Origin of the sequence: Mangrovimonas futianensis (genome assembly GCF_021245805.1) — a bacterium.
Taxonomy (GTDB): domain Bacteria; phylum Bacteroidota; class Bacteroidia; order Flavobacteriales; family Flavobacteriaceae; genus Mangrovimonas; species Mangrovimonas futianensis.
This window is the reverse complement of record NZ_JAJJNF010000011.1, coordinates 1-57,671: the sequence shown is the minus strand read 5'-3', so window position 1 is coordinate 57,671 and position 57,671 is coordinate 1. Positions and strand designations below refer to the sequence as shown.

Here is a 57,671-nt window from a genome sequence, read left to right as displayed (position 1 = left end):
CGCATATTCAAGACCTCCCTAATTATTCAGAATCTGAATTTTTCACATCATTAGATGACCTGTTTTTAGGTGATTTTGAGATTATTGACCCGGAAAATTATCAAAATAACTTAGATCCAGAACCTATTTTTGTTAAAATCCCTAGCGACTCTTGCTTCAATATTTACACCTTCGATTTAACAACTGAAAACTGCCCACCTTATATTCCTGAAGTCTTCACACCTAATGGGGATGGGTTTAATGACTGGTTCAACATCCAAGGTCTCTACAACATCTTTGAAAATCATAACCTGCTGATTTACAATAGATATGGCACCTTGATTTTTGAAGGTAATAACCAGACCAAGTGGTTTGGAGAGGCAAACAAAGGCCTCAATAACCTTCATAAACCCCTTCCAACAGGCACCTATTTTTATATTTTAAACCTTAATGACCCCGCCTTTGACATCCTAACAGGTTGGGTTTACTTGACTAGATAATCGTATAAAAAAATGCATTTCGTCGTATTTTTTTGCATTTAATCTATTTTTATCTATATTTGTACCTGATTAATCCCAAATCTTGGTCGCAAGACCAATCATAAACAACTGAACTAATGAAAAAGTGCTACCTACTTATGGTATTGGTTGGTATACTGGCTTTTAGTGCCCAATCCCAACAAATTTCAACCAATTCTAATATTAGTATTCAAACCTTAGTTGAAGAATACTTGGTACAAGGTTGTGTAGAGATTTCTAACGTCCAATCAAATGCTAATGGTGCTCCTATGGGTATCGATAGTTACGGTTATTTTGAACAAGCAAGTTCAAATTTCCCTTTTCAAAACGGTTTGATTCTTTCTACTGGCTCTATCACATCCTCGGGAAATGTTGCCAATGGCAATACTTTAAATGAAGGGGAACCTGAATGGGGTCCAGACTCTGACCTGGAAAATGCCTTGGGAATTAACAATACCTTTAATGCTACTTCTGTAGAATTTGATTTTGTTTCGGTTTCTAACTTAGTACAATTCAATTACATCTTGGCTTCTGAGGAGTACTACGCTAACTACCCTTGCGAATATTCCGATGGTTTTGCCTTTCTAATCAAGGAAGCTGGATCATCACAACCCTATACTAATATTGCATTAATTCCAGGAACCGATATCCCTGTGAATACCAGTACCATTCATGAAGAAATTGTAGGGTTTTGTCAGGCCGAAAATGAAGCATATTTTGATGGATATAATTTTGGTGACACCAACTTTAATGGAAGAACCGTTGTTATGACAGCAAGTGCCGCCATTCAACCCAACGTACAGTATCATATTAAATTGGTTATTGCAGATCAATCTGATGAAAATTATGATTCAGCAGTTTTCATTCAAGCTAATAGTTTTAATGCCAGTGTTGATTTGGGTGAAGATATTACAACCTGTGCCAATAGTACCAATCTAAATGCTGAAACAGACAATGATTTAGCTGTTTATAGCTGGTTTTATAATGGTCAGCTACTCCCTTCTGAAACAAGTCCCCAGATAACTGCAGTCAACTCGGGAAGCTATACTGTAAGCATATCCATGCCTATTAATAACACCTCTTGTGAAATTCAAGACACCATTGAAGTTATTTTAAATTCGGCACAAACGGCTGAAGGTATTCCAGATTATATATTATGTGATTCTGGAAATAACAATACGGCAAGTTTTGATTTATCAAATATGGACGATGAAGTTCTAGATGTTGTTTCTGGAACCAATTTCCAAATTGCCTATTTTTCCTCTCAATCAAATGCCCAAAACAATTCAAATACTATAACAGCTCCAATCACTAATACCTCAAACCCACAACCAATTTTTGTTAGAATTCAAGATTTAGATAATGGTTGTGTTTCTTATGCTAGTTTCAATTTAATAGTAAATGACATTCCAGAAATCAACACACCAGAGGAGATTGATATTTGCGACAATGGTAGTGCGGATGGTTTTGCAGAAATAGACTTTGCAGAAACTACGGAGGCCATAAGTGAAGGAAATGAAAACTATATAGTTACGTATCATACAACGCAGAATGAAGCAGAAAGTGGCGCAAACCCTATTCCACTTCCCTATGTCAATACTAATACATCTGAACAAATTTTTGTAAGAGTTGAAGATTCAGAGACAGGGTGCTACACTACCAGCAGCTTTATTATTAATATACTAGATGCTCCTGGAATTAACACCCAAACCCAAACCATAAACGCCTGTGAACAAGACGGAGATGGTTTTGAAACATTTGACTTAACATCTGTTTTGGATAATGTATTAGCCGGATTATCTGGCATGATAGTTAGTTACCATGAAACTATGGAGGATGCCCAAACAGGGAACAACCCTATAGACAACCCAGAATCATATGATAATACAGTTGCTGATTCTCAAATGGTATATATCTGTGTTGTAAATCCAGAAACCGGTTGTGCCTCTTACGCCCCAATTAATATTATGGCCAATGCCTTAAATGAAGGATCAAATGTTACCAATCAATTTGCATGTGACGACGCATCAAATGATGGAATTGAAGATTTTGATCTCGAAGAGATTGCAGAAAGCATGATAAATGGTATGGGAGGCATCATAGTAACTTATTACGAAACAGAAAACGATCAAAATAACTTTGAAAATGCCATTGATCAGTCAATTCCATACATTGTTGATGATAGCCCACATACCTTGTATGTAACCTTTCAAAAAGATGATTGCCTATATTACACTGATTTAAATTTAATTGTTGCACCAGGTGTCTTTTTGGAACCTTTAGAACCTGTTACATACTGTGATAATGATGAAGATGGATTTACCTCTATTCACCTATCAGATTTTAATGGATTTGTTAATCAAGGCATTCCAAATGCCCAGGTCAGATACTTTTTAACTGAGATAGATGCCGAAAACAATGAAAATCAATTACCATCTAATTATACGAACACAACAAACCCTTTCAATGTATTTGTAAGAGTCACTAACTCTAACTCCAAATGCTATGATGTACAACCACTTGAAATTACCGTTCTAGCTGCTCCGAGTATAAATCAACCCAGTGACATAATCATTTGTGATGATGATTATGACGGATATTATCAAGTTGACCTAGAAAGCAAAATATCAGAAATAGTTGGAAATGATAGTGACGTGTCCATTTCATTTCATACGTCTCAAAGTAATGCCAATTCAAATACCAATGCTATTATTAATCCATCCAATTTCAATTCTAATACTCAAACCATTTATACGAGAGTGGAAAGTCTTGAAACTGGTTGTCATGCCCTAGCTATTTTTGATGTTATAGTAAATACGCAACCACAATTCCCTGCCATTTCAAATTATCAAAACTGTGAATCTGATGGTAATCAAACCGCTGATTTTTATTTTGTAAACAAGGACAGTGAGATTCTTAATGGACAAATTGGTAAAATTGCATATTATTTTGAGAGTGAAATTGATGCTCTAAACCGACAAAATGCAATTGACAAGAATACTGCATACAGCAATCTATCTAATCCTCAAACCATTTGGGTTCGTGTTGAAAACATAACCGACCAAGGTTGTTTTGGGGTATCCTCATTTACTATAGAGGTGGGCTCTTTACCACTTTTCAACTTACCTGAAGACAAATATTTATGTGATGATTATACAAATGATGGATCGGAGGTATTTGATTTGCAAGAAGTCATTAATGAAGTTTCGACAGGAATTTCAGACGACTTAACAATAACCTTTTACGATTCGATTGAAGATGCCGAAAATTCAGAGAATGAACTACCATTAGACTATTCCAATATTCAGAATCCACAGCAGATTTATGTAAAAATTGAAAATGGAAGTTACTGTTATGGTATTGCTGAATTTGGATTGAATGTTATTCAAGCTCCAGAAGTCAACATGCCATCTGATTTTGTGATTTGTGATATAGACCACGATGGAACAAGTATTTTTGATTTATCTGTGACCTTGGAAGAAATTTTAGAGGTAAGACAGGATGACTTGATTATTTCTTACCATGAAAGTGAAGAGGACTTAGAAGCAAACATTAATTCTATTCAAGATCCAGAAAACTATGAGAACCTATCAAATCCACAAACTATTTATATCAGGGTAACAAACCCTACTACCTCTTGTTTTGTAACTGTTCCTGTTAACCTTATTGTGGATGCTCCTCCTGTAATTAACACTTTCACAGAAGAAATATGTCACAATTCTACAACAAGTTACTATTTACCCAATGCTTTTGATTCTTTAGTGGAAGAACCAGAAAACGTAACTTTTATTTTTTACACATCTCAAGCAGATGCAGAGGCCGACGCGAATCCGTTAGGAGATACCTTTAACTACACTTCCAACAATTCTGTTATTTATGTAAGAGCTATAAGTAGTCTGTCAGGATGTTACTCTATTGGTTCGTTCAACCTAAACGTCAATCCCCTACCGAATGCTAATCAACCAAATGATTTGGTAAGCTGTGATGATGATTCTGACGGAATGTTGGTTTTTGATTTAAGCCAACAAAACAATACTATATTAGGAAATCAAGGAAGCGAAGATTTTACAATTACCTATTATGAAATTCTTCAAGAAGCTGCAGCTGGAGACAATCCTATTTCAAATTTAAATTATTTAGCTTTTGATGGACAAACCATATTTGCTAGAGTAACCAATAATCTAACCGGCTGTTTTAGCATCACTAGTTTTAACTGCATTGTCAATAGAATTCCTTTGGTTGATATCCCAGACCAGACCATCTGTTTGAATAGTGAAGAGCCTTTAGTAGTTTCAGCTTTTACTGGCTACAACAATGATAGTTACTTATGGTCTACCAATCAAATAGGACCAGAAATTCAAATAAACCAAATTGGTGAATATTCTGTTACGGTTACTACTGAAAATGGGTGTTCTACAACGACTACCTTCCAGGTTATGGAATCAGAACAAGCCAGTATTGATTTCACAGAAACCATCGACTTTTCCAATCCGAGTAATATTACGGTTACCATTAGCGGAATTGGAAATTATTTATACACTTTAGATGGTGGTACACCTCAGGAATCTAATGTGTTCTACCACGTTTCATGGGGTCTTCACACCATCGAAATTATAGACTTAAATGGATGTGCCTCCGCTTTCAAAGAAATCATGGTAATCAATGCGCCCACCTTCTTTACTCCAAATAACGACGGTGACAATGACTTATGGCAAATAGCCGGAATAGAGCAGCTTGAAGGCACTATGGTTTATATCTTTGATCGCTACGGAAAACTTTTACAAACCATGAATTCTAGTTCAAAAGGTTGGGATGGAACCTACAATGGTCACAACATGCCTTCTGATGATTATTGGTTCTTAGCTCAAGTGAAAAAAGGAGAAAAACAGTTTGAAGTAAGGAATCATTTTACCCTAAAAAGATAATGACTTAGCAAAGAAAAATCACTTTTTATCAAATATAATCTACAAATCCCCCTAATCGGGGATTTTTTTGTTACATTTAAATTTCTCATTTTCAAAAAAATTAAAATTGCTACAATAAAATGAGCAAACCATCTATTTGTTTTTTAGTTGTTTTGCTAGGTATATTTTTTAACATACATGCTCAGCAAATCACGACTTCAACGGCCACTTTAGAAACCTTAATTCAACAGAATTTAGGCCAAGGTTGTGTGGAGATTTCTAATATTTCAAGTGATGTCAATGGGCAAAACATCAACATAAATTCTTACGGATATTTTGAAAAGGCCACTTCAAACTTTCCTTTTCAAGATGGAATTATATTATCAACCGGAACCATTCAATCGGCTGGAAACACATTCATAGGTACACACCTAAACGAAGGTGATGATTCATGGGGTACAGACCCCGATTTGGAAAACGCATTAGGTATCGACAACACCTTAAATGCAACTTCTATTGAGTTTGATTTTGTCACCATAGCCAACGTCATTCAATTTCGTTACATTTTGGCCTCCGAAGAATATTATGCAAATTTTCCTTGTAATTACTCAGATGGGTTTGCGTTGCTGATTAAAGAGGCTGGAAATACCGACCCTTATTCCAATATAGCCGTAATTCCAGACACTTCTATCCCAGTAAACACAAATACAATTCACTCGGAAATAGTTGAGTTTTGTCCAGAAGAAAATGTAGAATATTTTGCTGGATTCAATATGGGAGATACCAATTTTAATGGAAGAACGGTAGTCATGACTGCTACCGCATCCATAGAACCCAACGTTCAATACCATATTAAAATGGTTATTGCTGATCAAACAGATGAAAACTATGACTCAGCAGTATTTATCGAAGGAAACAGTTTTAACCCCACAGTTAATTTGGGCCCTGACATCAATACCTGTGGTGAATCCTACATTCTAAATGCTGACATAAACAATCCCAACGCTTCCTACCAATGGTTTTTAAATGGTGTACCCATCAGCGGAGAAACAAATGAAACTTTGACCGTGACACAGTCGGGCGTTTACAAAGTCGAAATTTCCTTTCAAATAAGCAATACAAGTTGTACCATTGAAGACCAGGCAGAAATTATTCTTAATTCCGAACAAACTTCCGAACCGATTTCTAATTATTCATTATGCGACGATCCATCACAAGATGGATTAGAATTGTTTGATCTCAACATAAAGAATAATGAAGTTCTAAGTTCTGTACCTCCTTCTAGTTACAATATAAGCTACCATTTAAGTATGGAAGAGGCTCAGAGTGGAAGTAATCCCTTATCGTCCCCCTACCAAAATACAAGTAATCCCCAAACGATATATATACGAATTCTAGATACAGAAAATGGTTGTCTGGCCTATTCCAGTTTTGACCTTATTGTCAACCAGCTACCAGAATATTCTGAACCTGAGCCCGTAACAGTGTGTTCTGGGCCAGAATCCAATGGCTTCGCAGAGATAGATCTAGGACCTATTTCTGATGAAATATCTCAAGGAAATCCTGATGTCTACATCAGCTACCATTACAATCAAGAAGATGCCACTCTGGGGAACAATCCAATTTTTTCTTATGTAAACACCAATCCCGAAAACACACTTTACATTAGAATTTATGATGCTGAAACAGGATGTTTTGTAACAACTACCATAGACATTACTGTAATACCGAATCCGGACGTGGACACTTCTGAGCCCTTTTGGATAAATGCTTGTGAAGAAGATCAAGATGGTTTTGATATCTTTGATTTAACCTCCATTATCGATGATGTTTTAGAAGGCTTAACAGGTGTTTCGGTTAGCTTCTATGAAAGTTATGAAAATGCAGAAACGGGAAGTAATCCGATTGCCAATGAATCAAATTATCAAAATGTGGTTCAAGAACTTCAAACGGTTTATATTAGGATTGTAGATGATGAAACCGGCTGTTTTACTATTGTTCCCTTAACATTATTTGCAGACCTTATTAATACGGAATTTTCAAATTCTTCGTTTTATTTTTGTGATGATAGTAGTAACGACGGAATTCAAGAAATAGACTTAACGGAAATTACCGACCAACTTATTGGTGTTTATTCTGAATCTTTTGAGGTGATATATTATGAGTCATTCGAAAATCAAGTGGACGAAATTAACGCCATTCCCCAAAATGTCCCTTATACAATTACTGAAAGTCCAACAACATTATATTTAACCATTTTTGGGGAGGATTGTGAACGATTAATTTCAGTAAATGTTTTTCTCAGTCCGCCCATTGAATTGGATGAAGTAGAACCCATCCTTTATTGTGATGATTATATTAACGATGGATATACATCCATTGACCTAGAAAGTATCATACCACTGATTGTTGGAGATATTAGCCAATCTTCTGTACAATTCTTTTTAACCGAAGAAGATGCCACCAATGTTGAAAATTTGCTTCCGCCCATTTTCTTTAATGTAGCAAACCCACAAATCATTTGGGCTAAAGTTATTGACCTTTCTACCAACTGCTATGATATAGTACCCTTTGAAATTGAAATTATTGGTGTTCCTGATGTCAATGTTCCAAGTGACATTATAGAATGTGACGATGATGATGATGGTTATTTTACGGTCAATTTAGAAACTAAAATCCCAGAAATTATCGATGACACCACTGGATTAACCTTTACTTTTTTCACCGATTTTGAGGACGCTGTTGCAAATATAAATCCCGTTCCTGACCCAACTAATGTGACAACGGCAACCCAACAACTTCATGTGAGAATAGAAAATGAAGGCACAGGTTGTTATACTTTTGTTTCATTTTATGCTTACATCAATACCCTACCAGTTTTTCCTGAAGGTGGAATTTCAGATTTCATCAATTGTCAGGCAAATTTTAGTGATGTTGGTGATTTTTATTTATATGAAAAGGATGAGGAAATTTTGAATGGGCAAACCGGTAAACAAGTGCTTTATTTTGAAACTGAAAATGACGCCATCAATAGAGTCAATATCATTGATAAATATAGTACATATCAAAATACAACTAACCCACAAGTTCTTTTTTGTAGAGTAGAAAACTTGACTGATCAGGGATGTTTTGGAGTATCTTCATTTAATTTAAATGTTGGAGTGGAGCCTGACTACAATGAACCGTTAGATTTATTTTTATGTGATGACATGTCTAATGATGGTGTTATTGCGGTGGACCTCAATACCAAAATAGATGAAATCTCTCAGGGAATTAATGATAATCTTGAAATTAGTTTCCACTTTTCAGGATATGACGCTACCAATAACGTTTCCCCCATCACAAATTTAGATTTCACTAACACCTCAAATCCACAAGAAATTTTTGTAAGAATAGCAAATGGTACTTTTTGTAATGCTATCACAAGTTTTGATATCAACGTTATTCCGGTACCTGAAGTTAACTTTCCTTCAGACATTGAGTTTTGCGATGATGATGGATATGCTACCCATGATCTTACCGTTGCCGAATTGGAAATCTTGGATGTCAGGCAAGATGACATTGTCATCTCATATCATGAAACGATGGAAGATGTCGAAAATGACGTCGTTAGTATTCCAAACCCAGAAAGCTACACCAACATTACCAATCCACAAACCGTTTACGTTAAAATCAATAATACGGTTTCCAATTGCTACGCTGTAGTGCCCATAAACATTAATTTGAACCTTCCCCCTGAAATAAACGAGTTTGAAGAATATCCTTTATGCCAAGGTAACAGTTCTGCTTTTGACCTGAACCTCATCAACACTATTATTGTTGATGACCCCAATGGGTTGGGTATTACATATCATTCAAATGGAGCGGATGCAGATGCCAATATTAATCCATTAGACACCAATTACACAATCATATCCAATAGCGACACAATTTTCATTAGAATTGAAAATTTGGAAACTGGGTGCTATACGGTTTACCCATTCCATTTGGTTACCTATCCAAACCCTAATATCAATCAACCAAATAACCTAGAGTCATGTGATGATGATTTTGATGGCCTGTTAACTTTCGACCTATCTCAGCAAACCACCCAGGTATTGGGAAGTTTGAATCCACAGAATTATACCACTGGTTATTATGAAACACTTCAGAATGCCATTAATGGTAATAATGAAATTTTGGATTTGAATTACAATGCCTTTGACGGACAAACCATATTTATACGGGTGGAGAATAATGAAACAAGCTGTTTCAGCATCACGACCTTTCAGCTTTTTGTCCATCGAATTCCATTGGTTGAAATCCCAGATTCAACCATATGTTTAAATGCTGAAAACTTGGTAGTTTCGGCAGAAACTGGTTTCGACACCGACACCTATATTTGGTCCAATAGTCAAACCACTCCTCAAACTCAAATAATCTATCCAGGAACCTATTCTGTTACGGTTACAACTATTGATGGTTGCTCCACAACCACATCATTTGAAGTCATTGAATCAGAAACGGCCACCATAGAATTCACCGAGTCTGTAGACTTTGCAGATCCGAATAATGTCACGGTAACCGTGAATGGTATTGGGGAATATTTATATGCTATTGATGGTGGAACACCACAAGAATCAAACGTGTTTTATAATGTGTCTTGGGGCCTTCACACCATAGAAGTGATTGACATTAATGGATGTGCCTCAGCCATCAAAGAAATTGTTGTTATAGATTATCCGCTTTATTTTACACCCAATAATGATGGGGACAATGACACCTGGCATATTGCAGGTGTTGACCAACTTGTGGGTACCATCATTTATATTTTTGATAGATACGGAAAATTATTAACTGCTTTGACCCACGATTCTCCAGGTTGGGATGGCACCTATAATGGAGAAAATATGCCAGCTACCGATTACTGGTTTGTTGCCAAGGTGGTGAAAGGTCAAAGAGCGTTTGACGTAAAGAGCCATTTCACCTTAAAACGCTAAGGTTTAACAGATTTTTATACCTGTTTGGCTATTAATTATGGCTATCTTTGCCCCATAATTTTCCCTAATGAAGAACTACTTTTTAGCATTCTTTATTTTTTTTTCCATAAAGAGCTTGTCACAAAATGTAACTGTGGATAGCCAAACCTATACCCCACAACAACTCATTGAAAATATTCTTATCAATAGTGATTGTATTACTGATATTGTAGTAACCAATGTGGTAGGTGGTAATTTTGGAGGTTCCGATCAAAGTTATGGTTATTTTGAAGCCAACGGATCCAGTTTTCCATTTGATAGTGGTCTCGTTCTAAGTACTGGAAGGCTTCAAAATGTCCCAGGTCCCAATACCACCTTAAGTGACGATGATGCACCCAATTGGGGTGGAGATCAAGATTTGGAAAATATTTTGGACGAATCAAATACAACCAATGCCACCATTCTGGAATTTGATTTTGTTTCTGTAGCAGACCAAATAAAATTCAGATACATTTTTGCTTCAGAAGAATATCAAGAAGGTAATAGCAACACCTGTCAATATTCAGACCTATTCGGGTTTTTAATCAGACCAGCAGACCAACAACAATACACCAATATTGCTTTAGTCCCCAACACGCAAACGCCGGTTAAGGTTACTACAGTTCATTCTGGCATTCCAGGAGGATGTAACACAATCAATGAAGAATATTTTGGTAGTTGGAACGGTCCATCTGCACCTATAAACTTTAATGGACAAACAAGCATTTTGACGGCAGAAGCCAATGTCATCCCGAATCAAACGTATCATGTTAAGTTGGTGATCGCTGATGAACAAAACTACCGATATGACTCAGCAGTATTTTTAGAAGCGGGTAGCTTTCAACTTGGATCCGATTTAGGCCCCGATAGATTAATATCAACAGGCAATCCACTTTGCGAAGGCGAGTCATTAATCCTAAGCGTAGAACCATCCAACGGTGCTTCTTACTTGTGGTACAAAGAAGGAGACCCCATCCCTACTATCCCATGTCTTAATTGTACAGAATATGAAGTGACAGAAGCAGGAACATATCATGTTGAAGTTAACTTAGAAAACAATTGCATTTCCTATGGTGAAATTACTATTGAGTATTCTGAGAATCCCAACCCAACTAATGCAAACTTGGTTAATTGTGATTTCAACGGTGATGGATTGAGCACCTACAATTTACTCACTGCCGAAGAAATGGTGATCACAAACAATGACCAATTCATTTCGGGGTTTTACAATAGCCTGGAACAGGCACAAGAAGAGGATTCTCCTATAGAAAACATGACAAACTATAACAATTCGTCACTTTCCGAAGTGGTTTACGCAAGAGTCGAAAACACTTTTGGATGTTTTGCAATTGCTGAAATAACGTTGGATGTCTCTCAAAATGATTTGGATTTAGAGGCCCTCACACAATGTGATGAAAGTCCCAATGATGGCTTTGCCGATTTTAACTTAAGTGCTTACACAACTGAAATTCAAGCCCTTGCACCAAATGGTTCGCAAGTCTCCTATTTCTATTCACTGGAAGATGCCGAACTCAGTGTAAATTCATTGCCTTCGATCTATACCAACGAGCAAGCCTATTACCAAACCATTTATGTAAGGATTGATAACAACAGTATGTGTTACAGTATTGCTGAGTTGATATTACAGGTTTATGAGAACCCTGTTTTACCTCCCGACGAAGAAATAAAATATTGTACAAACTTTTATCCCGAAACCATAACACTTTCTGCCAATCCTAATAATGCCGCTCCACTTACCTATGAATGGACCTTAAATGGAATGCCTTTAGGTTTTGACACACCCAATATTGAAATCAATCAGGTAGGAACCTACAGTGTTTTGGCTACCAATCTTTACGGTTGTTCAGCCATCAGGAATTTTGATGTTCTAGCATCAGAACCAGCTCAAATTGAGAACATACAAACCACGGATGCTCCTAGCACCTTAACTGTCAACGTTACTGGTAATGGAGATTATTTATTTGGGTTGGATGGCGGCCAATTCCAGCTGTCTCATATTTTTTTCAACGTTCCAGCTGGATTTCATACCGTTCAAGTTCTAAACTTGGATGGCTGTGGCACGGTTACCGAAGAAGTGGCTATTCTGGGGTTCCCGAAATTTTTCACCCCCAATGGCGATGGTGAAAACGACACCTGGAATCCTTATGGTGTAAGTCCCGAATTTTATGGCATGACCATTCAAATATTTGACCGCTACGGAAAACTGTTAACAACACTTCTTGGGAACGATGCTGGTTGGAGTGGTTTCTATGAAAATCAATTAATGCCCAGTAATGATTATTGGTATAAAGCGACTTTACCAAATGGAAAAGTATATCTGGGACATTTTGCATTGATTCGATAATTCTATTACATTGAACCTATGAAATTTCAAGTCAAATCTGAATTTAAACCAACTGGAGATCAACCCCAAGCCATCAGGCAATTAACAGAGGGAATAGATTCTGATGAAAAATACCAAACCCTTTTGGGTGTGACTGGTTCTGGTAAAACATTTAGCATTGCCAATGTCGTAGAAAATGTTCAGAAACCTACCTTGGTTTTAGCTCATAACAAAACTTTGGCGGCCCAACTTTACTCAGAGTTTAAACAGTTTTTTCCAGATAATGCCGTTGAGTATTTTGTATCCTATTACGACTATTACCAACCAGAGGCTTACATTCCAGTTACGGGAACCTATATAGAAAAAGATTTATCTATAAATGAAGAAATAGAAAAGTTGAGACTGAGTACCACTTCGTCCTTACTTTCAGGAAGAAGAGATGTTTTGGTTGTCGCATCGGTATCTTGTTTATATGGTATCGGTAACCCTGTTGAATTTCAAAAAAACGTGATTACCATTGAACGTGATCAAGTCATTTCAAGAACCAAACTATTGCACCAACTTGTTCAAAGTCTGTACTCAAGAACTGAAGCCGAATTTAACAACGGAAATTTCAGAATAAAGGGAGACACGGTTGACGTCTTTCCCGGTTATGCTGATAATGCTTTCAGAATCCATTTTTTTGGAGATGAGATAGAAGATATTGAGGCCTTTGATGTGCAAACAAATCAGGTTATTGAACATTATGAAAGACTCAATATTTATCCAGCTAATATGTTTGTAACCTCTCCTGAAGTACTTCAAAATGCCATTAAGGACATACAGGATGACTTGGTAAAACAACACGATTATTTTAAGGATATTGGCAAACATCTTGAAGCCAAACGATTAAAGGAGCGAACCGAATTTGATTTGGAAATGATTCGGGAATTGGGATACTGTTCGGGAATTGAAAATTATTCTAGGTATCTAGATGGCAGAAAGCCAGGAACCAGACCTTTCTGTTTGTTGGATTATTTCCCCGATGATTATTTAATGGTTGTTGATGAAAGCCACGTGACGATTTCTCAAGTTCATGCCATGTACGGCGGTGACCGTAGCAGAAAGGAGAATTTGGTGGAATACGGTTTCAGACTTCCAGCAGCAATGGATAACCGTCCTTTGAAGTTTGAAGAATTTGAAGCTTTACAAAATCAGGTTATTTACGTAAGTGCTACGCCAGCAGATTATGAACTAAAAAAATCTGGAGGTATTTATGTGGAGCAAGTGATTAGACCCACTGGCTTATTGGATCCTATTATTGAAGTAAGACCTAGCTTAAACCAAATTGATGACCTAATTGAAGAGATCCAACAACGTGTTGAAAAAGATGAGCGAACATTGGTCACTACCCTGACAAAACGTATGGCCGAAGAACTTACCAAGTATCTAGCACGAATTCAAATACGGGTAAGGTATATTCACAGTGATGTAGACACCTTAGAGCGGGTCGAAATTATGCAAGATTTAAGGAAAGGGTTATTTGATGTTTTGGTTGGCGTCAACCTTTTAAGAGAGGGGCTTGACTTACCAGAGGTATCGTTAGTCGCCATTTTGGATGCTGATAAGGAGGGCTTTTTGAGATCAGAAAGATCCTTAACACAAACTGTTGGTCGTGCTGCAAGAAATATCAATGGTAAAGCCATTATGTATGCTGATAAAATTACCAATAGCATGCAACGAACTATTGACGAGACCAATTACAGACGCGAAAAACAAATAAATTACAATACCGCAAATAACATAACACCTACGCCTCTTAAAAAAGGTATCGACAGTGCCTTGGCCAAGTCTGGATTAAAGACATATCAATATGAAAGCGAAGTTGCCCAAGCAGCAGAACCGGAAAATGATTATTTATCCAAAAAAAATTTAGAAAAACTGGTACGTGAAAATAGAAAACACATGGAACATGCAGCCAAATCTTTAGACTTTTTGGAAGCCGCTAAATTCAGGGATAAAATAAAAGCTTATCAAGATCAACTGGATAAGCTCAAACAGGATTAATTGTATTGCACCTTGAAAATGTCTATAAGAACATCTGGCGGAACAATTTTGTTAGGGAAACTCTCCATTAAATATAGAACACGAGAGATACTTTCATGGCTTAAACCCATTCTCAAACCATAATTGTACAATCGTAAAATTTCCTTAGGGTCCTTTTCGTTGTCAATATTCATCAATAAAACCAACCTATGAAATTGCACAATACGTTCGCTATGCGAATTAAGATGGATATAATTAATAGGATTCTCTATTAGATAGTCAAAATCCTCACGGCAAATATCCAGTTGCTTCGCAATAGACAACAAAAAATTATACTCAATAGGTTTTAATTCCTGATCGCCTTTGGCAAACGAAATCATTTCAGATAAGAGGCTTAGTTTTTCTACCCGATTTATCATGTGAGGAATTGGATTAATTAGACTATGTAAAGATAAGGAGAAGCCCCATTTTATAATCGGCAAGAATTTGTAACTTGTCGAAAAATAATTGACATTTTATCGAATAATTTGAACTTTTGTCAATCGTAATCTTCTGAAAATCATGAGATTCAACTCTTTTCTCCTTTTTATATCTTTAAGTTTCTGCCTTTTAACCAATGCTCAAAATACTGATAATCAACAAATTGATTTATTAAAGATTTACTCACCAGAGCTCAAGGTTTCCAAAAAAATTTGGGTTTATATTCCAGAATCTTATCAAACCACTAAAAATGCATACCCTGTAATTTATATGCCAGAGGGTCAAAACCTTTTCAGCACTAAAAAAGGCAATAAGGAAGAATGGGCTATCGATAAAATTTTAGACTCACTTGATCATCCTCAAAGTATTATTATAGGAATTGAAAATGCTAAAAAGAAGCGGCTGGCAGAATTAACCCCTTTTAAAAATGATTCTTATGGCGGCGGAAATGGAGATGCCTATATTGATTTTATAAAAAACACGCTGAAGCCAAAAATTGATGCAACCTATAGAACTAAACCAAATGCGAAACATACGACTATTTGGGGATCAACTGTTGGTGGTTTGTTTTCCTTCTATGCTGTTATTAGAAATCCTGAAACCTTTGGAAATGCAGGTGTTTTTTCACCATCATTTTGGTTTAGTGAATCTATTTATGAATATGTACAAGAAATGGATATACCAGACACCTCAAGATTCTATTTTCTAGCAGGAACTAATAACAAAGAGGATTTAATAGCAAACCAAATACGAATGGTATCCCTCCTAGAAAGAAAAGGTGTTCATAAAAATAACATCCACAACAAAGTAGTTGAAGGTGGCATAAATGACAAAACGATGTGGAACCATCAATTTTTGGAAGCCTACCTTTGGCTCATGGCTTCTCAATTTGATTAATTTTTCAGGAGCACCAACCAGTACCAATCTTCGGGATTACCTACTCCGACACTTGGCGTATAAAGAAAGAATTTTACTGAAGATTCTGGATTGCTGTCCCTAAAATTCTTAACAAGATTTAGGTTATCAATATTTTCCCAAATAGAAGTATAGTCAATATCTTCTGGGTAATAGGCATATTCATCATACATAACTGGTTCCAACAAAGTTTCATCCGGAATGGAAACCGGCTGGGAAATGGTTTCAAATGAATTTGCAGACATCAAGCTTTCTGGAAATTGCATTTCTCCCAATCCCATCCAAATAATAGTCCCATCAAAAATCAATTCGTTCAAAGGTGTATAGTATAATTGAACACTTCCAAAATCACCAGGTGCATGATAATCAGAAGAAATAGCGAAGGTATCAGGTTGATCACCTCCAAAGGAAAAAACCATTCCTCCTTGAAATTGATTGGTCGTATAATCCACTTTGAGATAAGCCAATTTATTACCTTCAAAGTTATCTGGAGGGGTCACACAACAGTCATCACTATCATTACAGGATAATAAAAGAATACTTATTAAAATCAAAAATACGGAAGTTGGTTTCATAGATAATAGTTTTAATAATTAGATGCTTGAAGCATCAAAAGGTTGCGTTAAATATGAATAAAAAAAGCCTAGTTGTTGCTCATCTTTGATGGGATTCTCCAATTTTGGATGTTGTTTAGTATTTCGTTATTTTGGAAAAGGTTTTTTACTGAAACCACACGAATGGATTTGACCGGCATCGAGTAATCTAATAGAAATGAACTTATAAGATTAATGAATATCAGCAAGGTTATTCTACAATAAAAGGTTTATAGATAAATAAAAACCAAATGATTAAATGAAATACACTATCAAATCGTTAATTCTATTTTTTTATTTAAGCACAATTCAGTCTCAAAATATTGAGTGTATTGATGTCTATTATATAAAAAGAGATGTAAGTTTTACTATACAAATAAATTGTGAAAATATTAAAACTGATTTGTTTAAACATTATAGTTTTAATGACAAGATTATGAAAAACGAACTAACAAGAAATATTGATAGTTTTATAAAAAAATCAAGTGAAGTAAAAAACAATTTTGATGACCAAATAAAGTTTAACCTTAAAGTATTTTATTCAGACGAAACAACAGAAGAATTATGTATATCTGAATCCGGAGGTTTTCTTTTAAATAATTTATTTATCGGCTTTAATCTTGATTTAGCTGAAAAAATAAAAAATAGCGTAAACTATTACAGAAATTAACAAAAAAGCTCCCAAATTGGGAGCTTTTAAATCTATATCCTTTATTGACCATTAAGCCAATACTTCCTGAACCTTGTCTGCTGCTTCTTGGAATTGGGTTGCACTTAACACATCCAATCCTGAATTATCAATTAATTCTTTAGCAACATCGGCATTGGTACCTTGTAAACGAACAATAATTGGCACATTGATAGTTCCCATATTTTTATAAGCATCTATAACACCTTGTGCCACACGGTCACAACGTACAATACCTCCAAAAATATTAATCAAAATAGCCTTCACGTTCGGATCTTTCAAAATAATTTTGAAAGCAGCCTCTACTCTGGCAGCATCAGCTGTTCCTCCAACATCAAGGAAGTTAGCAGGCTCTCCACCAGCTTGCTTAATCAAGTCCATGGTTGCCATTGCTAGACCAGCTCCGTTCACCATACACCCAACGTTTCCGTCTAAGTCAACATAATTTAATCCGACTTCCTTAGCCTCTACTTCAATAGGATTTTCTTCACGTAAATCCCTAAGGTTTACATAATCCTTATGTCTGTAAAGCGCATTATCATCTATAGTTACTTTAGCATCAACAGCTAAAATTTTATCATCACTTGTTTTTAAAACTGGGTTGATTTCAAACAAAGAAGAATCTGATTTCACGTAAGCCGTGTAAAGCGCCGAAACGAACTTGGTCATTTCTTTAAAAGCATTTCCAGAAAGTCCTAAATTGAAAGCAATTCTTCTTGCTTGGAATGGTAACAATCCTACTGAAGGATCAATTTCTTCTGTAAATATCAAATGAGGCGTTTCTTCTGCAACCGTTTCAATATCCATACCACCTTCGGTTGAATACATAATCATATTCTTTCCTGTCGCACGATTTAAAAGTACTGACATATAGAATTCATTTGGTTCACTGTCACCAGGATAGTAAACATCCTCAGCAACCAAAACCTGATGTACTTTTTTACCTTCTGCAGAAGTTTGAGGTGTAATCAAGTTCATTCCGATGATTTGACCTGCTAATTCTTCAACTTCTTTAAGGTTTTTGGCCAATTTTACACCGCCACCTTTACCACGACCACCAGCATGGATTTGAGCTTTAATAACATGCCAACCTGTTCCTGTTTCTTCAGTTAACTGCTTAGCTGCTGCTACAGCTTCGTGAGCATTTTGAGCAACGATTCCTCTTTGAACTCGTACACCAAAACTGCTTAAAATTTCTTTTCCTTGATATTCGTGTAAATTCATCTTGTTTTGTCAAATTTAAAGTCAAACAAAAGTAAGTATCCTATGCCATTTTACCAATAATTTTTAAAGTTTGTATCAATGTGATAACATATCTTCAATAATTTATAGATACCTAACATTTTATTTATGCGAATCCAGATTACTTATGTAGTTTTGTAGTTTATTTATTTTTAATTTCAATATGAAAGCAAATACCTTATTACAAATTGCAAAAGACTTTGGAAGTCCCGTTTATGTTTATGATGCCGAAAAAATCATTTCCCAGTACAAACGCTTAACCTCTGCTTTTAATAAGGTCAAACATTTAAAAGTAAATTATGCCTGTAAAGCGCTTTCAAATATTTCTGTATTAAAATTATTGAAAAGTTTAGGTTCTGGTTTGGATACCGTTTCCATACAAGAAGTAAGACTCGGACTTGCAGCAGGATTTGAACCAAAAGAAATCATCTATACGCCTAACGGGGTCTCTTTGGAAGAAATAGAACAAGCCGCTAGTATGGGTGTTCAAATCAATATTGACAACCTTTCCATTTTGGAACAATTCGGAACCAAGTTCCCAGACACACCCGTTTGCATCAGAATCAACCCACATGTCATGGCAGGTGGAAACACCAATATTTCTGTTGGACATATTGATAGCAAATTTGGCATTTCTATTCACCAAATTCCTCACATCTTAAGAATTGTTGAAAATACCAAGATGAAAATCAATGGAATCCATATGCACACTGGTAGTGATATTTTGGATATTGATGTATTCCTTTATGCCAGTGAAATTTTGTTTGAAACGGCAAAACACTTCAAACAATTGGAATTTATGGACTTTGGGTCTGGTTTCAAGGTGCCTTACAAAGAGGGCGATATTGAAACCAACATTGAGGAATTTGGAAAAAAATTGACTAAAAGATTCAATGAGTTCTGTAAAGAGTATGGAAAAGACCTTACTCTGGCTTTTGAGCCCGGTAAGTTTTTGGTGAGTGAATGTGGCTACTTCTTAACCAAAGTAAATGTGGTTAAGCAAACTACCTCAACGGTTTTTGCGCAGATAGATTCTGGATTTAATCACCTAATAAGACCTATGCTTTATGGTTCGCAACATGAAATCGTAAACATTTCCAATCCTAATGGACGTGAACGGTTCTACAGTGTCGTTGGATATATATGCGAAACAGATACGTTTGCAAACAATAGACGAATCAATGAAATAACAGAAGGTGATATATTAGCATTTAAAAATGCTGGTGCCTATTGTTATTCCATGGCTTCAAACTACAACTCTAGATACCGTCCAGCTGAAGTTTTATGGACTAATAACGAAGCCAAATTGATAAGAAAAAGGGAAACCTTTGATGATATTATAAAAAATCAAATTGAAATAGATTTTTAATAGGGAAAGGCAGCTAAATTAGCTGCCTTTATTTTTTTTAAAATATTTTTTTGTACATTTAAGTATTCTCCCACAGAATAAACTTCTAGTATTCCCCATTTTTATCGGAATGCCCCTTCACTATTTTTAGTTATTTGGTTGCCCTAAATTGATTTAAGGACAAATAAATTCTTGCTCTGCAAGTACTATATATTTCTATTAATCAATTTAAAACCAAAACCAATGAAAAAATTAATGTATGTATTGTTTTTTGTGCCTATGCTCTTTTTGGCGCAAGAAAACAAAGGATTTATCCTTGATGCCACTGAAATTACAGTCAAATTAGGAGAAGAAGCCAGTTTTATTCAAGGTGTAAAAGCCTGGAAAGAATGCTACCTAGAAAAAAACGGAGAAGATAAATGGAATATGTGGCGAAGAATTCAAGGCGAGGGTTCTGTTTATATTATAACCGGTAGAATGGCAAATTGGGCTGAGTTTGATGCTCCACCAAAAGATGCCAATAAAGAATGTTACCATGTGGTTATGAATTTAATTATGCCGCATGTTGAAAAAATTAATTCATCAATTGCCAGAAGCATCCCGGATTGGGGTAGTTCAGAAGGTTTAGCCAATACTGGTTTAGTTTGGGTAACTTATTTTAAAGTGAACAACTCAAATGCTTTTGCTGAAGTGGTTAGCGATGTTGGAGCTGCCATGGTATCTCAAGGTGAAAATAGACCTGCCTATTGGTATCGCGTAATAGGTGGTGATCCTGAAGGCGCCGATTATTTTATCAGCAATCCTTATGAAAAATTCTCAGACCTAGATATGGACGAAGCCAGCGTTTGGGAAGTCTACGAAAAGGAACATGGCAAGAAAAAAATGTTGGAAACCAGAGACAAACTTCGTGGCTGTCTGGATGACGCTTGGTCTTATTTGTATAAAAGAATGGCAGATTTGTCCAACTAATCTAAGATTTATAAAACCTTTAGAATCCTAGGGTGTATTCCGTGGGATTCTATCTTTTATTTTGAAATTTCCAAACTGACAAACTATAAATTAAGCCCATTAAACCTCACAAAATTTGAATGGTGTGTTTTGAGCTTGAACAACAATCCAAATGAAATCTCATGATGCACAAATTGAGATAAACCAACTAAAAAAAAGGGGGGTTCTCACCGAAAATGCTGTTTTAAGATATTTAGTTTTCTCCGCTCTGTACGCTTGTGAAGGTATTCCAATAGGCGTTCTTTTTTATGCCATACCAGCTTGGTTGGCCATGAATGGAATTGCCGCAAGTGATATTGCCAGTTATGTTGCCATGGTTACGCTACCTTGGAGTTTTAAGCTAATTATGGCTCCTCTGATGGACCGCTACACTTGGTTACCCATGGGGAGGAAGCGGCCATGGATTATTTTTAGTCAAGCGTGTCTCTTTCTTGGATTTCTGGCGTTTGGAATGGTGAAAGACCCTTTAAATGAATTAGGACTGCTCATGACCCTTGGTTTCATTGTGTCTTTATTTGGTGCTATGCAAGACATTGGAATAGATGGAATGGCCGTTGATGTTATTCCTTTAAACCAACAAGCCAGAGCCAATGGCGTCATGTGGGGATCTCGAGTCATTGGGCAATCTTTAGCCTTACTAGGAGGAACCGCTCTCATTAATACTATCGGCTTTTCCAACGCTATCACTTTCATGTCCTTCATCATAATTTTGTTGATTATGGTGCCTTTATTCATTAGGGAGCGCCCTGGAGAAAAGTTATTTCCATGGACTTCTGGAAAACCCAACGAAACGGCAGTTCAGGCACAATCAACAAATTGGAAGGATCTACTTAAAAGCCTTTTCAAAGTAACTATTTTACCCTCCAGTTTCCTTTTAGCGATTAGCATGTTCATTATAGGAACATTTTCTGGAATATATGAAACCTTGCTCCCTATTTTCACCGTTCAAAATTTAGGTTGGACAAATACCGAATTTTCTAATGTTTATTCTCTGGCTACCATTATGGCAGGGTTCATAGGCATGTTTGCGGGCGGTGTAATCATTGACCTCTTCGGAACAAAAAAAATGATAGCCATCATCTTAACCTTTATGAGCATCGTGATACTAAGCTTTAGTTTGGTTTCCTCCTATTGGGACAGCACCTTTATAATTTACAGTTTTGTAATCCTGTATAGTTTATCTATAACACTTTATAATATTGCCGCCATAGCCTTATCTATGAAATTAAGCTGGAATAAAATCTCGGCAACCCAATTCACTCTTTTCATGATGATGAATAACTTAGGAATTTCTGCCGGAGCTATTATATATGGATGGGTTCAAGAAAAATTTTCTTGGCCTTTGATTTTCATTTTCACATTAACCTTCATTGTTTTCGGACTCTTGACTTTCCGATTTATAAAAATTAAGAAACATTTAGAAACAATTGAATTTTTCAATCAATCCTCAAAAAAACATGAATCAGGAAAATAACATAGTAAAACCCATTTCCAAGGAAGATAGAATTGTGTATTTGGATATCTTAAGAGGTATCGCCATATTATTTATTTTTACTGCAAACATCCCTTTCTTTTCAGGCATTTTCTTCTTTCCCGAAGAATTTCAATTTGGTTGGGCCAATCTCGCATTTGATAAATCGCTTGATTTTATCATGTATGCCCTAATTGACGGAAAGTTTTATTCCATTTTCTCTCTATTGTTTGGGATTGGATGCGTGATCCAGTTTCAAAATTTAACATATCACAACAAACCTTTTCCTCCCTTTTTCAGAAAACGTATGTTCTGGTTATTGGCTATTGGATGCATTCATCTGTTTTTGCTTTGGCCAGGTGACATTTTAACTCTTTATGCCGTGTTAGGTTTTATTCTAATTTGGTTTATCAAAATGGAAAATAGAACACTCCTCTCTTTAGCGGCCCTTCTTATTTTCTTCCCAATTGTCAATTGGGTCTTTATGGAGGAAACAGGCATCTACTATCCAGGAATTGCTTTCGATCAAAGTTTGGTGATTTTTCACCATTTTGGAATGCCCACGATGGAGTGGAATGGTAGAGAGGTAACTAACTTCCCAGCTTATTTACAAAACCCAAATTTAATTGATCATTTCAAAATGAGTCTCGGTAAAGGCTTTGTGCGCATTGGTCGAATACTAGATGAAGGTAGGGAGTTTAAAGTATTTGGCGTATTCTTAATAGGGCTTTGGACTGGACGAAAAATTTTAAACGAAGAGCTTCTCAATAACAAATCATTTTTGAGAAAAGTTCTCATTTGGGGACTCCTTATAGGGCTACCATTCAACTTTCTACGCGCTAGTTTGGAATTTTATGGTAATGGTGATAAAGAACAAGAATTTCTTAAGATTTTATACTATGCTTTAGGGACCGTCCCGTTAGCCATGGCCTATGCTGCTGGGATAGCGCTTTGGGTAAAAAAAGGTGCCGGTTTATTGAAGTGGTTCCAACCAGTGGGTAAAATGGCCCTCACCAACTATTTATCGCAGACTATCATTTCTATTGCTATTTTTTACGGAATAGGATTTGGTTTGGCGGGGAAATTAGGCTTTACGGTGATTATGATTATTGCCTTTACCATATTCTTCCTGCAAATGATTTTTAGTAAGGTTTGGTTGTCCTATTTCAAGTATGGTCCTATGGAATGGTTATGGCGAAAATTAACCTATGGTATATCCTTAAAATTTAAAAGATGACGTTATGAATCTCAAGAAATCACTTTTAATCGCCATAGCATTAAGCTTGATTAGTCTCATTTCTTGGGAACTTTATTGGCGCTCGAATACCGACTATTATACAGCCTATTTGGAAGATGACAGAAACCTTTATGCCGAAGAAAGAGCTAAAGCAGAAACAGCGACCTCTCAAGATATTATTTTGCTAGGTGCTTCCAGAACAGGCTATAATTTCAACACGTGGACATGGAAGGAGGAAATGGGCATTCAACCCATTCATTTGACTGCCAATGGAAAACCTCCTAAGCCCTTTTTTAAGGATATTGTAAACAATACTGAATTTAATGGCACTTTGATTATTGGAGTTACTCCGGTTGCCTTCTTTGATATTTTTGGTATGGACGACAGAATGCGAGTCGCCAACCTATGGGTAGATCACTATTACAACCGAACTCCAGCTCAAAAATTAGGGTTCAACTTATCCAAACCCTTACAACGAACCTTTGTCTTTCTATCTGCTTCTGAAGCTAAGTCCTATAACGACCTAGATTTAAAATCCCTGATAGGCACCATCTCCATTAACGATCACAGAGTTGACAATTTTGAATTTAAATTACCAAACATAGGCTACAATGATGAAAAAAGAAACCTCCTTATGTTTCCTAGGCTTACAGATAACAAATTCTATCAAAAGGAAATTACAGATGAATGGGATAAGGTGATCCCTACTTTACCCGTTTACGAGGACATCAAGGATGAAATTCCCAGGGTATTTGAAGAATATAAAATCCTTATAGATAAGTTTAAAAAACGGGGAGGCAAAATCATTTTCATTCGACATAAAGCCGAAGAAGGATGGAACAAATATTCCAAAAGAATGCTCCCTCGTGATTTGGTTTGGGATAAATTCATTGAAATGTCTGGTTGTCCCGGCTATCATTTTGAAGACTACCCATTCATGTCCAAGTACTATTTACCCGACTGGTCCCATCTCAATATGGAAGATGCCAAAGTCTACACCAGAGACATGGTCAATCAACTTATTAAAGATGGACACCTTAAAAAGCAACTAACTAAACCTCACCAACTATGAATCTAAAAAGCTCTTTAATTTTAGCTACAATTCTGTTTTTAACAGGAATTACTGCTTGGGAAATGTATTGGCGATCCAAAGGATATTATCCAACTTTAAATGATGACAAAGACCTTTGGAGCGAACATCGTAAAAAAGTTGATGATGCTCAAAAAAATAATATAGTTATATTTGGCTCCTCCCGAGCTTATTTTGATTTTCAAGTCAAAACCTTTGAAAATTTCTATGGAAAGGCTCCCATTCAACTTGCTATTCCAGGCACCTCACCCCTACCAACCTTTCATGACTTGGTAAATAACACCAATTTTACAGGAACGGTCATTATTGGTGTCACCCCTGGACTCTTCTTTTCCACAACATATCCCAAGGCTTCTCCATGGTCCAGAGGGCAAAACAAGGTAGATTATTACTTCGATAAAACCCATGCACAATGGTTGAACTATCAACTTTCCATCCCTCTGCAACAGAATTTTGTTTTCATGTCTGCGGATGAAGAAGAATGGGATGATGATATTGATTTGAAATCATTACTTAGAAGAATCCACTTGAAAAGTAGATTGGGAAAAGACCCGGCGCCGCCTTTCTATTACTTTGGTGATGTCAATTTAGATCGCAATATGAGTATGGCTCAAAAGACGGCAACCGATACCGCTTTTGCCAATTCAGTGATCAGCGTGTGGAAATTCTTTGGAAGTTTAGCTCCTCCACCTGACAAGAAATCAACTACCGAATTTTTCTTAAAAGATCTTGATGCATTTAAAGCTAAGGGAGGTAAAGCCATATTAGTGAGATGCCCCTCTAGCGGTGGGTTACGGGCTGCAGAAAATAAATTCTTACCAAGAAACGAATTCTGGGACCAATTGGTCGAATTAAGCAAGGTAGACTCCTATCACTTTGAAGATTATCCGCAATTAAAGGAATTAACCTGTCCTGAAGAATCGCACCTTTCAAAAGAAGATGCTGAATACTTCACCCTTGAAATGCTCAAAATCATGGAACATGATGGAGCCTTGACTAACCTTAAAACCAACTAACCATGCTATTTAATTCTTTAAGTTTCGTTCTGTTTTTAATCATTGTTTTGGCACTTTATTATGCTCCACTTTTTAGCTGGAAAGGTAAAAAAGCCATGTTGCTCGTTTCCAGCTATGTGTTTTACGGCATGTGGAATCCTCCCTTAATTTTATTACTATGGATTTCAACCGTGGTGGATTGGACAGCAGGTAAAAAATTGTCTAAGACCACAAATACCAAATCTCGCAAATTTTGGCTCATGCTCAGTTTGCTTGTTAATTTGGGTTTTTTAGCATTCTTTAAATATGGAGATTTCCTTTTGGAAAACTTTGTTTATTTCATGAATTTAATTGGATTGGATTTTAAGGCAAAACCTATGGATATCATACTCCCCATGGGAATCTCTTTTTACACCTTTCAGACCATGTCATATACCATAGACATTTATAAAAACAAAATAAAACCAGCCAAAACGTTCTTGGATTTTGCGCTATACGTCACCTTCTTTCCTCAATTGGTTGCTGGTCCTATTGTGAGAGCCCAAGAGTTGATTTCGCAATTTTATGAAGAGAAAAAAGCGACTGCCAACCAATTTATCTGGGGCTTGTTTCTTCTTACCATAGGTCTTTTTCAAAAGGTGGTTTTGGCAGATACATTATTGTCGGAAACCGCCGATCAAGTCTTTGGCAGTGAAAGCTTGTTACATGGAGTTGATGCTTGGGTAGGCACCATTGCCTTTTCTGGACAAATCTTTTTTGATTTTGCCGGTTATTCTACCTGTGCCATTGGTATTGCCCTGATGTTGGGAATTATTTTACCAGACAACTTCAAATACCCATATGCTTCCCTTGGGTTTTCAGACTTGTGGCGCCGTTGGCATATCTCCCTATCCAGTTGGTTACGGGATTATTTATACATCCCCTTGGGAGGAAATCGTCACGGAATTACCCGCTTATATGTGGCCCTAATGCTTACTATGCTTTTAGGTGGACTTTGGCACGGAGCCGCTTGGACGTTTATGGTATGGGGTGGACTCCATGGTACCTACCTCATCTTGGAGCGACTTCAAAGAAGGTATCTGCCTTTTGAAATCACTAAATACAATGGCATCTTCTTGGCATTTATCACTTTTAGTTGTGTCAACATTACTTGGGTTTTCTTTAGAGCTCGAAAATTTGAAACTGCTTGGAACATGATCAAATCTATGTTCTACATGCAAACCGATGGAGAGAAAATTCTAGAAACCTTTACTATCCTAAAAGTTACCACACTTATTCTAATCATGTTTCTATGTCATTGGTTTATGAGAAATTCCTCAATGAAAGAATTATCACTTAAAACTTCACCTTGGGTTTTAGGAGTTGTTTGGGCCATTATGACCTTTTTAATAGTTATTGCCCAAGGTAGTGGCGAACAGTTTATTTATTTCCAGTTTTAAGTTTAGAAGCAGCAAATATCCAAATAGTAATTAAATCCATAATGTTGATTATCTTTAACACACCACCTATCCCCCAATTGATCAATGAGTTATGATTAAATTTTTTAGAAATATCAGAAGATCACTCATACATGAAGGCAAAACCTCCCGTTACTTTAAATATGCTATTGGAGAAATCATTCTTGTCGTCATAGGAATCTTGATTGCATTACAGATTAACAACTGGAATGAAACCTATAAAGGAAAAAAAACGGCTAAAATCAGCATGCAAGCCTTAAAATTTGACTTGAACAAAGATCTTATAGCCCTAAAAAAAGTGATTGAAAATTCCGTTCAAGATAGTTCCAAATTAGGAGACTTAAAAAGAAGAATGTCAAATGATGATCTAACTCTTGATACTCTAGTGCATATGGCTAGGTTTGAATTTAATCCTTGGGTACCTCTTAGTATTTCTTTTAACAACAACACCATTAATAGTTTAAGAGCTACTGGAAATATAAACTTACTCCCCAAAGAAGTTCAGGAAACTTTGTTGAACCTTGATGCTTTGCAACATGAATATTTACAAAGCTTTTCAAATGATGTGAGTATTTATTTGGACAACACCATTTTATATACCAGATCCTATCCTTTTAAAGATGTAGGCCATATAGACCCTAAATCAAAATTAGCTGATAGCATATGGTCTAAAGCAACCTTGTCTAGCCTGGGCGCAGAACTTAACGGATTGATTGGAGTGAAATATAGCAACTATTATGAATTAATATCTTCCTTACAGAAGATAAAAAAGGAAACACAGACACTTGTAAACTTTTTGGACCGGCATGAATAGTTTTTTTAGAAATATCCGTAAAAATCTTCTTAGTGAAGGCAAAACAGGTAAATATCTCAAATATGCTGTTGGTGAAATTATCCTTGTTGTCATTGGTATTTTGATTGCTCTGCAGGTAAACAACTGGAATGAAAGGCGAAAAAATAACAAGTTGAGAAAGGATTACTCTATCTCTGTCATCAATGACATAGAAAAAGACAGTTTATTTTTAAATAGGTTAATAACCCAATTAAGAAGAGATAGCACAGTACTTAAATCATTTCAGGCTCGCCTTCAAGCGTCAGAAATAAATTATGATTCCATAATTAAAATGTACCGTTATGAATTTCCGTTTTTTGTGAGACCGGACTACAGTTTTAACAATACCACTTTAATCAATCTCATCGGCAACAACAGCATTAGCTATCCCAAAGATTTAAGGGAATCAATGACTTTACTAGTTAAAGTTCAAAAGGATTTTGAAAGAACCAATGAACTTTTTATTGACAAGTATTTTGACATACTTCATTCCAACAATTCCTATTATCCTTTTGAAAATTATTTTTTTGATGGCGGTAAAAAACTACGTGATACCATTTGGAGTCACGTGGACACAACCAAATTCACCAATCATTTTCATCGCATGTCAGACTGGAAAAAAGCTTACACCGAAGTTATTTTAAGATATGCCCTAAGCATTCAAGAGTTTTCATTTTCTCTGAAAAAAGAACTTCAAAACTTTGAAAAGTTATGATCAAGGTCTTTGGAAATATCCGCAAAAAACTAGTCTCAAAAAATAAGTTCATGGCTTATTCCAAATATGCCATTGGTGAAATCATTCTTGTAGTTATAGGGATTTTAATCGCTCTTCAAATAAACAATTGGAATGCAAATCGGATAGAACATAAGGAAACAAATAATTATTTACGCAACTTAAAAGAAGCTCTAAACAATGACATTGAATCCCTACAATCAAGCATTACTTTCAACAAAACAAGGCTAAAAGGACTCTTCTACATTTTGGAACATTCAAATTTGAACACTCAACCTTTTACAGAAATAGAATGGATAGATTTTTCCAAAAATGATGCCATGAATAATGTTTGGAAAGGGGCTTTCCCTGATTCTCTAAACCCTGAATTTACTTATTTGGCATTTTCAATGATTGGTCGTGGATTTGGAAGTGCCTCTTTCAACAAATCAGTCATAAATGAACTTTATTCAACAGGCTCTTTTACTAATATTCAAAATCAAACCTTAAAAACTAAAATAGGAGATTATTACAGTTTTTTAAGTCAGCGCCTTGAAGGTTATGCTATAGAAGAGCATGAGGAATGGGCTAATGAAACCACGCGATTTCTTAGGGACAATTATGGCATTTTTACTTTAGACGTATCTGATCTAGAAAACCCAATGCAAAAATTAAAAGGACAGAAAGATGTTGAGAACCAATTAAGGTACCTAGCTCTTGAGGTAAATTATCACTGTATATGGGCCACCACTGCAAAATCATATGCTATGGATTTGGTAATATCAATTGAAGAATATCTAAAGCAGTGAAATAATGATAAAACTCTTTAGAAACATTCGTAAAAAACTTGCTTCAGAAAACAGATTCATGGCATATTCCAGATATGCTATTGGTGAAATTATATTAGTGGTTATCGGAATCTTGATTGCGCTTCAAATAAACAATTGGAATGAAAACCGTAAAGCAGGTTTACAGGAACAACTTCTGTTACAAAATCTTCAAGGTGAATTTGAAGACAACCTAAAAGATCTTGATTCCATTGCTATTGAAGTTGACCAAGTTATTACTTCATTGGAACGGGTTTTTGATATGTTTTCACAACCCCACACCAATCATTCTTCAGACTCTTTAAATATATGGCTTTCTGATGCTTTAAAATCTCCAAACTGGAAACCAAGCGCTTATCTCCTTAACAATCTGAGCAATTCAGGTAGTATTGCTGAACTAAAAAACGAACGTTTAAAACTTCTACTTTACAAATGGTCTAGACAGCAAAATGAAATGACCGAAGTACAACAAAGAACCGAAAAAACCGGAGAAGAAATAATAAGTTATCTCAAGAAAAATGGCTCTTTGAGAAATGTTGACACTTCCAAAGAAGATTTTTTCAATTACCGACAATCCACAATCATAACCAGCAATGCCCATTTACTTTCAGATCCCAGGTTTGAAAATCATATTGATGACAAACTTTTTATGTATAAATTGACAAGGACTTGGTTACAGCAAGCTAGAACAACTATTGTTCAATTAATTGTAGAAACAGAAACTAATAAGTAAAACAATTACTCTTTTAACTTTCCAGAAAACAAACTCACGTTTGAAGTAAATGGATTCCCTGAACTTCTTCTGAAAGAAACTATTTGGCCACAATGCCAAATGCCATCAGCGATTGGTCCATTAACCGCATTCCAAAAAGGAAATTTTTGACTTCCGAAATCAATTTGAAACTTAGAAATATCTTCACTATCCCTCAAGATATCTGCAGCTCTTTTCAAATTATTCAGTGTCAATTCGCGCTTTTCTTCAAATGTTAGACCAGAATCATCCACTTTGGTGTTTGCTTTTTGAAGAGTGGCATTAACAATGACACGAGAAAGTCCTAGTATATGATCAACGGTCTCTCCAGAAGTTCTGGCCTCCGAATTTGGTTTAAATTTTAAATCGGCCGTTGTCAATCCTTCAGTAGCCCAGTAATACCTAAAGCCCAAACCATCAATCATTCTTGCCGCTACAGTTCCTGCCGTGTAGGTTTCTGAATCATCAGGTATTTCTCTGTAAGGCAACGTGTTTTCCTGTGCTTGCATTAGGATTAAAGAAATGAACATTAATAAAACTAAAAGATACTTCTTTTTCATTTGTTAAGGATTTGGAAAGCTACTATAAAGCGTAACTTATTTTTGATTGCCAATATACCAAAATTCACCCTAGAATAGGAATCATTGAAGCAAATCAATGTTATAAAATCCTCCTAAATTTTTGGTTTGTTTTTGTGATTGATTCACAATAAGACTTGCTATGGTATTTAAATTTCGCAATTCGCAAATTTGAACGGATAGTTTAGAATTCACATACAAATCATGTGTGGATTGATCTACATACACTAAATGCTTCGCGGCCTCTTTGAGGCGGTCATTAGCCCTGACGATACCTACTAGATCAGACATAATACTTTGAATCGTATTACGGTAGTGGGTAATCAATATCAGTTCTTTAGGCTTAGAAGTCCCTTTATCATTCCAAACCGGAACATCTCCTTGAAATCCTTGCAGTTCTTCTTCCTTTTCAATAATAGCATCTGCAATATGATTGGCATAAACCAAAGCTTCTAGTAATGAATTGGATGCCAATCTATTTGCACCATGAAGTCCTGTACAAGAACATTCTCCAGCTGCGTAAAGATTAATCAAATTGGTGGCTCCATTTGTATCGACCTCAATACCACCACAGGCATAGTGGCTTGCCGGAACGACGGGAATCATGTGCTCCCGTATATCAATTCCCATTTCTAAGCATTTCTCATTAATATTTGGAAAATGCTTTAAAAAAGCCTCATAATTTAAGTGCCTACAGTCTAAATAAACAAACCGATCTCCTGAAGTATTAATCTCGTTATCGATAGCTCTTGCAACTACATCTCTTGGCGCAAGTTCGGCACGATCATCAATAGCAACCATAAATCGCTCACCGTTTTTGTTTCTTAAATAAGCACCAAAACCTCTTACCGCTTCTGAAATCAAAAATGAAGGACTCTGTTCTGGTTCAAAAAGAGCCGTGGGATGGAATTGAACGAATTCCATATCTTTTACTTTGGCTCCAGCCCTAAAGGCCATAGCAATCCCATCACCAGTTGCAATCAGAGGGTTGGTTGTCGAAGCATAAACTTGTCCGATGCCCCCTGTGCACAAAATGGTCTGTGATGCCATAAACCGGTTAATTTCATTGGTCTTTTGATCGAGAATGTAAGCCCCATAACAGCCTACTTCAGAACCTTCTCCAGTAACATGCCCTAGTTGATGATCAGTAATTAGGTCGATAGCAAAATGATAAGGAAACATTGAAATATTGCTTAAACTTGCTACCTTTTTCAGTAGCGTTTTTTCTATTTCAAATCCCGTGATATCCTTATGATGTACTATTCTATGGGCTGAATGTCCTCCTTCTCTTCCAAGATCAATTTCACCTTTGGTGTTAGCGTCAAAATCTGCACCCCAAGAAATTAATTGTCTTAAACAATTTGGAGCTTCTTCAACCACCATTCTCACTACCTCTGGATTATTATGAAATTCTCCGGCCACTAAGGTATCATTGATATGATCTTCAAATGAATCTAATTTATCCCAAACCACAGCCATACCTCCTTGGGCATATTTGGTGTTAGATTCATTTTCATTTGCCTTAGTTACCACGGAAATCACTTTATCAGGCATTGCTTGAGCCAAACGTATGGCAGCAGTTAAACCTGCAATTCCCGATCCAAGAATTAAAAAATCTGTTTCGTATTTTGTCATATTACCTCTAAGATAGGTCTAGCATCCTTTGAATTGGAATCAATGCCCTTTCTTGGATTTCTTGTTCCACATGAATTTCAGGAAGTTCATACTTTAAGCAACTATAAACTTTTTCAAGTGTATTCATTTTCATGTAAGCGCATTCACTACAGGCACAAGTGTTATCCTCTTTGGCAGGAGCTGCAACCAATATTTTATTTGGCACCGCCTTTTGCATTTCATGGATAACGCCAGCTTCAGTAGCAACAATAAACTCACTATTGGGATTGGTTTTTACATAGTCTATAAGTTCAGAAGTAGAGCCAATATAGTTAGCAACTTTCAAAATATGGGCCTCCGATTCTGGATGCGCAATAATTTGAGCCTTTGGATGTTTTTGGTATAGTGCTATTAATTTCTCCAATGAAAATGCTTCATGCACAATACAGGCTCCATCCCAAAGTACCATATCCCTACCTGTTTGATTCTTAATATAGGAACCTAAATTTTTGTCAGGAGCAAAAATTATAGGTTGGTCAAGAGGTATGGATTGCACAATTTTTTCGGCATTTGAAGATGTGCAACAAATATCACTAATAGCCTTAACTTCTGCAGAAGTATTCACATAGGTAACCACCAAATGATTGGGATACCTTTCCTTGAACTTGGCAAGATCTTCAGCATTACAAGAATCAGCCAATGAACATCCTGCATTAAGGTCTGGTAAAATGACCTTTTTAGTTGGGTTCAGAATCTTTGCTGTTTCAGCCATAAAGTGAACACCTGCAAATAAAATAATATCTGCTTCAGTTTCTGCCGCCTTACGTGATAAGCCTAAGCTATCTCCCACATAATCTGCTAAATCTTGAATAATTGGCTCTTGATAATAGTGAGCCAAAATCACCGCATTTTTTTCCTTCTTTAATCGTTTAATTTCCGATACCAAATCCACTTTTTTTTCAGAATCTATCAAAGGTATATAGCCTCTTTTATACACATCATTTACAACATCCATAAGCCAAAATTTATAAGCCCTAAATTTACGGAATTTTAGACGAGGAGATTTTATTTCCTATCAAAAAAATGGGAAATAACTATATCCTTTTTTCATATAAAAACACCTTTAAAATCAAGGTAAGGAAAAATTGCGATTTAGCTCTTTTTCTTCATAAGAAGCGGACTTTTGAACATTTTTATTTTATTTTTAACAAAATGATTTTTCAGATTTAATTATCTTTTATCACACCCTTACAATAAACCTTCAAATAGTTCCAAATGGAAAAGAATTTCTCAATAACGAAAGCTATTTCTAATCTTATTGACAAACTAGATGGTTGGTTTGAAGCCATTATTTTAAAATTACCCAACTTTGTCGTGGCCGTTTTGGTCATGTTCATGTTCTATTTTCTGGCCAAGTTTATCAGAAGATTTTCCAAAAAAGTGCTTTTCAAGAAAATAAGTCAGGAATCTATCAAAGACATTCTAAGCCGAATCCTATTTGCTGTCATTCTGATAATAGGCTTTTTTATTGCTCTAGGGGTGATGGATTTGGACAAAGTTTTAACCTCGGTACTAGCGGGTGCAGGAGTGATTGGCCTAGCCATTGGTTTAGCGCTACAGGCTACCCTGAATAACTCCTTTTCTGGTTTATTGTTATCCTTTCTTCCAAAAATAAGGTTGGGAGATTTTATACAAACTGGTGATATTTCTGGTTATGTAGAAGAAATTAGTTTACGTAACATCTTTATTAGGCAAACCGACAATGAGTTTGTGGTAATTCCAAACTCCATGGTTATTGAAAATCCTTTTGTGAATTATTCCTGGTCAAAAAGATCAAGAATTGATGTAGCATGCGGAATTGGCTATGAAAGTGACCTTCAAAAGGTAGAAGATTTGGTTAGAAAAATTATTACCGACCACTTCAAGCAAAATAGAAATGAGGAGGTTGAATTCTTCTTTACAGAATTTGGTGATAGCTCAATTAATTTTGTTGTCAGGTTTTGGATAGACAGTACCAAGCCCAAACCCAAATTAGAAGCCAAACATCAAGCTATCAAATTAATCAAACAGCATTTCAACAAAGAAGGCATCAATATTCCATTCCCTATCAGAACCTTGGACTTTGGAAAAAACAAATTACAATTGGTATCCGAAACCAAACCAAATACAGATTAATCTTTTAAGCTCGGATTATTTGCTATCGGTGAAATTCCGTATTTATCAATTAAATAGACCAAGGAAGTCATGGTTGCAGCTCCAAGTTCCAATTCACGTTTGTTCACGGCATCGAAGGTATCATTGGATGCATGGTGATGATCAAAATATCTTTGTGAATCGGGTCTTAATCCAGCAGTAACATTGGTTTCAGTTTTTAGAGGACCTACATCGGCTCCACTTCCACCCTTTTCAAAATAGTGAATCAAATAAGGTTTGAAAAGATGTTTCCATCCTTCAATTTTATTAAAAACAGCATCAGAACAATCAAAACTAAACCCTCTTGGTGTAAAGCCACCAGCATCACTTTCTAAAGAAAAAATATGGTTCTCCCCTTTAGCCTTAGCTACCTCAGCATATTTAGTGGCACCTCTTAGTCCATTCTCTTCATTCATAAACAAAACCACCCTAATACTTCTTTGCGGCTTGATACCACTTTCTTTGAGCAGTCTTAAAACTTCCATAGATTGAACAACTCCTGCTCCATCATCATGAGACCCATCTCCTAAATCCCATGAATCTAAATGTCCGCCAACAATGATATATTCATTTGGATATTTAGACCCTTTCATTTCTCCAATAACGTTGAAAGACTCCACATCGGACATTTGTTTGCAATTCTGACGGAAATAAAAATCCAAGTTTTTGTCCAAAGCTAGCATACTACTGAGCATTTCTGCATCATTAGTACTTATAGCTGCAGATGGAATTCGTTTTGAATTGGGCAGATTGTCATAAGTCATGCTACCCGTATGAGGCAGGTCATCCAGACGTAAGTTCATGGAACGCACGATGACCCCAGCGGCATTATATTTAGCAGCCTCAACAGCCCCTTTATACCTTTGATTGACACATCCACCATATGCTTCAAATGTTTGAATCAAATCGGCTTGCATGGGCCTGTTATAAAAAACGATCTTGCCTTCTATTTGCTCCTTACCTAATTTCTCCAATTCTTCAAAATTCTTAACTTCAACAACCTTAGCCGTTAGGCCTACTGCATCTGTTGCCACCGAACCTCCCAAAGCACAAATATTAACCGTAGTTGATTGTCCCGAAGAAGATTTAATGTAAGCATACTCCTTGGCGCCTCTTACCCATCTCGGTACCATAACAGGTTGTAACCATACCCTATCTAGACCTAAAGCTTCCAATTCATCCTTTGTATAATGAACAGCCCTTTCTGCATTTAATGACCCCGATAATCGACCACCAATAGTATTGGACAAATAATTTAACCACTCGTAGCTTTTTCCTTTGGTTAACGATTTGGTATAAATTGTTTTTAATAAGGTTTCATCGGTTTGGGCAAACCCCGTGAGAGATACTAAAAATAGTAAGGCAACAAGTTTTAATTTCATAAGCTTGATTGGTTTAGGACACTAAAATAACACTTAACAAGAACCCTTTTGTAAAAGAAATTATAAAATCTATTCGCTTTGTAATTGCTTCTTATAAAAATCGATTTTGGCCTTGATGTCATCATCTAATTCTGGTTCTTTGATATCCTCATATCGAGTTAAGGTGTCATAAAGAATTTTTGCAATGATATATCGTGTGGTTGGTTTATCGTCTGAGGGCACAATGTACCAGGGTGCATGAGGTGTAGAGGTTCTATTAATCGCGTCTTCATAGCAGGCCTTATAATCATCCCAAAGTTTACGCTCTTCAAGATCACCTGGCGAAAATTTCCAATTTTTCTCTTGTTTATCAAGCCTTCTAATCAATCTGTTTTTTTGCTCTTCTTTTGACAGATGTAAATAAAATTTAAAAATTAAAGTGCCATTTTCAGCAATATGTTTTTCAAAATTATTGATTTGTTCAAAGCGACTATGCCAAAAGGCTTCATTGATATCAGCTACAGAATGGATGTCTGGTAAATTTTCGTTTAAAATATAATTTGGATGTACCCGAGTTACCAACACATTTTCATAATGTGTTCTATTGAAAACAGCAAATTTCCCTCTTGCAGGAAGTGCGATATAATGCCTCCAAAGATAATCGTGTTTGAGTTCAAGATCTGTTGGTGTTTTAAAACTATGAACAACCACCCCTCTGGAATTAAAATCTTTAAACACCTCTCGTATCAAGCTATCCTTACCCGCTGTATCCATACCCTGAATACAAATAAGTACGGCATACTTTGAATGGGCATAGAGTTTATCTTGAAACTTACCTAGTTTTTCACGCACCTCCTCCAATTCCTTTTCTATTTTCTTTTCGGAAGCATCCAAATCATATTTGGTGTCAATGGTGTCTAAATGTACCGTGTTTGGTGCAATAAATGAATCAACTGATATATCCTTCATATTATAATTTTTGTTCTTCTTTGAAAGATAAGTAAATCTCACCTCAGTGAAAAAAAGATTTAATTATCAATGCAAAAAAAAGCCGTTCGTATTGAACAGCCTTTTGGTTTATTTGGAAGCAAACAGTTTGACATCATTCTCGGTGACTTCTTTTTCTCCAAGAATAATTAACCGTTCAACCACATTTCTCAATTCCCTAATATTTCCAGTCCAATCATACTCTTGAAGTAACTTAACCGCTTTATCTGAAAATGTTTTCTTTGAAGTCCCTTGCTCTTCTGCAATTTTTTCGGAAAAATATTCAATCAAAAGAGGGATATCATCTCTTCTATCATTCAAGCCTGGCACACTAATTAAAATAACCGCCAAACGATGGTATAAGTCTTCTCTAAATTTACCATCTTCAATTTCTTTCTGCAGATTTTTATTGGTAGCAGCTACAACCCTGACATTTACCTTAATATCTTTATCACTACCTACCCTTTGAATTTTATTTTCTTGAAGGGCTCTTAAAACTTTAGCCTGCGCAGACAAACTCATGTCTCCAATTTCATCAAGGAAAATGGTCCCTCCGTTGGCAGCCTCAAACTTTCCTGCACGATCTTTATTGGCTCCCGTAAAAGACCCCTTTACATGACCGAACAATTCACTTTCAATAAGTTCTCCTGGTATGGCAGCGCAATTGACCTCAACCATCGGGCCTACAGACCGTTCACTTTTTTCATGGAGCCAATGAGCAACTAACTCTTTACCTGTTCCATTAGGCCCAGTGATTAAAACTCTAGCATCAGTAGGTGCCACTTTTTCAATCATATCCTTAATTTGGGAAATGGCTGCGCTCTCTCCTACCATTTCGTAATTCTTACTGACTTTTCTTTTTAGCTTCTTATTTTCAACAACCAATTCCTTTCGATCCAAGGCATTTCTGACAGTATTCAAAAGTCTGTTCAAATCTGGTGGTTTTGAAATATAGTCGAACGCTCCCAATCTCATGGTATTTACAGCCGTATCCAAATCCCCATGTCCTGAAATCATCACCATCGGAATTTCCGGTTTAATTTTCTTTACGGCTTCAAGAACTTCAACCCCATCCATTTTTGGCATTTTAATATCACAGAGAACTAAGTCATAATCCTCATTCTTTATGGCTTCAAGTCCTTTTAGTCCATCTTCGGCTTCTTCAAGTTCATATTTATCATTTTCCTCTGAGAGAATTTTCACGAGGACTCTTCTAATGGCTGCTTCGTCTTCTATTACTAAAATTTTTGGCATCTTATATTTTATATTTTAAACCTCCACGAAAGTAGAAGGTGTTTAAATCATCTAATCTAAAAACTTCGTCGTTATTTTTGTCCCTTAATATGGTCCTTTGCCTTAAGGTGTAACCTGTATAAATATAGAAAGCGAGGTGATCTGTAAAACTATGTTCATAGCCCAAACCCGTCACAACCATGCTCATAGACATATACTCGGCTTCTTTATCATAAACCATAATCTTATTCTGAACATGACCATAAAAACCATCTAAAGTAACATACAATTGCAAAACATCCTTGTCCATTTGTGGGTCAAAATGATATTTCATATTTGATTTTGGAACACCCAAAACGTAGGACCAATGCGGATGAAATCTTCTATGATAATTTACATAAGGCAATGGAAAAGGCAAACCAGTTGTACTGTTGTAGGTAACCCCTAGAATCAAACGATTGGGCTTTCGTGCTGTTTCATCTTTCATTCTATCTTTAACAGCATAAACACCGGCATTGATAAAAAAATCTTCCCAAGTTAAAGGTTTCGAAAAAGTTGAAGCTATTCTGGGTACAATTTTACCACCGAAACGCCAATCCTTTTTATTGACAAAGGTATATCCCAAACTGAAATCAATGATATGAAACCTATCCAATTCTGACTTTGGAAATGGATAATGATCTTCAAGGTGCATTATCACACCATTATATTCAGCTCCAACAACAATAAAATTCTTGTCTTTGACTCTAATTGGAAAATTGACCAAACCTCTTAACCTGTAATACTCATCCTCTGACTCCTTTTTGGGAACAAATGAATACTCCAACCTTGCCAAATCACTTAATTGTGCCTGAGCCGAAAAAGCTATAGCAAACAACAAAAAAAAGATTAGGACATGGCGTAAGAGTCGGTTGGGCATAGGCATTTATGGTTTAATGATATGAATATCCCTCTGCGGAAAAGGAATCGTAATATTATGTTGTCTAAACAATCTATCTATTTCAAAACGTATTTCACTCCTTGGAAATTGCCCTTTAAAACTATCATTAAGTGTAAATATTACTTTAAAATCTAATGAACTACTTCCAAAATCTGTAAAAACCACAGTAGGTGGTGGATCTGGAAGTACATCTGGTGAAGATTCTGCAGCTTGAATTAAAAGTTTTTTAACTAACTGAACATCACTCCCGTATGCGACTCCTACCGTTACAAACTCCCTCGTTGTAGTACCGTTTTGGGTCCAATTATAAAGGGTATTGGTCAAATACAAATGGTTTGGAATCACCAAGACCTTATTATCTATGGTTACAGCTCTAGTTGTACGTAATTTAATTTCTTCAATTCTTCCCACCTTATCTTCGATCTCTATAATATCACCAACATGAACCGTTTGATCTACCAGTATAAAGACTCCCGATATGATATCTTGAAAAAGGGTTTGAAGTGCCAAACCTATCCCTATTAAAAGAGCTGCCGATGCTGCAAAGATTCCCGTCACATTAACACCTATCATATGAAAAGTGATTAACAGAATCAATATGTAAACAAGCCATCTCGCATAGGAAAAGACAACTTTAAACTTTTTGCTATCATCAAGGGGGAGGTTCCTTGTTATAATTTTTCTAAGGATGTTCAACAATATAGTAGCCATTAAAAGCACCATACAAGCAATGATAACATCCATCAAGCTTAGAGAAATGTCTTTGCCTAATTCAAAATTTCTATTTAAAAATTTAAGGAAATCCCTCATTCTAATATCTAATCCATTTAATTAGTTCTTTATAACTAGGCTTTTTACCATACATTAAAATTCCAACCCTGTAAATTTTTGATGCAAACCAAACTGCAAAAAGAAAGGTAGCCACCAACAAACCAAACGAAAGTAGCTGCTGCCAAATAGGTACGCCAAATGGTATTCTCATTAACATGACTACAGGAGAAGTAAATGGAATGAACGAAAATATGGTTGAAACAGTCCCATGTGGATCTTCTATAACCGTAAAAACACCTATATAAACAGCCAAGATGAGGGGCATCAAAATAGGTAGAAGAAACTGTTGGGTGTCTGTTTCACTATCAACTGCGGCTCCAATGGCTGCATATAGCGAACTGTACAGCAAGTAACCACCAAGAAAAAACAATAGAAACGCCACTACAAGATTACCAATAGGAAGGTTATTAATTGCTATAACTATTGATTGAAACTCAGGAGAATTAGTATTTTCCATGGCTTGTCTCATAGCTTCTTGATCCACTGGCTGAGTTTGTAGAACATCCACTCCAAAAATAGCTGAAACAATTGAAACCAAAACGCCTCCTAGGATAAGCCAAATAAGAAACTGGGTTATACCAGCCAGGGAAGTCCCTATGATTTTTCCCAGCATCAATTGAGTAGGCTTAACAGATGAAATTATCACTTCAATGATTCTATTGGTCTTTTCCTCTATCACACTTCTCATTATCATATTACCATATATAATAATAAACATGAACAAGAGATACCCAGCAGCACAACCAAAAAATAGTTTAGCAATACTGTCTATTTTAGAGGTTTTTTCACCCACAAAACTCTCTTGGGCAATATTTACTCTTAGTTTTGATTCCTTAATCTTATCAATATCAATTCCTTCCTCAATTAATTTCATCTCAGAAAGCTCCTTTTGGATGTTGTTTTCCAAATCAGACATTAACATCAAGGAAGGTGAATCCGTAGAAAAGAATTTTATATGTTCTCCCAATTCATTGAAATCATCGACATCCTCAATATAAAGAAGACCATAATCTCCATTAGCTTCAGTATCTCGTTTTGCTTCATCGAGGGAAAGATCATCTATAAATTTATAAGTAGTATTGTCGGTAGACTGAAAAGCATCCTCCAAAAAACCAGATTCATCCAATACGACGATAGTTCGTTCCTTATTGTTATTTAATTGTGATAAATAAGCAACAAAGGCAACCAAAATAATCATAATGATAGGACTCAAAATGGTCATCACTATAAACGATTTATTCCTAACCTTGTTAAGGTATTCACGTTGTATGATTAATGGTAAATGGTTCATATTTTGGTATTTTTAACCGCTTGAATAAAAATATCGTTAGCACTTGGAATAAGCTCAACAAAATGAGAAACTTCACCCCTAGAAGTTAAATATCTCAACAAATCATTTGCTGATTCATCGGCATTAAGTTTTACATTTAGTTTTAACTCCTCTCCCAGGGTTTTAAAATTTGCTTTGGAAAGTTCAAACTTGGAGGCAAGTTCTTGCTCCAAAGCTACATCATTTTGACTCTTTATACCTACCTCATAGATGTTACTCTTAAAGGTTCTCTTAATTTCTGTCAATGGGCCATCCAAAATTTTATTGGACTTGTGAATTAAGGCAATGTGATCACATAATTCCTCAACTGATTCCATGCGGTGTGTTGAAAAAATCACAGTAGATCCATTTTCCTTCAACCTCAAGATTTCATCTTTTATTAAATTGGCGTTTATGGGATCAAATCCAGAAAATGGTTCATCAAAAATGAGTAATTTGGGATTGTGCAATACAGTTACTACAAACTGCACCTTTTGAGCCATCCCTTTTGAAAGCTCCTGGATTTTTTTGTTCCACCAGCCATGAATTTCCAATCTATCAAACCAATATTGAAGCCTTTCTTTGGCCTCAACTTTACTTAATCCCTTAAGCCTCGCCAAATACATGGCTTGTTCACCAACTTTCATGGACTTGTACAACCCACGCTCTTCTGGCAAATAACCAATATCCTGAATATGATGATTTTTTAGAGGTTCTCCATCTAAAATCACCTTTCCAGTATCAGGCATGGTAATTTGATTAATAATTCTTATTAGGGTGGTTTTTCCTGCTCCGTTTGGACCAAGTAACCCAAATACGCTTCCTTTTGGAACAGAAATGGAAACTTCATTAAGTGCTGTAAAATTTCCAAATTTTTTAGAAACTGCATGCGTTTCTAATAAGTTATCCATAAAATTATATCATTAAAAGCTAAAGCTAAATCGATTGTGTAAATATATTAAAACTACTAAAGGTTTACTCCCTAATTTGAGTTTAATATAGGGAAAACCCTTAAAACAAAACCCACCCTTAAATAAATTCAAGGATGGGAAAAAATTGCTATGAAAAAGAAAAATACCACTATTATTTAGAAATAGTGATAAACCAAATATAGTACTTTTTTATAAATAAATATTTAATTATTATAATTTTATCCCTTATAAAATAAAAAAGCCACAAGTAGTTGTGGCTTTTTTTATTTCTATTTCAATTTCCTTTAAGAAAACATGTCTTTTACCTTTTCAAAAAATGATTTATCACCACTTTCTGGCTTAGGAGTGAAGTTTTCATCATCCTTCATGGATTCAAAAAACTCTTTCTGCTGTTTATTCAGATTCTTTGGAGTCCATACATTGACATGCACCAATAAATCTCCTTTGCCATATCCATTGATACTCGGAATTCCTTTTCCCCTCAATCTCAAAATCTTCCCAGATTGCACTCCTGCTTCAATTTTGATACGTACCTTACCTGTCACGGTGTCTATCTCCTTAGATGTACCCAAGACCGCATCTGGCAAACTAACATACAAGTCGTAATGAAGATTATCCCCCTCACGTTGCAAGGTTTCATGTCTAGCTTCTTCAATTGCAACTAACAAATCACCAGCAATTCCATTTCCTGGAGCTTCATTCCCTTTTCCAGAAACTTTTAACTGCATTCCGTCTACAACTCCCGCAGGTATTTTAATGGCTACGGTTTCTTCCTTAACAATCATACCGTGAGCGTCTGCTTCTGAAGGCTTTTTATCAATAACTTGACCTGCGCCACCACAAACGTTACAGGTGGTCGCTGTTTGCATTCTACCTAAAATGGTATTGGTTATTCTGGTAACTTGCCCAGAACCATTACAAGTTCCACAAGTTTTATATGTGGTTCCTTTAGCTTGAACTTTCCTTTTAACCTTAACTTTCTTTTCTACACCATTGGCTATTTCTTCCAGAGTAAGCTTAACGCGAATTCTTAGGTTACTTCCTTTTACTCGCCTTACTTGCTGACCTCCTCCAAATCCAGAGAAACCAGAAAAACCTCCACCTCCAAAAGCTCCTCCAAAAATATCTCCAAATTGACTAAAGATATCATCCATGTTCATACCTCCAGAGCCAAATCCGCCTGCACCATCAAATGCCTGGTGTCCAAACTGATCATACTTGGCCTTTTTATCAGCATCACTCAAAACTTCATAAGCTTCTGCAGCCTCTTTAAATTTGGCCTCAGCATCCTTGTCATCCGGATTTTTATCTGGGTGATATTTTAATGCCATCTTTCTATAAGCCTTCTTTATCTCAGAGGCATTGGCACTTTTATCTATTCCTAATATTTCGTAATAATCTCTCTTCGCCATATCTTATTTTCCAGTTACAACTTTAGGAAATCTAATTACCTTATCACCTAATTTATAGCCCTTTTCAACAACATCAATGATTTTTCCTTTCAAATCGTCTGATGGGGCTGGTATTTGAGTAACCGCTTCGTGATCATCTGCATTGAAATCATCACCCTGGCTCAGTTCAATTTCCATCAAACCTTTACCTTTAAGGACGTTTCTAAGTTTGTTGTTAATCAATTCGACTCCTTTAAGAAGTTCTTTTTCCTCGGTTTTTGCAATTTCATTATAAGCCCTCTCAAAATCGTCAAGAACTGGCAACAAGGCCACCATCACATCCTGACTAGCTGTCTTGAAAAGTTCAATTCGCTCTTTGGAAGTACGTCTTTTATAATTTTCAAACTCTGCAAACAACCTTAAAAACTTATCTTTTTCTAACTTCAACTCTTCTTGTAGTTTTTCTTCTGTAGAAATTTCTGAAGCTTGCTCTACTTGTTCTGTGGCCACCTTTTGTTCTTCCACTTGATTATCTGTCAAATCTTTAGCTTTTTTATCTTTCTTGTTCATGGTTCTAACTCAACGTTAAATTCTCAAATTAGTTTGGCAAAAGTACTGCCATTATTGGAAAAATGTCAAAATGTCACCAAAGAATTTTAATATTTTTTTATGTAAAAATTATTGACCAATGTTTACTTTTACACTTAACACTAAAACAAAACCTGTATTATGAAAAACCGAATTTTAAATGTATTAATGGTAGTGGCTATTACCATGGCTATTGTTGGATGTAAAAAAGCAAAAGAAGCAGAGACTACAGCAGCCGAAGAAACAGCCGAAGCAACTGTCGTTTCAACTGAATATACCGTAGATACTACTGCCTCTACCATTACTTGGAAAGGTTTCAAACCAACCGGATCGCACCATGGAGTTATTGCTCTAGAAAGTGGTGTTTTAACTGTTAAAGACGGATTGGTTGAAAGCGGAACTTTCAAGGTAGACATGGGATCTTTGGAAGTTAATGATATTCCTGCAGAGGATGAAATGAACGGAAAGTTAACTGGTCACTTGAAAAGTGCAGATTTCTTTGATGTTGAAGCATTCCCAACTTCAGAATTCACTGTAACAGGATCTGAGAAAAAAGATGGTGCTTTAATGCTTTCTGGAAATTTAAAAATGAAAGATGCTACTAATAACATTACAATTCCAGTTACTTTAAATGAAACTGAAGATAGCGTGACTTTAACAAGTGAAACTTTCAGCATTGATCGTTCTAAGTGGAATGTAAAATATGGCTCTAAATCATTTTTTGATGATTTAGGAGATAAATTTATTAACGATGATGTAGAGTTAAAAATTAGCTTAACTGCTAATAAGTCTTAATACATTTTATATAAATTTAGAAGAAAAGCCAGCTTTATAGCTGGCTTCTTTATTTTAACAAATCCTGAAGTGCTGGATTTAAATTTGGAAAACTAAATTCAAAACCACTTTCCTCTATTTTTTTACTACTCACCCTTTGGCTCTCAAACAATAGAATATGCATTTCTCCAAGGATTGTTTTCATCAAAACTTTAGGAATATTTGGCAACCATAATGGCCTATCTAAAACATTAGCGATAGAATGTGTTAATTCGTGGTTAGTGACGGGGTTTGGAGCTACTCCATTATATACCCCATGCAATTCTTCTCTTAAAATATAAACAAAAATATCAGCCAAATCTTCAATATGAATCCAAGATTGCCATTGATTGCCTTTACCAAAAACAGCGCCCAAACCATATTTAATTGGCTTTACCATTTGCGGTAATGCTCCAGAGTTAGCATCGAGTACTAAACCGATCCTTACTTTTGCAACGGCTATTCCTAAATCCATGAATTCATCTGCAGCTGCTTCCCAATTCTTAACAACCATCCCTAGAAAATTATCTGATAAATGGTTGCATCCTTCTTCATAATATTTGGTCAAGGAATCCTTATAAATTCCAATAGCACTGGCTGTAATAAGGTGGCTTATTAAATGATCTTGTTTTGACAGGGCCTCCTTCAAAACATGAAGACTCTGGGTCCTACTCTCTAAAATAGCTTGTTTGTTGCTTTTGGTCCATCGACTTCCAATAGTGGCACCAGCTAGATTGATTATGGCATCAACACCATCAAAACAACCTGCATCCAATTCATTTTTGGAAGGATTCCAATAAAAGCCTTTATAATTTTTTTGATTTTGAAGTTTATGTTTTGAAGTTGTCAAATAATGAACGGAAATATCATTCTCAAGACATTTTTTTACTATCTCCTTCCCCACTAAACCAGTCGCTCCTGTAATTAAAACCCTCATAAACTCTCAATATATATCAACAAAGGTACATATTTGTAAGAGTATACTTGTATCATTTAATTTAGGTTTAACACGACTACTTGAAACTTTTAACAGAAAATAATCTATTCAAGAAAAAGGTTTGACCGCTCTTAGCATTTCTCGTTTTCCTGGTGGACCGGGTAATTTTTCGACCAAAAACCCTACAGCTAGCATAGCTCTTCTCACAGAACCTTTTGCCGAATAAGTGACCAAAACTCCACCGCTTTTTAATGCTAAAAACATTATTTCAAAAATTGACTCCGTCCACAATTCGGGCTGAACTCGAGACCCAAAGGCATCAAAGTAAATAATATCAAATGTTTCCTTAAAAGTGATCTGATGAAAGAATTTTTGAATTTTGGTGAGTTGAAAACCTGAAGTAATTAAATGAGGTTTCTCCCATGATACTTGATGCAACCTTTCGAATAAATCTGAACCTTTTTCTGATTGAAGTTGATCAGGATAATTCAATTCTGAAATTTCAGTTTCAGAAACGGGATAAGCTTCAACGCCAACATAATTTATAAGTAAATTATTGGACTTTGATTCCAAAAGTGTCAAAAACGCATTCAAACCCGTACCAAAACCTATTTCTAAAATCGAAACATTTTGAGAAAGGGTTTTATCGCCATCATTTACAACTTGTCCCTGATCTAAAAAATAATGTAAACCATGCTTTAAAAAAACGTGCTTTGCCTCTTGAATGGCACCATGGACAGAATGATACTGCTCATTCCACTCTTCAATTTGAATGGTTTTTGAACCATCACCCGTTGTAATTATTTGACGTTTCAAACTATTGGATACGCAATTTATTGATCCTTGGAATTGGCCCCGTACATGAAGTTTGATGGCATGAAATACAGGCATCTACCATGGTGTTAAACCTGTCGGGTAAAGACACTTTAGATGAATCATTAAAAATTTCCTTTTGTGCTTCTAAAAACACTTTGGAAAATGCCTCAAAATTAGCATTACGCTCTTCAGGCTTAGTCATCTCTGCTGAGTGAATTCTTAAAAAATCGACAGGAAATGTCGTGGGAATTTTTCCCTCCAAAATTTCCTGTTTGATTCTTTGATTATGTCCATACATTTGCTCCATTAAAAGAGCCATCTCTGAAAATTCATACATATCATAGACCTTTTTCTCTTTTGGTGTTTCCTTCTCATTGCTTTTGCAAGCAGTAACAAAGATTAAAAGAACGATGACTATACTTGGTATTCTCATTATTCTTCTTTTAGTAAAACACCGTCAGCAACAAAGGTGTAGGTTCTTTTTGGTTCAGTAATAGCTGCTATTTCTTCTTCAGATTTACCAGCATCTTGAGCATAGTGTTTTTGCTCTTCTACGGTCATTTCATCAACAAAAGCAGTACCATCAATAATTACCTCCTGGCCTGCAATATTTTTTGGCATAAAAAATCCGTAATCTTTAAACTTCACCATGACTTCTTCTTCATTTCCAAGATCCAAACGCATCCAGCAACCTTTAGTTTGACAAACACTATTTACCTTAGAAGTCATTTTAACCCGAACACTATCTCCTGGTGTTAAATCTTTAAATTTTTCATTCATCTCCTTAGCGGCCAAGGCCTGATCGGCTTGAATTTTTTCACCAAAAGACACATAGGCTATTTCATCCTGAGCCTCAGAAGGTTCTGGACTATTTTCCCCTCCGTTTTTACAGGAAATAATAAATAATGTAATAAATAAAATTTTTAAAAGATGTTTCATGATAGCTTAATATTAAAGTATTTAGGGCCAAATATACTGTATTTTTAAGTAAACATTAAGTTTTATATCAGGCTTAAATTCAGTATTTTTGCCTCTTCTTAAACTTTTAAAAAATGTCTACAATTTTAGCTAAAAACATTAAGGTTGAAAAAACCAAGAACTCAAAATTATCTGAAACTGATTTTGACAATTTATCATTCGGAAAAGTTTTTTCTGATCACATGCTAATTTGCCATTACAAGAATGGTTCTTGGAATGAGCCTAAAGTTGTACCATATCAACCCCTTACCTTGGATCCTGCAAGTAAGATCTTTCACTATGGTCAATCTGTCTTTGAAGGAATGAAAGCCTATAAAGATGAGAACAATGATATCTATTTATTTAGACCAGAAAATAACTGCAAGCGTTTGAATATTTCTGCTAAAAGATTAGCCATCCCAGAAGTACCAGAAGACTACTTCATGGAAGGTTTAAAAACGCTATTAAAGGTAGATGCTGATTGGATACCCACAGATAGTGGCAGTTCTCTTTACATTAGACCTTTTATTTTTGCTTCAGGAAATGGCTTCCATGCCTCACCAGCTGAGGAGTATACTTTCATTATTGCTACAGCTCCTTCTGGATCTTATTTTTCTGGAAAAGTTAAAGTAGCTATTGAGCAAAAATACTCGAGATCGGCTAATGGTGGTGTAGGATATGCAAAAGCTGGTGGAAATTATGCTGGTCAATTCTATCCAACTCAATTAGCCATAGAAAAAGGATATAACCAAGTTATTTGGACAGATGATAACACTCATGAGTTTATTGAGGAAGCTGGTGCTATGAACATTTTTGTTAGAATTAACGACACCTTATTAACCGCTCCTACAAGTGATAGAATTTTAGACGGAATAACACGAAAAAGTATTATTGAAATTGCAAAAGCCAATGGCATCCCTGTAGAGGTTAGAAAAGTTTCTGTTAAGGAAATTATTGAAGCTGCCGAGAAAGGTTCACTTAAAGAAATGTTTGGATCTGGAACCGCAGCCGTTATTTCTCCTATTGCAGGCTTTGGCTATGAGGGAACAGACTATGATCTTCCAGAATTAACAGATAGTTATGCTAGTAAATTGAAAAAATTAATTACCGATATACAATATAATCGCTCAGAAGACCCATTTGGTTGGAGAGTCAAAGTTGACTAGTAAAAAAAACGGAACCTTAAAGGTTCCGTTTTTTTATTTGTTAAGAATGGTTTCTATATCTGGTTTAAAATAATTAGGCCCTTTTAAAACTTTACCATCTTCTCTATAAATAGGCTCCCCATCAGAACCTAATTTACTCATATTACTTCTTTGTATTTCTTCAAAGACTTCTTCTATTTTATGTTGAAGTCCATGTTCTATTATGGTACCACATAATATATATAACATATCTCCTAAAGCGTCTGCGACCTCCACTAAATCATTGTTATTGGCAGCTTCCAAATATTCTTCATTCTCTTCACGCATCAACTTATAGCGAAGTAAATTTTTATCCTGTCCGAGATCTGCTTTAGGCGCTTCTAAATATCCCAATTTAAAGGCTGTATGGAATTGTTTAACGGCTTCAATTTTATCTTTCATTTCACAATATTTATATCTTGTTTGTCTATTTTTGCTTAAAAATAAATATATGTTCAGTAAAGGACAATTGGTTTTTGCAATTTTATTTGCAGTAGTGTTTTTTGTAGTGATTGCTTATACTTACAGACGAGATTTAAAACTTCATAAAAAATACTACAAAGGTACCATTTGGGTTTTAATTGCTTTTATTTCGTTTATTGCTTTTATTGCCATGTTGAAATTTATATTCATGTAAACCAATAATTAAAAATAAAAAAGAGGATGTTTTCACATCCTCTTTTTTTTTGTCTCAGCATATAACTTAATTTACCTCTGGTAAAAAATGATATAGTTTACTGTAATTCATCATTTGTTCCTCAAAGGAATCCGGTTGGGTTACTTTAATCGCAATAATCTCTCCTTGATCATTCATCTCTGGAACCAATACAGGATTTACAAAACCACTGTAAGGGGCTGAATTAAATTGTTTATTTCTTTCTAAAATCTCAGAGTGCAAATCTTGATCTACTTTGACTCCATAAGTCTCCACAAGTTCTTGAACTGCAGTGAAATCACCTTCAGATTTAATACGTTGTGTTTCTCTTAATAGTTCCCCAAATAATTCGTGAAGCTTTTCATAATCATTGATATTGAAATACGTTTTTCCATCTCTGGATACTTTTTCAATCACGTTATCTTTCTTTCCCTTTTCAAAAACCCAGGCACTCACCCATTGGCGATTTCTCATGTGGGCCTCTTCAACATCATCACCCAATTCCAATCGAATAAGTTGAGTCATCAAGCCATTTCTTATGTAACCATCATATGCAGCCTTTCCTACAGATTTCCAATCATCAACTAATCCTAATTCTTGCAATTTTGGGCTGTATAAATAATATAATCCTACTAAATCAGCTCGACCTTCTTCCAAGGTTGATGCATAATTTTTTAGAGTTTCTTTGGTTGTTCCAACACCTGGATTCAATTGTCCTGAAGCATGTCCTATCACCTCGTGCAATGCTGTATGAAGTTTATCGGCCAATTGACCATACTTCTCTTCCAACATAACTTCTTTTTCATCATTGGAAAATTCCTTTAACCTACCAGTGCTTCCTGCGTTATTATAAGAGTGGATAATATTTCCTAAGGAAACAGATTTACTACCTACCTCTTTTCTAATCCAACTAGAGTTTGGTAAGTTGACACCTATAGGGGTACTTGGGGAAGCATCTCCAGACTCTCCAGCTACATTGACAACCTTGTAGCTTACTCCAACGACATTTTTCTTCTTATGATCATCCATTAATGGAGAATTATCTTCAAACCATTGGGCATTTTCTGATAGTACTGCCATTTTTTGAGACATGTCAAAATCCTTAATTTGAATGATACTTTCATAAGACCCTTTATACCCTAACGGATCATTATAAACCTCTATAAAACTATTTATATAGTCCACATTACCTTCTGTAGCAGCTGTCCAGGTTACATTGTAGTCGTCCCAAGTTTTTAAATCACCACTTTTATAATACTCAATCAATAAACCTAAAGCATCGGCCTGTGGTTGATTTTCGGCAACTCCCTTGGCCAATTCCAACCACTTAATAATTTCATCAATTGCTTCTCCATATAAACCTCCCGATTTATATACACGTTCCTTGACCACTCCATTTTCTTTGACCAATTGCGCATTTAAACCAAATGACAATGGCTTTTCAGGATTTGGGGATTTCATGTTCCCATAAAAAGATTCTACATCAGAACTAGTCACATTAGGACCGTAAAAGTTGGTGGCAGAAACGGCAATATTATCAACACCCTGAGCTAAATTCACTTTTTTTGAGTCATTTTCATTAAATATAACATCAAATGCATCTCCTTCTAAAGTTGCTCCAGAAGCTGCTAATAATTCTTTTAGATAATCTGCTGAAAATCCTGGTTTAATTTTCATGTTGGAATAATGGTGGTGAATTCCATTACTAAACCAAACACGCTTTAAGTATTCTTCAAAAGCCTTCCACTCCTCAGTATTTTTATCTCCAGAAAAATCAGAGTAAACCGTTTCTAAAGCTTTTCTGATTGTTAAATTATATCGGTAGTTTTGATCCCAGATAATATCTCGACCTGATAAACCGGCTTGGGTTAAATAATAAACCAATTTTTGCTCTTTTAGGCTTAATTGTTCCCATCCAGGAATTTGATACCTTAAAATTTTAAGGTCAGCAAATTGATCAACAACGTACTCAAAGGATTCTGATTTTTCCTCAGTAACCATTACTTCTGGCTCAGACTTTTCCTTACCACATGATAATACTAGTAAAAGCACCAGCATTAACCTTAAACTTGTTTTAAACATCATTTTAATTAAATTAGTATTCCCACAAAATTAAGCATTTCATACATGTTTGTAAAATTGATTATCTTTGATTGTTAACAATCAACTCTCTCTAATGAAATTCCTTAAATTAATAGTTTTTATACTACTTATAGCTTTTATTGGTGTTGCCATTTATATAGCCGTTCAGCCAAACTCCTATGAAGTTTCTAGAACCAAAACCATTGACGCTCCACCGTCGGTAGTATACGATGAAGTCATTGACTTTAAAAAATGGGAAGCTTGGTCTCCTTGGATTGAAAAGGAGCCCACAATCAAATTAGCTTATGCTGATAAAACTGAAGGCGAAGGAGGCTCCTATTCTTGGGAAGGCAAAGATGGTATTGGAAAAATGAAAACCCTTTCAGCTAACACTGATAAATCTATCATACAGGAAATCCAATTTGATGATTATGAACCATCCCATATTTTGTGGGATTTTGAACCTACAGATGATGGAAAAACCAATGTAACTTGGACCATGACAGGTGATAACCTCCCATTTATTTTTAAAGGCTTTGCTGCATTAAGTGGAGGTTTCGATAAAATGGTTGGTCCCGATTTTGAACGAGGTCTAGAAAAATTAGATAGTGTATCCATGGCCGCCATGAAGAAATTTGACATTAAAGTGAATGGTATTTCCGAACACGGAGGTGGTTTTTACATTTATAAGACCACATCCAGTAGATTCGATGAAATGAGCACAGCTATTGAAAAAATGATGACCGAAGTAAGCTCCTATGCCATGAAAAATAACCTTACCATGGCAGGCCCGCCATTTACTATTTACCATTCTTGGGATGAAACATTAGGCACTACTATGTTTTCTTGTTGTGTTCCTACTACTGATAGGGTGATTATACCAGAAGGGGATATTTTAACGGGGCAATTGGATCCCTTTAAAGGTGTCAAAACTACCTTGAAAGGAGATTACAGCAACCTTTCTCAAGCTTGGGATCAAACCATGGCCTATTTAAAACAATACGATTTAAAACCGGCCGAAACTGGCTCAATGATTGAATCTTATGTCACCGATCCATCTCGGGAACCCAATCCTGCCAACTGGATTACAGAATTATATGTGGCTATAGAACAACCAGCAGAATAATTGCTTTAATGAAACACTTAGCTCTTGTTTTTTTGGGAGGTGGACTAGGTAGTGTCCTACGCTTTTTAATTGGAAAATTCTTAAACAGCTCAGAAACAGGAATCCCATATGGTACGTTTGCAGCTAATATTTTAGGTAGCCTTCTCATTGGTTTGATACTTGGATATGCCTCTAAAAATAATGGACTATCTCATGAACAAACCCTTTTGATGGCAACGGGCTTTTGTGGTGGCTTTACAACCTTCTCCACCTTTGCTTACGAAAATCATGTGTTTTTAAAAACAGGAGACTTCACCAGCTTTGCCATTTATACCATTGCCAGTTTTATTATAGGGTTTTTAGCTGTTTTTGCAGGAATGTACCTTGTAAAATGGCTTTAGTTTAGTTCTTATCATATGCTTTTACGCCAGCTTCTATTTTCCTATTTAAATAATTATTTCTTGGTACAATAGGACACGAATATTTATCATTATAAGCACAATAAGGATTGTAGGCTTCATTAAAATTGATGACAATATTATTTCCTTTTGGAATACGTGCTTCAACATATCTGCCACCACCATAGCTTTCTTTGCCATTAGTATTATCTAAAAACGGTAGAAATAAATAATCTTCATAGCCTTCCTTTTCCATTAAACCTAAATTTTGATATATATCTAGTTTAAAGGATTGACCTTCAATTTCAAACTGAACAATTCCGTATTTGACATAGTCGGCAAGCCTGTCGGTAGTTGTTTTCATTTTAAATGGCTTTTCTTCTGGTGTTCTTATAAGTATCGCATCAACAACATAGATGGAATCAAAAGAAAAAAATTCTAATCCTTTAAACAATTTTCTATCCTTTTCTTTTAAAGGTGATTTAGTAGCATCTTTAAAATCAGCATTCATTTGTTTTTGCCATTCTGTGTCTCCAGGTAAAGTCTCTCTTTTTTGGGAACATGCAGAAATCGCTAATAATAGAAAGAAAATTTGAAAAAGTTTCATCGTTATTTTTGTTTCTAAAAGTACAACTTAAAACATTTTTTACTAGTTTTGATTGACAAAATAAAATCAAATGAAATCTTACGTCACAATTTGCAAACAAAGAACCGCTTCTGAATCAGGAAGATGGATGGTTTTACTATTGTGATTATGCTATAACTGTTAACGAAAACAATTTTAAAAAGTCCAACTTCACAGTTGGACTTTTTTTATATCCTAGAGTCATGATTAAATTAATAAAAATGTACTTCAATACGTTTTCTGGTCTATCCAGAGAGGTTTGGTGGTTGGCCTTGATTACTCTAATCAATAGAGCGGGTACAATGGTTATACCATTTTTATCACTTTACTTAACAACTGACCTAAATTTTTCCTTGGGACAGGTTGGATGGATTATGAGTGCCTTTGGGTTAGGATCAGTAGCCGGATCTTGGTTGGGAGGAAAACTCACTGACAAAATTGGATTTTATAAAGTCATGGTTTTCAGTCTTTTTTTATCAGGAATATTATTTATCTGGCTACAGTTTTTAAAAACTTTCAATCTGATTTGCCTGGGAATATTTTTGGTGATGACCGTTGCCGATCTTTTTAGACCTGCCATGTTTGTAGCTCTAAACAGCTATAGCAAAATTGAAAATAAAACAAGATCTATTACATTAATAAGACTTGCAATAAACCTTGGTTTTTCTGCTGGTCCAGCCATTGGTGGTTATATTATAACTTCCATGTCATATGGAGGTCTTTTTTGGGTGGATGGTATTACTTGTATTGCAGCAAGTTTAGTCCTTTTGAAAGTATTGCACCCCAAAAAAGTTAAAGTTTTAGATGACTATAAAAATATGCAGCCAAAATCAGCCTTTACAGATTTCCCATTTATGATTTTCCTATTGGCCATGATTCTATTTGGTGTCATATTTCTACAATATTTCTCCACAATGCTCATATATTACAAGGAGGTGTATGGTTTAAATGAAAAATATATTGGACTGCTTTTGGGACTCAACGGTTTTTTAATTTTTATAATAGAAATGCCTTTAATTAAGTGGTTGGAAACAAAAACTTTTACCAAAACTGGGTTGATGCTTTTTGGGGCACTTTTAACAGGTTTAAGCTTTATTATTTTAAACATGTTTTCTTGGGTAGGAATTTTAATTGTTGGTATGGTTTTAATGTCTGTGGGAGAAATGATAACCTTTCCCTTCTCAAATGCTTTTGCATTACAACAGGCCAAAAGAGGAAACCAAGGAGAATACATGGCACTTTACAGTGTTGCTTTTTCTATTTCTCACATTATTGCCCATAATGCCGGCTTACATATGGTGGATGGGTTAGGTTTTAACACAACTTGGTTACTCATAACTTTTTTAGCAGTCCTATGTGTATTACTTTTGATGTTTCTTAATCTTCACATGAAAAGAAGAAAAAATTTAGGCCCTCATTTTGAAATCGAATTATAAATTATGAAAGATGTCGTTATTATAGGAGCTGGTCCTATCGGAATCGCTTGTGCTCTTGAATGTAAGAAAAAAGGTTGGGATTATTTGGTATTAGACAAGGGAGCATTAACAAACTCCTTGTTTAATTATCCTTTAAAAATGACTTTCTTTTCCACTTCTGAACGGTTAGAGATTGATAATATTCCGTTTATGAGCACAAATCCTAAACCAAATAGAGATGAAGCTCTTGAGTATTACCGAAGGGTTGTTTCCAATAATGATTTGACTATTAATTTATATGAAGAGGTGGTTAATGTTAAGAAACAAGGCCTTCATTTTTTAATTAAAACCACTAAACAGGACATTCAAGCAAAAAATGTTATCGTTGCAACTGGCTTCTATGACATTCCAAAATTATTAAATGTTCCCGGAGAAAATTTGGATAAAGTGGCTCATTATTACAAAGAAGCCCATCCCTTTTCCATGCAAAAAGTGGCTGTCATTGGCGCAAGCAATTCATCTGTTGACGCTGCCCTTGAAATTTGGAGAAAAGGAGGAGATGTAACCATGATAATACGTAAAAATCAAATAGGAGAGCGTGTTAAATATTGGGTCAGACCAGATATTTTGAATCGAATTGAAGAAGGAAGTATTAAGGTTTTCTATAATTCTGAAATTACCGAAATAAAAGAAAAAGAAATAATTATAAATACACCTACTGGATTAAAAACACTAAATAATGATTATGTTTTAGCTTTAACGGGCTACCAACCAAATTTTGAATTTCTTAAAAATTTAGGAATTCAATTACAGAAGGACAATCATGATATCCCAGTCTACAATAGTGAAACTATGGAAAGTAATGTAAAAGGTATCTACTTAGCTGGCGTCATTTGTGGAGGTAAAGAAACTCACAAATGGTTCATAGAAAATTCAATAATTCATGCTAAAATGATTGCCAATAATTTATCCAAAACTCTTAAAGAGGTCTAACCTCTCCATTTCTAACGACATCAGATAAAACAATTTGTGTTTTGGTTTCTCCATAGACAATTAATTGATCTATAAAGCTTTCCAGATGTTTTTGATTCTTAAATATTACTACCATTACAATATTTTCATGGCCTGTGATACGATAACAATTAATGACTTCATCAAAGGTTTTAACCTTTTCCAAAAATGGTTTTAATTTCCCCATAAAAGCTCTAATCGTAATTATAGCCTTTAATTGATATCCTACATCAAAATAAGATATTGCAGTATAATATCCCTCAATAATTCCAGCATCTTCCATTTTCTTTATTCTTTCTGATACTGCTGGCGAACTTATCCCTACCTCCTTACCTATAGCGGTATGAGATAGTCTAGCATTCCTTTGAAGACATTTTAAGATTTTCCAGTTTAAATTATCTATGGGCATGTCAACATCTTAATTAAATATTAAAGTAAATATATCATTTTAATTTAATATTTAAAGCAGGAATTCATTAGTTGTCACTAATTTTGAATAATTGCTTAGAAAAGATATGATATCACATTTTACAGAACAACCTATTTATCAAAAAGCGCTAGAAATATTTGTACTTTCAAGGAGTATTTCCAGCTATTTGAATCATGATCTTTCTGAAATCTACACAGATGGAAAGGAAAATCGTCATATATACTTTTCTGGTGATATTGTACAGCAATCGATTTCTTTGGCTCCTGAAATTGCAAAAGCAGAACAAGAAATCTGTAGCGAGAAAAAATATAAACACATTGCCTCTGTTAGAAGACTAACCAACCGTCTATATCATAGCTGTAGAAGATTAGAAAACTGCAACAGCAACGGACGTGATTATGTATGGTTACTTCGAAGAGAACTTCACAAGTTCAGAAAGTTGGAGCGAGCTTGGTCCCTTACCCTATAAGTAAAGTCCTCATTTAAAAATAGTTAAGCATACTGCTTAGTATTACTATTGCTCATGACATGGTAAGATTTGAGGGAATTTTCGGTTCTGGTCCTAAGAGCCCAACAAATTATATATTTTACTATAGTTGATGTATATAATTAACCGTATCCTTCAATAAACTAATTAGTTAGTTATCTAAAAGATAAGTATATCAATAACACTTTTGATTGTTTAGCTAGAATAACCATTATCTATAAATCTTTATATAGATTGTAAAAGAGATTATTTCTGTCCAAGATTGTTAAAAACAAAAAAAGCACCTGTCAAATGACAAGTGCTTTCAAAAAAGGCGGCGACCTACTCTCCCACAATGCAGTACCATCGGCGCTAACGGGCTTAACTACTCTGTTCGGAATGGTAAG

The 57,671-nt window shown here is 35.5% G+C and carries 50 protein-coding genes and 1 rRNA gene (1 of these 51 running past the window's edge); 27 read left to right on the top strand and 24 right to left on the bottom strand.

The genetic code is table 11. The features are described 5' to 3' along the window. The 5 genes from LOK78_RS15640 to uvrB form a co-directional block, all read left to right on the top strand. Window positions 1-479, top strand: partial view of a T9SS type B sorting domain-containing protein gene (locus LOK78_RS15640; RefSeq protein ID WP_232635557.1) — the 3' end only. It extends 1,351 nt beyond the left edge of the window; only the last 479 of its 1,830 coding nucleotides appear in the window; its start codon lies beyond the left edge, outside the window; it ends in the stop codon at window positions 477-479. A gap of 116 nt (window positions 480-595) precedes the next feature. Continuing rightward, entirely contained in the window at window positions 596-5,422 is a 4,827-nt protein-coding gene (locus tag LOK78_RS15635) for a T9SS type B sorting domain-containing protein (RefSeq protein WP_232635556.1), read from the top strand. A gap of 119 nt (window positions 5,423-5,541) precedes the next feature. Continuing rightward, on the top strand, window positions 5,542-10,380 hold the full coding sequence (locus LOK78_RS15630) for a T9SS type B sorting domain-containing protein (RefSeq protein ID WP_232635555.1): 4,839 nt from the start codon (window positions 5,542-5,544) through the stop codon (window positions 10,378-10,380). A gap of 67 nt (window positions 10,381-10,447) precedes the next feature. Beyond that, on the top strand, window positions 10,448-12,763 hold the full coding sequence (locus LOK78_RS15625) for a T9SS type B sorting domain-containing protein (RefSeq protein ID WP_232635554.1): 2,316 nt from the start codon (window positions 10,448-10,450) through the stop codon (window positions 12,761-12,763). An 18-nt stretch (window positions 12,764-12,781) separates the two neighbouring features. Then, a complete protein-coding gene (uvrB, locus tag LOK78_RS15620) occupies window positions 12,782-14,788 on the top strand; it encodes an excinuclease ABC subunit UvrB (protein WP_232635553.1) in 2,007 nt (668 codons plus the stop codon). On the opposite strand, the gene LOK78_RS15615 is transcribed toward uvrB, so the two are convergent. Further along, on the bottom strand, window positions 14,785-15,186 hold the full coding sequence (locus LOK78_RS15615) for a hypothetical protein (protein WP_053971586.1): 402 nt from the start codon (window positions 15,184-15,186) through the stop codon (window positions 14,785-14,787). The two genes, uvrB and LOK78_RS15615, sit on opposite strands and share 4 nt — an antisense overlap. A 142-nt stretch (window positions 15,187-15,328) precedes the next feature. On the opposite strand from LOK78_RS15615, the gene LOK78_RS15610 reads away from it, so the two are divergent. Beyond that, on the top strand, window positions 15,329-16,144 hold the full coding sequence (locus LOK78_RS15610) for an alpha/beta hydrolase (protein ID WP_232635552.1): 816 nt from the start codon (window positions 15,329-15,331) through the stop codon (window positions 16,142-16,144). On the opposite strand, the gene LOK78_RS15605 is transcribed toward LOK78_RS15610, so the two are convergent. Next, the gene (locus LOK78_RS15605) at window positions 16,141-16,737 is read right to left on the bottom strand and encodes a hypothetical protein (RefSeq protein WP_232635551.1); all 597 of its coding nucleotides are present in this window, start codon (window positions 16,735-16,737) and stop codon (window positions 16,141-16,143) included. The genes LOK78_RS15610 and LOK78_RS15605 overlap by 4 nt on opposite strands. Window positions 16,738-17,014: 277 nt before the next feature. Between LOK78_RS15605 and LOK78_RS15600 the strand changes: the two genes are divergently transcribed. Further along, window positions 17,015-17,425, top strand: coding sequence for a hypothetical protein (locus tag LOK78_RS15600; RefSeq protein WP_232405917.1), 411 nt, complete (start codon window positions 17,015-17,017; stop codon window positions 17,423-17,425). A gap of 51 nt (window positions 17,426-17,476) precedes the next feature. Here LOK78_RS15600 and sucC read toward each other — a convergent pair whose 3' ends face one another. After that, window positions 17,477-18,667: an ADP-forming succinate--CoA ligase subunit beta gene (gene sucC / locus LOK78_RS15595; RefSeq protein ID WP_053971583.1), complete on the bottom strand. Its 1,191-nt coding sequence runs from the start codon at window positions 18,665-18,667 to the stop codon at window positions 17,477-17,479. Between the two features lie 181 nt (window positions 18,668-18,848). Here sucC and lysA point away from each other — a divergent pair, with 181 nt between their 5' ends. The 11 genes from lysA (at window position 18,849) to LOK78_RS15540 (ending at window position 30,395) form a co-directional block, all read left to right on the top strand. Beyond that, entirely contained in the window at window positions 18,849-20,054 is a 1,206-nt protein-coding gene (gene lysA, locus LOK78_RS15590) for a diaminopimelate decarboxylase (RefSeq protein ID WP_232635550.1), read from the top strand. Between the two features lie 222 nt (window positions 20,055-20,276). Continuing rightward, entirely contained in the window at window positions 20,277-21,002 is a 726-nt protein-coding gene (locus LOK78_RS15585; protein WP_232635549.1) for a hypothetical protein, read from the top strand. A 151-nt stretch (window positions 21,003-21,153) separates the two neighbouring features. Further along, entirely contained in the window at window positions 21,154-22,515 is a 1,362-nt protein-coding gene (locus LOK78_RS15580) for an MFS transporter (protein ID WP_232635548.1), read from the top strand. Then, window positions 22,499-23,749: a DUF418 domain-containing protein gene (locus LOK78_RS15575; RefSeq protein WP_232635547.1), complete on the top strand. Its 1,251-nt coding sequence runs from the start codon at window positions 22,499-22,501 to the stop codon at window positions 23,747-23,749. The genes LOK78_RS15580 and LOK78_RS15575 overlap by 17 nt, the downstream gene beginning before the upstream one ends. 4 nt (window positions 23,750-23,753) lie before the next feature. Next, complete coding sequence (locus tag LOK78_RS15570) at window positions 23,754-24,821, top strand: hypothetical protein (protein ID WP_232635546.1); 1,068 nt, start codon at window positions 23,754-23,756, stop codon at window positions 24,819-24,821. Further along, window positions 24,818-25,855, top strand: a complete 1,038-nt coding sequence (locus LOK78_RS15565) for a hypothetical protein (RefSeq protein WP_232635545.1) — start codon at window positions 24,818-24,820, stop codon at window positions 25,853-25,855. The genes LOK78_RS15570 and LOK78_RS15565 overlap by 4 nt, the downstream gene beginning before the upstream one ends. A 2-nt stretch (window positions 25,856-25,857) precedes the next feature. Further along, the gene (locus LOK78_RS15560; RefSeq protein WP_053971576.1) at window positions 25,858-27,273 is read left to right on the top strand and encodes an MBOAT family O-acyltransferase; all 1,416 of its coding nucleotides are present in this window, start codon (window positions 25,858-25,860) and stop codon (window positions 27,271-27,273) included. 91 nt (window positions 27,274-27,364) lie between these two features. Then, window positions 27,365-28,105 (top strand): DUF6090 family protein, encoded by a 741-nt coding sequence (locus tag LOK78_RS15555; RefSeq protein WP_232635544.1) that lies wholly within the window; start codon window positions 27,365-27,367, stop codon window positions 28,103-28,105. Beyond that, window positions 28,098-28,838, top strand: coding sequence for a DUF6090 family protein (locus tag LOK78_RS15550; RefSeq protein ID WP_232635543.1), 741 nt, complete (start codon window positions 28,098-28,100; stop codon window positions 28,836-28,838). Before LOK78_RS15555 ends, LOK78_RS15550 begins: the two co-directional genes overlap by 8 nt. A 50-nt stretch (window positions 28,839-28,888) precedes the next feature. Then, complete coding sequence (locus LOK78_RS15545) at window positions 28,889-29,644, top strand: DUF6090 family protein (protein ID WP_232635542.1); 756 nt, start codon at window positions 28,889-28,891, stop codon at window positions 29,642-29,644. A 4-nt stretch (window positions 29,645-29,648) separates the two neighbouring features. Beyond that, window positions 29,649-30,395 (top strand): DUF6090 family protein, encoded by a 747-nt coding sequence (locus LOK78_RS15540; protein WP_232635541.1) that lies wholly within the window; start codon window positions 29,649-29,651, stop codon window positions 30,393-30,395. A gap of 5 nt (window positions 30,396-30,400) precedes the next feature. Here the strand turns inward: LOK78_RS15540 and LOK78_RS15535 are convergent, their stop codons facing one another. From LOK78_RS15535 to nadA, 3 genes are all read right to left on the bottom strand, one after another. Continuing rightward, entirely contained in the window at window positions 30,401-30,973 is a 573-nt protein-coding gene (locus LOK78_RS15535; protein WP_232395819.1) for a DinB family protein, read from the bottom strand. Window positions 30,974-31,054: 81 nt separating this feature from the next. Further along, window positions 31,055-32,626 (bottom strand): L-aspartate oxidase, encoded by a 1,572-nt coding sequence (gene nadB / locus LOK78_RS15530; protein ID WP_232635540.1) that lies wholly within the window; start codon window positions 32,624-32,626, stop codon window positions 31,055-31,057. A gap of 7 nt (window positions 32,627-32,633) precedes the next feature. Continuing rightward, entirely contained in the window at window positions 32,634-33,620 is a 987-nt protein-coding gene (gene nadA / locus LOK78_RS15525; protein ID WP_232635539.1) for a quinolinate synthase NadA, read from the bottom strand. Between the two features lie 260 nt (window positions 33,621-33,880). Between nadA and LOK78_RS15520 the strand changes: the two genes are divergently transcribed. Then, a complete protein-coding gene (locus LOK78_RS15520) occupies window positions 33,881-34,780 on the top strand; it encodes a mechanosensitive ion channel family protein (RefSeq protein WP_053971565.1) in 900 nt (299 codons plus the stop codon). Here LOK78_RS15520 and LOK78_RS15515 read toward each other — a convergent pair. From LOK78_RS15515 to LOK78_RS15475, 9 genes are all read right to left on the bottom strand, one after another. Further along, a complete protein-coding gene (locus tag LOK78_RS15515) occupies window positions 34,777-36,180 on the bottom strand; it encodes a M20/M25/M40 family metallo-hydrolase (RefSeq protein WP_232395815.1) in 1,404 nt (467 codons plus the stop codon). The genes LOK78_RS15520 and LOK78_RS15515 overlap by 4 nt on opposite strands. A 69-nt stretch (window positions 36,181-36,249) precedes the next feature. Beyond that, window positions 36,250-37,128 (bottom strand): PPK2 family polyphosphate kinase, encoded by an 879-nt coding sequence (locus LOK78_RS15510; RefSeq protein ID WP_053971563.1) that lies wholly within the window; start codon window positions 37,126-37,128, stop codon window positions 36,250-36,252. 108 nt (window positions 37,129-37,236) lie between these two features. Continuing rightward, a complete protein-coding gene (locus tag LOK78_RS15505) occupies window positions 37,237-38,400 on the bottom strand; it encodes a sigma-54-dependent transcriptional regulator (RefSeq protein WP_232635538.1) in 1,164 nt (387 codons plus the stop codon). Window position 38,401: 1 nt separating this feature from the next. Further along, complete coding sequence (locus LOK78_RS15500; RefSeq protein ID WP_232635537.1) at window positions 38,402-39,298, bottom strand: DUF6268 family outer membrane beta-barrel protein; 897 nt, start codon at window positions 39,296-39,298, stop codon at window positions 38,402-38,404. Between the two features lie 6 nt (window positions 39,299-39,304). Then, window positions 39,305-40,129, bottom strand: coding sequence for a mechanosensitive ion channel family protein (locus LOK78_RS15495; RefSeq protein ID WP_053971561.1), 825 nt, complete (start codon window positions 40,127-40,129; stop codon window positions 39,305-39,307). 1 nt (window position 40,130) lies between these two features. Continuing rightward, the gene (locus LOK78_RS15490) at window positions 40,131-41,441 is read right to left on the bottom strand and encodes an ABC transporter permease (RefSeq protein WP_166960038.1); all 1,311 of its coding nucleotides are present in this window, start codon (window positions 41,439-41,441) and stop codon (window positions 40,131-40,133) included. Next, window positions 41,438-42,370 (bottom strand): ABC transporter ATP-binding protein, encoded by a 933-nt coding sequence (locus LOK78_RS15485; RefSeq protein WP_232395811.1) that lies wholly within the window; start codon window positions 42,368-42,370, stop codon window positions 41,438-41,440. Before LOK78_RS15485 ends, LOK78_RS15490 begins: the two co-directional genes overlap by 4 nt. 305 nt (window positions 42,371-42,675) lie before the next feature. Continuing rightward, window positions 42,676-43,803, bottom strand: coding sequence for a molecular chaperone DnaJ (dnaJ, locus tag LOK78_RS15480; RefSeq protein WP_053971558.1), 1,128 nt, complete (start codon window positions 43,801-43,803; stop codon window positions 42,676-42,678). Between the two features lie 3 nt (window positions 43,804-43,806). Continuing rightward, on the bottom strand, window positions 43,807-44,352 hold the full coding sequence (locus tag LOK78_RS15475; RefSeq protein ID WP_232635536.1) for a nucleotide exchange factor GrpE: 546 nt from the start codon (window positions 44,350-44,352) through the stop codon (window positions 43,807-43,809). 159 nt (window positions 44,353-44,511) lie between these two features. On the opposite strand from LOK78_RS15475, the gene LOK78_RS15470 reads away from it, so the two are divergent. Further along, window positions 44,512-45,165 carry a YceI family protein gene (locus LOK78_RS15470; protein WP_232395810.1) on the top strand — a complete coding sequence of 218 codons (654 nt, stop codon included), beginning with the start codon at window positions 44,512-44,514 and terminating at the stop codon, window positions 45,163-45,165. A 49-nt stretch (window positions 45,166-45,214) separates the two neighbouring features. On the opposite strand, the gene LOK78_RS15465 is transcribed toward LOK78_RS15470, so the two are convergent. The 4 genes from LOK78_RS15465 to LOK78_RS15450 all read right to left on the bottom strand — a co-directional run bounded on the left by LOK78_RS15465 (window position 45,215) and on the right by LOK78_RS15450 (window position 47,875). Then, entirely contained in the window at window positions 45,215-46,120 is a 906-nt protein-coding gene (locus LOK78_RS15465; RefSeq protein ID WP_232635535.1) for a TIGR01777 family oxidoreductase, read from the bottom strand. Between the two features lie 108 nt (window positions 46,121-46,228). After that, the gene (gene mnmC2, locus LOK78_RS15460) at window positions 46,229-46,936 is read right to left on the bottom strand and encodes a tRNA (5-methylaminomethyl-2-thiouridine)(34)-methyltransferase MnmC2 (protein ID WP_232635534.1); all 708 of its coding nucleotides are present in this window, start codon (window positions 46,934-46,936) and stop codon (window positions 46,229-46,231) included. A 1-nt stretch (window position 46,937) separates the two neighbouring features. After that, the gene (locus LOK78_RS15455) at window positions 46,938-47,369 is read right to left on the bottom strand and encodes a hypothetical protein (protein WP_232635533.1); all 432 of its coding nucleotides are present in this window, start codon (window positions 47,367-47,369) and stop codon (window positions 46,938-46,940) included. Then, a complete protein-coding gene (locus tag LOK78_RS15450) occupies window positions 47,369-47,875 on the bottom strand; it encodes a DUF4920 domain-containing protein (RefSeq protein ID WP_232635532.1) in 507 nt (168 codons plus the stop codon). The genes LOK78_RS15455 and LOK78_RS15450 overlap by 1 nt, the downstream gene beginning before the upstream one ends. A gap of 113 nt (window positions 47,876-47,988) precedes the next feature. Between LOK78_RS15450 and LOK78_RS15445 the strand changes: the two genes are divergently transcribed. After that, window positions 47,989-49,059, top strand: a complete 1,071-nt coding sequence (locus LOK78_RS15445; RefSeq protein WP_232635531.1) for a branched-chain amino acid aminotransferase — start codon at window positions 47,989-47,991, stop codon at window positions 49,057-49,059. 33 nt (window positions 49,060-49,092) lie between these two features. On the opposite strand, the gene LOK78_RS15440 is transcribed toward LOK78_RS15445, so the two are convergent. Beyond that, the gene (locus tag LOK78_RS15440; RefSeq protein ID WP_232395804.1) at window positions 49,093-49,479 is read right to left on the bottom strand and encodes a pyrophosphohydrolase domain-containing protein; all 387 of its coding nucleotides are present in this window, start codon (window positions 49,477-49,479) and stop codon (window positions 49,093-49,095) included. Window positions 49,480-49,528: 49 nt separating this feature from the next. Between LOK78_RS15440 and LOK78_RS15435 the strand changes: the two genes are divergently transcribed. Next, window positions 49,529-49,714: a hypothetical protein gene (locus tag LOK78_RS15435; protein WP_053971549.1), complete on the top strand. Its 186-nt coding sequence runs from the start codon at window positions 49,529-49,531 to the stop codon at window positions 49,712-49,714. Window positions 49,715-49,780: 66 nt separating this feature from the next. Here LOK78_RS15435 and LOK78_RS15430 read toward each other — a convergent pair whose 3' ends face one another. Further along, window positions 49,781-51,817, bottom strand: a complete 2,037-nt coding sequence (locus LOK78_RS15430; RefSeq protein WP_232635530.1) for a dipeptidyl-peptidase 3 family protein — start codon at window positions 51,815-51,817, stop codon at window positions 49,781-49,783. Between the two features lie 91 nt (window positions 51,818-51,908). Here LOK78_RS15430 and LOK78_RS15425 point away from each other — a divergent pair, with 91 nt between their 5' ends. Both LOK78_RS15425 and crcB read left to right on the top strand, forming a co-directional pair. Beyond that, complete coding sequence (locus tag LOK78_RS15425) at window positions 51,909-52,940, top strand: SRPBCC family protein (RefSeq protein ID WP_232635529.1); 1,032 nt, start codon at window positions 51,909-51,911, stop codon at window positions 52,938-52,940. An 8-nt stretch (window positions 52,941-52,948) separates the two neighbouring features. Continuing rightward, window positions 52,949-53,320, top strand: coding sequence for a fluoride efflux transporter CrcB (crcB, locus tag LOK78_RS15420; protein ID WP_232635528.1), 372 nt, complete (start codon window positions 52,949-52,951; stop codon window positions 53,318-53,320). Window position 53,321: 1 nt separating this feature from the next. Here the strand turns inward: crcB and LOK78_RS15415 are convergent, their stop codons facing one another. Then, window positions 53,322-53,924, bottom strand: coding sequence for a DUF1684 domain-containing protein (locus tag LOK78_RS15415; RefSeq protein WP_232635527.1), 603 nt, complete (start codon window positions 53,922-53,924; stop codon window positions 53,322-53,324). 221 nt (window positions 53,925-54,145) lie between these two features. On the opposite strand from LOK78_RS15415, the gene LOK78_RS15410 reads away from it, so the two are divergent. Beyond that, the gene (locus tag LOK78_RS15410) at window positions 54,146-55,378 is read left to right on the top strand and encodes an MFS transporter (protein ID WP_232635526.1); all 1,233 of its coding nucleotides are present in this window, start codon (window positions 54,146-54,148) and stop codon (window positions 55,376-55,378) included. 3 nt (window positions 55,379-55,381) lie between these two features. Then, complete coding sequence (locus LOK78_RS15405) at window positions 55,382-56,350, top strand: YpdA family putative bacillithiol disulfide reductase (protein ID WP_232635525.1); 969 nt, start codon at window positions 55,382-55,384, stop codon at window positions 56,348-56,350. On the opposite strand, the gene LOK78_RS15400 is transcribed toward LOK78_RS15405, so the two are convergent. Beyond that, window positions 56,337-56,777, bottom strand: a complete 441-nt coding sequence (locus LOK78_RS15400; protein ID WP_053971542.1) for an Lrp/AsnC family transcriptional regulator — start codon at window positions 56,775-56,777, stop codon at window positions 56,337-56,339. The genes LOK78_RS15405 and LOK78_RS15400 overlap by 14 nt on opposite strands. 106 nt (window positions 56,778-56,883) lie before the next feature. Here LOK78_RS15400 and LOK78_RS15395 point away from each other — a divergent pair, with 106 nt between their 5' ends. Beyond that, window positions 56,884-57,267, top strand: a complete 384-nt coding sequence (locus tag LOK78_RS15395; protein WP_053971541.1) for a hypothetical protein — start codon at window positions 56,884-56,886, stop codon at window positions 57,265-57,267. A gap of 326 nt (window positions 57,268-57,593) precedes the next feature. Here the strand turns inward: LOK78_RS15395 and rrf are convergent. Beyond that, window positions 57,594-57,671, bottom strand: a 5S ribosomal RNA gene (gene rrf / locus LOK78_RS16885); the annotation flags it as partial.

Excerpts from the sequence above, each read along its gene's own strand:
- LOK78_RS15435 (WP_053971549.1), top strand. The coding sequence starts at position 49,529 with ATGTTCAGTAAAGGACAATTGGTTTTTGCAATTTTATTTGCAGTAGTG.
- LOK78_RS15630 (WP_232635555.1), top strand. The coding sequence starts at position 5,542 with ATGAGCAAACCATCTATTTGTTTTTTAGTTGTTTTGCTAGGTATATTT.
- LOK78_RS15430 (WP_232635530.1), bottom strand. The coding sequence starts at position 51,817 with ATGATGTTTAAAACAAGTTTAAGGTTAATGCTGGTGCTTTTACTAGTA.
- LOK78_RS15470 (WP_232395810.1), top strand. The coding sequence starts at position 44,512 with ATGAAAAACCGAATTTTAAATGTATTAATGGTAGTGGCTATTACCATG.
- LOK78_RS15415 (WP_232635527.1), bottom strand. The coding sequence starts at position 53,924 with ATGAAACTTTTTCAAATTTTCTTTCTATTATTAGCGATTTCTGCATGT.
- LOK78_RS15555 (WP_232635544.1), top strand. The coding sequence starts at position 27,365 with ATGATTAAATTTTTTAGAAATATCAGAAGATCACTCATACATGAAGGC.
- crcB (WP_232635528.1), top strand. The coding sequence starts at position 52,949 with ATGAAACACTTAGCTCTTGTTTTTTTGGGAGGTGGACTAGGTAGTGTC.
- LOK78_RS15565 (WP_232635545.1), top strand. The coding sequence starts at position 24,818 with ATGAATCTAAAAAGCTCTTTAATTTTAGCTACAATTCTGTTTTTAACA.
- LOK78_RS15510 (WP_053971563.1), bottom strand. The coding sequence starts at position 37,128 with ATGAAGGATATATCAGTTGATTCATTTATTGCACCAAACACGGTACAT.
- LOK78_RS15490 (WP_166960038.1), bottom strand. The coding sequence starts at position 41,441 with ATGAACCATTTACCATTAATCATACAACGTGAATACCTTAACAAGGTT.
- LOK78_RS15550 (WP_232635543.1), top strand. The coding sequence starts at position 28,098 with ATGAATAGTTTTTTTAGAAATATCCGTAAAAATCTTCTTAGTGAAGGC.
- LOK78_RS15450 (WP_232635532.1), bottom strand. The coding sequence starts at position 47,875 with ATGAAACATCTTTTAAAAATTTTATTTATTACATTATTTATTATTTCC.
- LOK78_RS15540 (WP_232635541.1), top strand. The coding sequence starts at position 29,649 with ATGATAAAACTCTTTAGAAACATTCGTAAAAAACTTGCTTCAGAAAAC.
- LOK78_RS15485 (WP_232395811.1), bottom strand. The coding sequence starts at position 42,370 with ATGGATAACTTATTAGAAACGCATGCAGTTTCTAAAAAATTTGGAAAT.
- LOK78_RS15495 (WP_053971561.1), bottom strand. The coding sequence starts at position 40,129 with ATGAGGGATTTCCTTAAATTTTTAAATAGAAATTTTGAATTAGGCAAA.
- LOK78_RS15405 (WP_232635525.1), top strand. The coding sequence starts at position 55,382 with ATGAAAGATGTCGTTATTATAGGAGCTGGTCCTATCGGAATCGCTTGT.
- LOK78_RS15515 (WP_232395815.1), bottom strand. The coding sequence starts at position 36,180 with ATGAAATTAAAACTTGTTGCCTTACTATTTTTAGTATCTCTCACGGGG.
- LOK78_RS15500 (WP_232635537.1), bottom strand. The coding sequence starts at position 39,298 with ATGCCCAACCGACTCTTACGCCATGTCCTAATCTTTTTTTTGTTGTTT.
- LOK78_RS15615 (WP_053971586.1), bottom strand. The coding sequence starts at position 15,186 with ATGATAAATCGGGTAGAAAAACTAAGCCTCTTATCTGAAATGATTTCG.
- LOK78_RS15465 (WP_232635535.1), bottom strand. The coding sequence starts at position 46,120 with ATGAGGGTTTTAATTACAGGAGCGACTGGTTTAGTGGGGAAGGAGATA.
- LOK78_RS15400 (WP_053971542.1), bottom strand. The coding sequence starts at position 56,777 with ATGCCCATAGATAATTTAAACTGGAAAATCTTAAAATGTCTTCAAAGG.
- LOK78_RS15445 (WP_232635531.1), top strand. The coding sequence starts at position 47,989 with ATGTCTACAATTTTAGCTAAAAACATTAAGGTTGAAAAAACCAAGAAC.
- LOK78_RS15505 (WP_232635538.1), bottom strand. The coding sequence starts at position 38,400 with ATGCCAAAAATTTTAGTAATAGAAGACGAAGCAGCCATTAGAAGAGTC.
- LOK78_RS15545 (WP_232635542.1), top strand. The coding sequence starts at position 28,889 with ATGGCTTATTCCAAATATGCCATTGGTGAAATCATTCTTGTAGTTATA.
- LOK78_RS15520 (WP_053971565.1), top strand. The coding sequence starts at position 33,881 with ATGGAAAAGAATTTCTCAATAACGAAAGCTATTTCTAATCTTATTGAC.
- LOK78_RS15585 (WP_232635549.1), top strand. The coding sequence starts at position 20,277 with ATGAAAAAATTAATGTATGTATTGTTTTTTGTGCCTATGCTCTTTTTG.
- LOK78_RS15580 (WP_232635548.1), top strand. The coding sequence starts at position 21,154 with ATGAAATCTCATGATGCACAAATTGAGATAAACCAACTAAAAAAAAGG.
- LOK78_RS15625 (WP_232635554.1), top strand. The coding sequence starts at position 10,448 with ATGAAGAACTACTTTTTAGCATTCTTTATTTTTTTTTCCATAAAGAGC.
- LOK78_RS15605 (WP_232635551.1), bottom strand. The coding sequence starts at position 16,737 with ATGAAACCAACTTCCGTATTTTTGATTTTAATAAGTATTCTTTTATTA.
- dnaJ (WP_053971558.1), bottom strand. The coding sequence starts at position 43,803 with ATGGCGAAGAGAGATTATTACGAAATATTAGGAATAGATAAAAGTGCC.
- LOK78_RS15535 (WP_232395819.1), bottom strand. The coding sequence starts at position 30,973 with ATGAAAAAGAAGTATCTTTTAGTTTTATTAATGTTCATTTCTTTAATC.
- LOK78_RS15600 (WP_232405917.1), top strand. The coding sequence starts at position 17,015 with ATGAAATACACTATCAAATCGTTAATTCTATTTTTTTATTTAAGCACA.
- lysA (WP_232635550.1), top strand. The coding sequence starts at position 18,849 with ATGAAAGCAAATACCTTATTACAAATTGCAAAAGACTTTGGAAGTCCC.
- LOK78_RS15440 (WP_232395804.1), bottom strand. The coding sequence starts at position 49,479 with ATGAAAGATAAAATTGAAGCCGTTAAACAATTCCATACAGCCTTTAAA.
- nadA (WP_232635539.1), bottom strand. The coding sequence starts at position 33,620 with ATGGATGTTGTAAATGATGTGTATAAAAGAGGCTATATACCTTTGATA.
- LOK78_RS15635 (WP_232635556.1), top strand. The coding sequence starts at position 596 with ATGAAAAAGTGCTACCTACTTATGGTATTGGTTGGTATACTGGCTTTT.
- LOK78_RS15575 (WP_232635547.1), top strand. The coding sequence starts at position 22,499 with ATGAATCAGGAAAATAACATAGTAAAACCCATTTCCAAGGAAGATAGA.
- LOK78_RS15455 (WP_232635533.1), bottom strand. The coding sequence starts at position 47,369 with ATGAGAATACCAAGTATAGTCATCGTTCTTTTAATCTTTGTTACTGCT.
- sucC (WP_053971583.1), bottom strand. The coding sequence starts at position 18,667 with ATGAATTTACACGAATATCAAGGAAAAGAAATTTTAAGCAGTTTTGGT.
- LOK78_RS15560 (WP_053971576.1), top strand. The coding sequence starts at position 25,858 with ATGCTATTTAATTCTTTAAGTTTCGTTCTGTTTTTAATCATTGTTTTG.
- LOK78_RS15395 (WP_053971541.1), top strand. The coding sequence starts at position 56,884 with ATGATATCACATTTTACAGAACAACCTATTTATCAAAAAGCGCTAGAA.
- LOK78_RS15570 (WP_232635546.1), top strand. The coding sequence starts at position 23,754 with ATGAATCTCAAGAAATCACTTTTAATCGCCATAGCATTAAGCTTGATT.
- LOK78_RS15425 (WP_232635529.1), top strand. The coding sequence starts at position 51,909 with ATGAAATTCCTTAAATTAATAGTTTTTATACTACTTATAGCTTTTATT.
- LOK78_RS15475 (WP_232635536.1), bottom strand. The coding sequence starts at position 44,352 with ATGAACAAGAAAGATAAAAAAGCTAAAGATTTGACAGATAATCAAGTG.
- LOK78_RS15610 (WP_232635552.1), top strand. The coding sequence starts at position 15,329 with ATGAGATTCAACTCTTTTCTCCTTTTTATATCTTTAAGTTTCTGCCTT.
- nadB (WP_232635540.1), bottom strand. The coding sequence starts at position 32,626 with ATGACAAAATACGAAACAGATTTTTTAATTCTTGGATCGGGAATTGCA.
- LOK78_RS15410 (WP_232635526.1), top strand. The coding sequence starts at position 54,146 with ATGATTAAATTAATAAAAATGTACTTCAATACGTTTTCTGGTCTATCC.
- uvrB (WP_232635553.1), top strand. The coding sequence starts at position 12,782 with ATGAAATTTCAAGTCAAATCTGAATTTAAACCAACTGGAGATCAACCC.